The sequence below is a fragment of the Pseudomonas sp. St386 genome, from assembly GCF_018325865.1.
Taxonomy (GTDB): Bacteria; Pseudomonadota; Gammaproteobacteria; order Pseudomonadales; family Pseudomonadaceae; genus Aquipseudomonas; species Aquipseudomonas brassicacearum.
On the sequence record NZ_AP021900.1, the window covers coordinates 1,029,003 to 1,086,673 of the forward strand.

The following is a 57,671-nucleotide window of genomic DNA, read 5'->3' on the forward strand; positions in this document are numbered from 1 at the left end:
GTTTGGCGGAGTTAATCGCAGGGATCGGGGGCGGTAATGGCAAAGCAATCTGTCCTGTTCCAGGCGTTCAATCGCGGAATAATCTCAAAGCTTGCGCTTGCTCGCGTTGACCTGCAGCGCATGGCCCTGTCCGCTGAAGAGCAAACCAACTGGCTTCCGCGGATGCTCGGGCCGATGATGCTGCGGCCAGGAACTTCCTACCTTGGGACGACCCGGAATAATCTGCTTTCCAAGATGATTCCATTTATTTTCTCAACGATCGATACAGCGATGCTGGAATTCAGCGCGGGCTCAATGCGCATCCGCGTCAACGACATTATCGTTGAGAGGATCGCTGTAACGAGCGTCATCACAAACGGCGAGTTCACAACCGACCTGTCTGGATGGACTGACTCGGATGAAGCTGGAGCCACCTCTGCCTGGTCAGCCGGTGCCATGTCGCTCGCAGGGACCGGTCCGAACGCTGCAATTCGCCGCCAGGAAGTAACAGTAAGCCTTGACGATGCAAACAAGCAGCATGCACTTCGGATCGTTGTTAGTCGCGGCCCTGTACTGCTTAGGGTTGGCTCGACTGCCGGGGCGGATAACTTCTTGCGGGAGGTTTCCCTGCGCCCTGGCGTGCATTCCATCACGTTCACACCGTCGACAAACTTCCACATCAGCTTGATGAACCGAACCATTAATGCCGCCCTGGTCGAGTCAATCGCGGTTGAGGCTGCTGGGCCGGTAGTGGTTCCCGCACCATGGGCCGAAACGGATCTGTACCGGCTTCGCCACACCCAGTCGGGCGACGTTATTTTCGTGGCCTGCGACGGGTATCAGCAACGCCGCATCGAGCGCCGCAGCGGCAACTCCTGGTCAGTTGTGCTCTACACGTCCAGTACCGGGCCATACATGCTGGAGAACACCTCCAACACGACAATCACCGCGAGCGGGCTTGTCGGCAACATTACCCTGAACTCATCCACGCCAATCTTCCGTACAACCAACGTGTCGTCGATCTATAAGATTTCATCAGTGGGTCAAAAGGTAACTGCCACCATCACTGGCGATAACCAGTTCTCCGATCCGATCAGGATCACAGGCGTGGGGGGTACGCGGATTTTCACTCGTTCGGTGACTGGCGCGTTTACGGCGACGGTCAGGCTCCAGCGAAGCGTTGGGGCCGTGGGTGCCTGGGAGGACATTGAGTCATTCACCATCCCGACGGCTGGATCCTTCAACGATGAACTGGACAATCAGATCATCTTCTACCGGATCGGCGTAAAAACTGGCGAGTACACTTCTGGCACTATCTCGGTGCAGTTGATCTACTCCCTCGGAAGTATCACGGGCGTTGCCCGGGTCACTGCGTTTGTAAATGAAACCCAGGTTCAGGCTGAGGTTTTGAAGGCCTTGGGCGGAACAACAGCTACCGAGGTCTGGTCTGAGGGTGCCTGGTCCGACAGGCGTGGCTGGCCTACGTCAACGGCGCTGTACGAGGGACGCCTATGGTGGGCCGGCAAGGACAAGAACTGGGGCTCCGTATCGGACGCGTTTGATAATTTCGATCCGGAGACCGAGGGTGACTCCGGACCGATCAATCGAAACATTGGCTCCGGGCCGGTCGACACCATCAACTGGCTGCTTCCGCTCCAACGCCTGGTCATTGGCGGGCAGGGTGCCGAGATATCGGCCAGATCATCATCGTTCGATGAACCGTTGACGCCAGACAACTACAACATCAAGGAGTGTTCAACCCAGGGCTCTGCTGCTGTTGCGGGAATCAAGGTCGACAGCCTCGGGCTTTTCGTTCAGAAGAGCGGAACGAAGCTGTTTGAGCTGACATTTGACGGAAACGTCTACGACTATAGCAGCGCCGAACTGACACTCCTGTGTCCTGAGATTGGGGAGCCATCGATAGACCTGTTGGCCGTCCAACGTCAGCCTGACACACGAGTTCACTGCGTTCGCGGCGACGGCAAAGTAGCGATCCTGGTATACGACAAACTGGAAAATGTCCGGTGTTTCGTGATGTTCGAAACCGACGGCGAGGTTGAGGACGTCGCCGTTCTCCCTGGCAATGTCGAGGACAACGTTTATTACATCGTGAAGCGCACGATCAACGGCAGCGTGGTCCGTTTCTACGAGAAATGGGCTCGTGAGGCGGAGTGCCGAGGCGGACAAATTTCTAAGTGCGCCGATGCGCACGTCGTGTACCAGGGGCTGCCAACGAAAATGATCGGCGGCCTGAGCCACCTCGAAGGAAAGGTGGTTACCGTTTGGGCTGATGGTGATGATGTAGGTGACAAGACTGTTTCCGGAGGAAACATCACCCTTGACGTGGCCGCTTCGAATGTTGTTGCCGGACTTGGTTATCGCGCCAGGTTTAAGAGTTCGAAGCTTGCCTATGCCTCATCGCTCGGCGCGGCGCTGCTTCAGAAAAAACGGATATCTCAGATCGGCTTCGTGCTCGCCGACACACACCGCAAAGGTGTTCGGTTTGGGCAGGACTTCGAGACCCTGGATGACCTGCCGGACATTGAAAACTACCAAACGCCAACCGAAAGTGTTTGGGCAGATTACGACAATGAGACGATCGAGTTTCCAGGGTCATGGGATACGGATGCTCGCATCTGCCTTGAGGCCGCATCGCCAAGGCCGGCTACTGTCTTGGGCGCCGTTTTTGTTATCGAAACCAATGACAAGAGCTAGATGGGCGTCATCCGCTGATCTGACCCAGTTCTACGGCCAGCCCATCAGCCACACAGTCCAGGCCGTCGTGCTGGACGTGGACGGCGAGATCCTGGCCGTGGCCGGGCTGTATGAGCACAGCGGTCGGCTGATCTGCTTCAGCGATTTCAAAGAAGAAGCATCGTCCTTCAAGAAAACCATCATCAGCGGGGCTCGCATGATGCGCTCCATCATGGAAAAGAAGCGGCGCCCGATTTATGCGATCCGTGACGAAGACCTCGATACATCGGCCCGATTTCTCGCCTATCTCGGCTTTGAACAAGACGGAGAATATTACGTATGGCATTCCTAGCCGCGGCACTCCCCTACATTGCGGCTGCCGGTACGGTTATTTCGACCGTGAGCACGATGAAAGCTCAGCGGGACGCCGGAGCCGCCCAGAACGATGCGACGAAGTTTGCCGCCGAACAGTACGACGACAATGCCAATGCCCAAAGAGCCATGGCGCAGCGTCGGGCGATGGAGTCTAGACGCCAGGGAAGAATCGCTGCCTCACGCGCGCAGGCCGTGGGGGCTGCCGCAGGCGGTGCTGGCTCCGTTGATGTGGTGAATCGCATCGCTGACTTGGAAGGCCAAGGCGAATACGCCGCGCTAGTGGATATGTTCAACGGCGAGCAGGCGGCCAGAGGCCTGGAGACCCAGGCAACCGCTACTCGCTACAGCGGCGACCAAGCCGAGTCTGCCGGTAAGCGGGCGGCCACCGGCACGCTGATCTCAGGTGTAGCCAGTCTTGCATCGAAATATGGATCTGGCCTTGCCCAGACTGGTACAGCCAGTACCAATACGCAGGGTCAATCAACTCCGCTGTATAACAACCCCGCTTACGTGAGGAACATGTAATGCCAAAGCTGCCCAGCATTGACGCGCCGTTACCGGTTGGACAGGCCTCGCGCGGTGTTGCGACATACGACGGCACGCAGATGGCGCGGGCCAATGCTCAGGTAGGCCAGGCCATCGGCGGTGCATTGACGGAATTTGCTGACAAGGCAATCCAGAAACAGGATAAGTACAATTTCGCGCTGGCGAAGTCGTCCTTTCTCAAGTCCCAGATCGAAGCCGAGAACGAGCTTGACCAGGATCAGGATTACCCGACATATGAGAAACGCTACACCGAAAAAATGACCAAGGCGCGGGACCAGGCCGTCGCACTGATCGGCTCCCCGAGCGACCGCGCGCTGTTTCAGCAGGAGCTTGACCTGGATATCCAGCGTGGCATCGGTGCCGTAGCCAGGAAGGCCAAGAGCAAGGAGGTGGACGTCGGGCGGGGAGCCTTGATGGACACCATTTCCTCGAACCGCGAAGCGGCGCTCAAGTCCACGGACGAGATTGCCCGGGCCAGCGTGATCAAATCGACTACCGAAGCTATCGAGGGCGCCCGTGATCGTGGTTATTTGACTGAGCAGGAGGCCGTCAGGATGCGCCAGGGCGCAACCGAGGACTATGCCCTTGCGTCGGTACAGATGCTTGACCCGTCTGGACGTCTTGCTGCGCTGAGCAAGCCAGGGATCGCAGACATGATCCCAACGGACAAGCGTGCCGAACTGAAGATGCAGGCGGAAAACCAGATCGAAATGGAGCAGCGACGTTTGGCTGCCGAGGCCCGCCAGCGTCAGGTCGAGGCTCGGCAGTTGCAGGCCATCAACCGGATGGAGCTGAGCAGCCGCGTGCAAGATGCTACTACGGCTTACTCACAGGGCTTGGACTTCGATAACCCGCCGAGCCCGGCCGACTTCAAGGCCGCCTATGGCGAGAAGGCCGGCGAGGAATACAAGTCTTTTGCGAAGATCCAGGCTACGGCCCCGGCGATTCGAGAACTAGCCACTGCTGACCCTAAGGAAATGCAGGGTATTTTGACAAAATTTAATCCAACGAAGAAAGAAATGGGCGTGTTCTTCGGAGATCAAGCCTCCGGCATGCTTGAGCAGGGCAACATCGATTTGAACGCAAGGCCGACCGTCAAAAACTCCGATGGCTCAATCAGTACCGTCCGGTCAATGTCGGTGAATTTTGATGGGCAGGAGGTCCTGATCCCAACCGTCAGTGATGACGGCAAGATCATGAGTAACGACGATGCGATCAAGGCCTACCTTAAAACTGGAAAGCACCTCGGTAAGTTCGATAATCCGAATGATGCGACAGCCTATGCTGAGTCGCTCCATGAGCAGCAGGCGCGTCAATATGGAGCACCCACCGTCGGGGCGGGCTTCAAAGAAGACTCGCAGATTTATCAGCACCTGACCAATGTAGCCGTTGGGCTGATCAAGCAACGCGAGACCGACCCGGCGGCCTATGCCACCAAGTACAGCCCAATCGTCAACGAGGCTTTCACCAAGGCTCAGCAAGAAGGCACGCCAGAAGCCTACCAGGCATACGCCATCACCACCGTGGCTGAGCAGCGGCGCCTGGGCATTGCTCAGCCGAAACTGTTGCCGAAAGAAGCTGCTGATCAGTTCGCGGTAAGCTTCAATCAGCAGCTCCATGGCGGCGAGAGTGCTGCGGTGCTGATCGAGCAAGAGGCGCAGAAGTGGGGCAAGGACTTCCCAGCCGTGCTTCAGCAGGTCGGAAGCAAGTTGCCAGCCGAGGCTCAGGTAATTGCGACCGGCCTGCCGAAGGACGTCGCAGAGCGAATGGCCTCCGTCGCGATCATTGCCGACAAGGATTTGGATATCGGCCTGGAGAAAGGCAGGAAAGACGAGATCAATCAAAGCGTTCAGGCCGCCATGATGCCGTTCGCCGAATCGCTTCAAGGGCAATCTGGCGGAACAAACACCTACAGCACCATGTACCGGGCGGCAGTCAAGACAGCCAAATCCTACGTTCTGCAAGGCGATAGTCCAAAGGATGCCGCTCAACGAGTTGTCGATGGCATGGTCAATGACAAATACGACTTCTTCGGCACCTACCGTGTACCGAAAACCCTGGACACCAATGCAGTAAGCCGCGGTGCAGATCGTGCCCTGCGAACCATCAAGCCTGAAGAGCTGATGCCACTTCCTGGCTTTGACGGGGTAACCGACGAGCAGAATGCCAAGCAACTGCATGACGCCTTGCAATCAGGTGGACAGTGGATCCCTACCAATGACGAAAGCGGCCTGGCCCTGACGTTGAATGGCTACCAACTACTTGGGAAGGACGGCAAGCCCATCATCCGCACGTGGGATACCCTGCAATCCCAGGGGCTGGAACAGCCAGGGAAATACCGAGTTGCCCCAACGGTGATCATGCCATGACGATTTTTGCAGGTGATGCACCGGTCCTTAATCGGCGCACGATGCTGGACATTCCAGCCGAGTCAGGCGAAGTGTTTGATGCGGCGTTCGGCGGAGCTCTCGATACCAATCCGAGCAACTCGCTGGCCCGAGCGGAAGAACTGACCGGGCAGGAGCAAGGCCGGGCGATGGTCATGGGGCCAGAGTCCTACCTTGCCCCTGATGCTGGCCGCGCTGCGCCGGAAACGCCAATGCTCGATGCCCAGGCGGCCCGTGATCGTGTGGCGGGAATGGGTCTGGACATAAAAATCCCAGATCAGGGTATCCGCGAAGGGGCACTCGATGTGTTGGTCGGGCGGCACCGGGAGCAGGCCGCGCGTCAGCAGGTTCTGGCCCGGGCCAGCGGCGGCTCCATGGGCACACAGGTGGCTGCCAGTCTGGCCGCTTCACTGCTGGACCCTCTCAACATCGCGTCGGCATTCGTTCCAGTAGTTGGCCCGGCGCGGTACGGCGCCATGCTGGCCCGCGCTTCTGGTCCGCTGGCTCGCGCTGGCGTCAGGGCTGGCGTGGGGGCGGTGGAGGGCGCTGTCGGCGCCGCGATCATTGAGCCGTTCCCGCTCCTGGCTGCCAGCATGGACCAGACCGAGTATGGCCTTTCCGATTCTCTGGCAAACATTGCTCTGGGTGGAGTGCTGGGTGGCGGCCTGCACAGTGTTGGCGGGGCGGTATCGGATGCGCTGCGCCGGCGGATCGCCACGGAAGCGCCAACGGTCGATACCGTTCTGAATGCAGCTGATCGACAGCCATCATCAACAGGACCCTCATTGCGCGCTGCAGACTTCGGGCGGATGCTCGACGAGGATCCTGATGTCGCGCTGCGGACCACTCTGTCGCGCCAGCTTGAGGCTGACAGCGCCAACTTGTACCGCAATGCCGAACGTCAGGCTATCGAAGAGATCCGCCCGACATTGGCCGGTGAGCGAGTGGGTAACGTCGCCGACCTGCAGGCTGAGCGCTCATCCCTGTCTGCGCAGGATAAATCACTCGACGACTCTTTCAGGGAGCTTGCGAAAGAATTCCAGGGTCAGCGCATGAGCCGCAAGCAGGCCGAGCGCGCAGCCCGGGAAAGCATTGCCGTGCAGCGCGACCAGATCGGCGTCCGCCAGGCTGAAATCGACACCATGATCGAGCGTAATCGCGTGGGCGAGCTTGATCGCCGCGACCTAGGCCTGATTGAGCGAGGTCAGGTTCCTGAGCGTCTTCGTCCTCAGATTGAGGCGCGAGCCAAGCAAATCATGCAGGGGTATCAGCAGCGTCCGCTCGGCGCCGCGATCAGCACTGCCCGGGAAACAGCAGAGGCCGCCGACTGGACCGTCCGCGACAGTGCGCTGCGTAGCGCCGTAGCCCAGGCCGTCAGCGGGCGAGACATCGACGTCAATGCGTTGTTTGACTTGGAGGCGCCATCCAAGGCCGGCGCCGCCATGGAATATGTCAGGCGCCCGACAGCGAGGAGTGTGGACCCGCAGGGCCAGGTCGAAAGCCTGCAAACCGATGGACAAGTAAAGGCTGGCGGACAGGATGATCTTGAATCGGCAAAGCAGGCGTTTGACGAGGACGAGGCATTGGTCAATGAAATGCTGACCCAGCTACCAGAGCCGGACCGCGCCGCCATTTTGACTGCCGGCCGAGAGGAGGCAGACCTTGCAGCCGCGCAGGCAGAACGGGCAGAGCGTTACTCGAAGGCATACCGCGCCGCTGCCGTGTGCGACATAAGGAACGGACAATGAATCCTTGCATCGACGCTGTAAGGGCCGCCGCTGGCGACCTTGATGACACTGAGCTTACGGAGATTTTCGAGCTGCTACGCGGGCGCGCCAAGGAAATCATGGCCAGGGAAGGGGCGCTTGGCATGGAGCAGGCAACCCTGCGCGCCGCCGATGAACTGGGCAAGCAGGCTCAGCATGCCGCGCTGATTGAGCGCCGCAATGCGCTGATCAACCTGCGCCGGCGGAGCGAGATCGTTTCGTTCGTGCGCAACAACTTCGCCGACCGCCCGGACCTCGGCATTGAATCGCTGTTGGTGGGCACCAACCTGGCCCGCCCCGGGGCGCGCCTGTCGGTTGCGGCCGAGCAGAAGGCATTGGGCGATGCATACATCGGCGGCATGATTCATGACCTGGAGAGCAAAGACCTGACGGCCGTGCTCGCCAACGGTGGCTCCGATGTCGATATCGCCGATGCACTGTGGAAAATTGGCAACGACCTGGACACCTCGAAGCTGAATGATCAGGTAGTGGGTATCGCCAAGATCATCCAGAAATATCAGGAGGCGGCGCGCATCGATGCGAACCGTGCCGGGGCCAGTATCGGCAAGATGCCCGGTTACATCGCCCGCCAGAGCCACGACAGCGAGAAGATCGGGTCGGCCGGGTTTGACAAGTGGGCGGCCGATATCCTGCCGCGCCTTGACCCAAAGACGTTCGACGGCGTGGCCAATGAATCCAAGTTCCTGCGCGGCGTCTATAACGGCCTGGTGACCGGCAACCACCTGAAATCCGCTGACGCTCCCAAGCCCAATGGATTCAAAGGCCCGGCCAACATCGCCAAGAAGATCAGTCAGGAACGAGTGCTGCACTTCAAGGATGGCGTGGCCTGGCACGAATACAACCAGCAGTACGGCACCGGCAACTTGCGCGAGGCGGTTCTGCGCGGCCTGGATCTGTCCGGACAGAACACCGCCATCATGCGCCGACTGGGAACCAACCCCGAGGCAAACCTTGAAATGGCAATGGATATCATCGCCTCAGACCTGGACAAGTCGGGCGATACCGCGGCATCCAGCAACTTCAGGACTGTCAGGGAAACCACGCTGAAGAACCGGTTCGCGGAGGTTAGCGGGAAAACTCGCATTCCTGGTAGCGCATGGGGCGCCCGGGTAGCCGCCAATGTTCGAGCCTGGCAGTCGCTGTCAAAGCTTGGTGGCGCGCTGCTGTCGAGCTTCACTGACCTGCCGGTGGCTGCGAGCGAAATGCGGTACCAGGGGAAAAGCTTCTTGGGTTCGCTGGGGGAAATGACCGCCGGCTTGGTCAAGGGGCGCGGAAGCAAGGAACAGAAGGAGATCCTGTCAAGCTTCGGCGTATATGCCGACTCGATGCGGGGCGAGATCATGCGGCGCTTTTCTGCCGATGACTCGGTGGGCGGGAAGATGTCGCGGGGCATGTCGCTGTTCTTCAAGCTGAACGGCCTGTCCTGGTGGACTGACGCAAACAAGGCCAGCGCGGGCCTGATGATGGCCCACAACCTGGCCCAAAACAAAGGCCGGGCCTGGGGCACCATTGACTCGAGCTTTCGCCGCGCGCTGGAGCTGTACGACCTGGATGCCGGTAAGTGGGACCTTCTGCGCGGCATGGACACCCGCATGGCCGATGGCCGCGACTACATGACCACCGACGGCATTGCCAATATTCCCGACGAGAAGATCAGCGCGTACCTGGAAGGCCGGGGGCGCAAAGTCTCCGACGCGGCAATTCGTGAGGAGCGCGAAGGGCTGGAACGCAGCCTGCGCGCTTACGTCAATGATCGGGTGAGTTACGCAGTACTTGAGCCAGATGCGCGGACGCGGTCGATCATGAACCAGGGAACCCGCCCGGGCACCGTACCCGGCGACCTACTTCGATTCGTTACCCAGTTCAAGAGCTTTCCCGCCGCCTACATGCAGAAGACGCTCGGCCGAGAGCTGTATGGCCGTGGGTACGCGCCCACGCCACTTGGCCAGGGGTATCGCGGAAGCAAGGATTTGATCGCCGCCCTGCGCAACGGTAACGGCGAAAAGCTGGGTCTTGCACAGTTGATGATATGGACCACGGCGTTCGGCTACTTGTCGATGGCCTCAAAGGATGCGGTCAAGGGGCGCGAGCCTCGGCCGGCGGACGATCCCAAGACGTGGATTGCGGCGATGGTGCAGGGCGGCGGGTTCGGGATATTCGGTGATTACCTGTTCGGCGAGGCGAGTCGCTTCGGGAATAGGCCGCTGGAGTCCGTGGCAGGGCCTGCGCTGAGTACGGTAGCCAGTACGGTCGACCTGTGGAACAAAGTGCGCTCCGGCGATGACGCTGCAGCCTCTTCCTTCAATCTGGCGCTGAACAACACGCCATTCCTGAATCTCTTCTATACGCGCATCGCCCTTAATCACCTATTTCTCTACTCGGCTCAGGAGGCCATGAACCCAGGGTCGCTGCGCCGAACCGAGCAGCGAATCCAGAAGGAGAACGGCCAGCAGTTCCTGATCAAACCATCGCAGAGCTACGCCGACCCGCTGGGCATCGCCCGGTAAACCAAACAGCCCACATCAAGCCCGCCACTGAGCGGGCTTTTTTTCGTCCAGAAGAAAGGAAAGATCCATGCCTTCAACCATGATCAGTCGTATTGATGGGCTTACTACGTCCGTCGCTGTAAAGCCGCCGATCAAGATCATGACCTCGTCCCCGATCACTTTGGTTGGCGAACAGGTCATCAACGCGGTTACCCCTGATGGATCATCGGTGGCGCACACCGCCCTTGATGGCGAGCGCATCGGCGTAAACGGGCAGCTTGATAAAAAGCAAAACGGCATCTATGTCTGCCGCACCACGGCCTGGGAGCGCGCGAAGGACTTTGACGGCTCGCTTGACGCGGTATATGGCACGCTGGTTACGGATAGCATCCCGCTTATCTGGAGGCTCACCACGCCGATTCCGGTACTCTTTGGGACATCTGACATTGAGTTTGAAACCGAGAGTGGCTTCAATCAGGGGAATCTCCAAGACCTCTTGAACCATACCGACCCGAATAAAGGGACCGGCATGGTTGGCGACTCCCGCTATGGGAATACCCTGCGGGCAACCCTTGCAAGGCTGCCTTATTACGCATCGCTGGCCGGGCTCGGCCAGGGTGGTGATGACACCTTGGCGCTCCAGGCGCTTATCAACGTAGTTTCGCTTTCTGGCGGCGGAGAAATCATCATGGATTGCAACGCTGACAATCTGGTCAGCGACTCAATCTATGTGAAATCCTATGTCACTATGACCTGGACTGGGCTTGGCTACTTGAAGGCCACAGTCAATACCACCAACGGCGCAGTCCTTGTTGTTTTCTCTGGCGATCACTTGGCCGCTGGCAGGGTCTTTGATGTGACCTTGAACAATCCTCGGGTTGACGGCAACAATATCGGCTGGCCCGGCGCGCTCATCGCTGGTGAAAATGGTCTGGCCGGCACCAACTGTGAACGAGTACGGGTTTATGGTGGGCACGTGAAAAATTGCCGGCGCGGTACATCTGCCGTGCTGGGCGCTGGCGGCAAAGGTCTTAACTTTGAAAGCGGGGTAGCTGATATCAAAGTTGTCGGCCTATTCGTTGACGACTGCACGTCGGCAACTTCAACGGCAGGCATCCCTAACTTAATGTCGGGCAGCGTTGTAACCCAATACCGCGTGAGTACTGGCGTCCAATACGATGTGATTGCCAGGAACTGTGGTCGCGTTGTAACCGTATTGCATCAGACCTCCGGAACACCTCTCCCAGAAAGCACCAACTGCGATATCAAGGTGACCGCAATAAACTGCGGGCGCGAAGATGTTGTTGGCACCGAACTCGATTACGGCGCGGTGATTATCGATCGATTTGGCAATGCCAAGATTACCGTAGATATCATCAATACCACTGCCTACGGAAAGATCCGCACCCCGATTCGCATAAACCGAGGCAACAATAACACCGTAGAGGTCAACCTCATCGGAGACTGTGATTACCTTTGTGACCACACCGCATTTCTGGGCGCTACGGGAACCCTTGGTGGGAACTCGTTTACCGTGAAGCACACCGGCACTTGCAACCAATATGCACTTGCTGGGCCTTCCGGTGAGTCGGTAGCCTCACTCAACAACCTGTGGGACATTACTACCAGCGTGGTAACCATCGGGCTTGTTCAGCCGACATGGCAGTACTCGCAATTTAATGCGAAATTCACCAGCCAGAACGGTGTTGTTCTGGACGGGGATTTGAGCGCCATCGGCGGAACGATCTTCAGCAACACTTACCCGGCGACTACCGATGTGGCATTTGCTGGCAGCTTGCGACTGAATGGTCTGACGGTCTCCTACACTACTGGGATACAGGTTCTGGACACCACCGACGATATCGACATGCGGAACAGTGGAAGCAGCAAGCTTCGCATCAAAGCCAATGGCGTGGTTATGACCGTGCCAACCTACGCCGATAACGCCACAGCTATAGCGGGCGGCCTGGGCACGGGGGCTGCGTACAAGACCGCTGCGGGCGATCTGCGCATCGTGGTCTAACGGCTCGACGCGACATCATCAGCAGGGAGTTATGGTGTCGCGTTACCGGGATGCCTCACGGCCAGCCATAGGCACGGGTGAGTGAATCAAGTACGATACAAATTCTTGATAATCCCGCCCCCGCCTGCCTTGTCTACCATGGATAGAAAAGACTGATGACCTCAAGTTTGCAGCATCCTAAATACAGACCTGACATAGATGGTCTTAGAGCTATTGCCGTTTTGTCCGTTGTTGTTTTTCACGCATTCCCAACTTTGCTTCGCGGCGGGTTTATAGGCGTTGACATCTTTTTTGTTATCTCTGGATTCTTGATATCCACGATCATATTCAAAAGCCTTGATGCTGGAAGTTTCAGTTTTTCTGAGTTCTATGCGCGCCGAGTTAAAAGGATCTTCCCTGCGCTGCTGGCGGTGCTGGTCTTTTGCTACGTGTTCGGATGGTATTCATTGCTCGCCGACGAGTATGCGCAGCTTGGCAAACACATCGCTTCCGGCGCCGGCTTCGTATCCAATCTGACCCTGCTGCGCGAGTCCGGATACTTCGACAACTCTGCCGAGACAAAGCCACTGCTCCACCTGTGGAGCCTGGGTATTGAGGAGCAGTTCTATTTGTTTTGGCCTGTTGCGGTGTTCGTCGCCTGGAAGCTTCGGTCAAACCTTCTCGCCCTGACGGCGATCCTTGGTGCTGCCTTCTTCGCCCTCAATTTAAACAAGGTCGGGCAAGATCCTGTTTCTGCTTTCTATTCGCCGCAGACAAGATTTTGGGAACTGCTGTGCGGGAGCATGCTGGCTTGGTGTGCGATATATCTTCCTGCAAGTAAAGCCATGGCAGCTTATTCCAGGCTTTCCGGCAGCGTGCTTGGCTCAAACATCAAATCGTTGCTCGGGGTGCTACTGCTTGCGCTTGGGTTCCTCTTCATCAGCAAGGAAGGGTTTCCGGGCAAATGGGCCTTGATCCCTGTTTGTGGGGCGGTCCTGATTATCTCAGCGGGCCCTTCGGCGCTTCTCAATCGCTATGTTTTATCCAACAAAATTCTCGTTTGGTTCGGTCTGATCAGCTTTCCGCTTTACCTGTGGCACTGGCCCCTATTGACGTTCGCCAGGATCATAGAGGGCGGTACGCCAAGCATCCTTTCTAGAGTCGCATCGGTCGCCGCATCGATCGCTCTCGCATGGATGACCTACAAAATCATTGAGCAACCACTTCGCAGAAGCGATGGCCAGTACAAGGCCGTGGCCCTGTGTGGGCTGATGGCCGCTGTCGGCGCGGTTGGATTTGTTACCTACAGCAAGGACGGCCTCGCGGGCCGCCAGTTCCCGCAAGAGGTTGCCGCCCATATGGGTGCTGTTGCCGACTACAAAACCACCATGAAAATCTACGGCCTTGGCAAGTGCTTCATTGATTACGATCAGAATGTTGATGTCCTGATCAGCAACAAGTGCGATCAGCCCGTCAGCTCTGGTCGGCGCCTGGTGATCTTTGGCGATTCCGAGGCGGCCCACCTCATGGGTGGTGTGAGAAAGGTCTACGCTGACGCCGGGTTCGACATCGGGCAGTGGACCGGGACGAGCTGCCGGCCCTTTGACTTTTTCGTGCCAAAGTCTGCCGAGCGCTGCACGGACTTCTCCGGCCAGTTTGTGAATGCGGTCCTGCCAACCCTCAAGAAAGGCGATGTACTGATCGTTGGGGCGAATTGGATCGGGTCGTTCAAGGTGCTGAGCGGCGATGTCCTGATGAAGTCGTTGAATGGTTTTTTCGATTCGCTAGGCAAGACGCCGGCAACGGTTGTTGTGTTTGGGAATACACCAGACTTTTATGCACACCCAGTACAGTCCATCGCGCGGAAGATCAGTTTTTCGAGCGAGAGCAGGTATCTGAACACTCTGGACTATCGAGGCTCAAACACGATCATCAAGGATCTTTCGGTAAAGCGCGGGTTCACGTACTTCAATCCATCCTCGGCGCTGTGCAAGCCTGAGAGCCCGCTTGAGTGCATGGCCTACGATGGAAAGAACCTCACTTTCTTTGACCCGGGGCACCTGGCAGAAGCCGGATCGGAAAGAGTGCTACGGAAATTCGCAGAGGATGTCGATATAAAAACCTCCCTGGTTGAAGCCTCGGCCAGTTCGACGAATTGAGGTAACCCAACTTATTGGCCCGCTGGTGGCCGCCACCAGCGGATCCTAAAAAGTACGTTGATTAGTACATTTGGCTGATAGCGATTCTAGAATGCCCAGTAAATGCTGGGCAGTTTTCTCCGAGTTTGATTCCTGTCTCGGGCACCATTCCCCTCGTTATTTCACTTTCCTGCTCAGATCCTCGACCGTGCGTTTGAGCTGATCCATCTCGCGATCCTGATCGCTGAGCTCCCGTTTCAGGGACGAAATCTCGCTGTTGCTCGAACTCGAACTGGAGCCGCTATTGCGCTTGAGTTCTTCCACTTGCTTGCCCAGATCGTTCAGGTCGCGTTCCTGTTCCTTGATGGTGCGCTTGAGCTCGTCGATTTCCTTGCTGCTGGAGGTGGAGCTGGAGCCACTGTTGCGCTTGAGTTCTTCGATCTGACGGGCCTGCTCGCTGAGGACGCGTTTCTGGTTTTCCAGTTCTTCAGCATTGTTCTTTACGGTTTTTGGCAGGTTTTCCAAGGCGCTGACGCTGACATTGGTCTTGACGAGTACGTACTTATCAAATCGGTCATAACGAAGGGCAGGAATAGCGTCGTCGGAAGACGGCCCATCAGAGGAGACTTCAACAGCTGCTTGGGCAGCGTCGACCAAAGTCAGGCTGCCGAGCAGCAAGGTCGCGGTAGCAAGCCGGGTCAACGAACGTTTCGAAAAGCTGCGCATCACTGGGGTTCCTTGTGAAGTGCCGGCATGGCACATGGCTATGACTGGTTATTTTGACAGATGTTCCCAGGCTCTCCTGGTTTCTCATGCGCATGGTTTTTTTTGTGGGATAGATGTAAAGAACCGTGTAAATCGTCGGCAAAACGTCCTATATTCATTGCCTGCATGTGCATCGCCCAGCAGTTTTCAGATGATCCCCGAATGGTTCTGAAGGCCAGATAGACCGGGCTTCACACGGTTTTTTTGCGTCAGAGAGATCCTTGATGATCCAGATCCATCTTCCATTCCCCAGATCAACGAGAACGCCATGACTGTTAAAGAATTGACCCAGGAAGCCAGGCACGAAGAAGCTCTGAAAAAGTACGTGTTGGATGCGCCCCAGTTGCTGGAAGAGATCAAGGACTTGTCTGCCGACGATCAGAAAGACCAGATCCAATGGGCGTTCGAGGACGAGGCCGAAGCCCAGGGGCTGCAGCCTTGGGAGTTGACGCTCAAGTACACCAGCACGCCTGAAGAATTCGAGACGCAGCGCCTTGCATTGCACAAGGAAGCGGCCGAGGTGCTGGGTGTGGAATGGGATGAGTACTGCGAGATGAACAATCTGGTGGTCTGAACAAAACGCCAGCCTTTCAAGGCTGGCGTTTTTTGTTGTCAGAGGCTCAAGCGCATCGACAGATCCACTGCCTTCACATCCTTGGTCATCGCGCCGATCGAGATGTAGTCCACCCCGGTCTCGGCAATCGGGCGCAACGTGCTTTCGTTGATCCCGCCGCTGGCTTCCAGCTTCGCCTTGCCGCCATTGAGGCGTACGGCTTCACGCATGTCGTCCAGGCTCAGTTCGTCGAGCATGATGATGTCGGCGTTGGCCGCCAGTGCTTCTTTCAATTCCGCCAGGCTTTCCACTTCGACTTCCACCGGTTTGCCCGGTGCGATCTTGTGGGCGGCGGCGATGGCCTGGGCGATCCCGCCGCAGGCGGCGATGTGGTTTTCCTTGATCAGGAAGGCATCGTACAGGCCGATGCGGTGGTTATGGCAGCCACCGCAGGTGACCGCGTACTTCTGGGCCAGGCGCAGCCCCGGCAGGGTCTTGCGGGTGTCCAGCAGCTTGACCTGGGTGCCGGCGACAAAGTCGGCCAGGTAACGGGCCCGCGTGGCAACGCCGGAAAGCATTTGCAGGAAGTTCAGCGCACTGCGTTCGCCGGTCAGCAGCGAGCGGGCCGGGCCTTCCAGATGGAACAGCGCTTGATCGGGGTTGACCCGGTCGCCGTCGCGCACTTGCCAATGCACCGCGACACGCGGGTCCAGTTGCCGGAACACGGCATCGACCCAGGCCGTGCCACTGATGATCGCCGCGTCGCGGGTGATGATGGTGGCCTTGGCCAGGCGTTCGGCGGGGATCAGTTGCGCGGTGATGTCGCCGCTGCCGATGTCTTCAAGCAACGCACGGCGCACGTTGGCTTCGATTTCGGCGGTCAGATCGGCGAGGCGTAGATTCGGCATAACGGGCTCCACAAACAAAGTGGCCTGATTATAGGGTGTCGAAACCTGCATTTGGTCGCGTCCTCGCAACATTTCCTCATTTCCCCGGTCACTTATTGCGCCGTATTTCGAGATGGATCACAGAGTGTGCTGGTGCGACAGGGTTGTTTTACCCGATAATCCGCCTTTCGATTGACGTCATAGCTTTGACGTTATGAGCCGCAGAAAGCCGTTTCAGGAGGCCAGGATGCACAACGACGGGAATGTAGTGCCTTTGCACAAGGTCGCTACCGATCAGGCGAATCCTTCGCCGCTCGCCCGCCTGCCTGTGATTCTGCTTCAGGTTCGCGACAAGGCCGCCCAGCAGTTGCGCCTGGGCTTGCAGGGGCTGTTCGATAACGCCGACGACACCTTGTTTGAAATGGCCGACCGGGCGCGCGACGACGTCGAGCAGAACCTGTACTTCGAGGCCATGCGGGACCTGCGCCTGAAGCGCAAAAGCATCGAACGTGAATTTATCGAGCAGTTTTTCGAGACTTTCGTCAGCCTCGCCCAATACGACTTGACCCACACCAGCTTGGCGCCGAACCTGGCAGACAGCCCAATCCAGCGCTCCCAGGACGACCTGGAGCGGCAACTGGCGGTCGAGGCGATGGTCACTCGGGTGCTCAGGCGCGATGGCGTGTCGCTGGAACAACTGACGGCACGGCTCAGTGTGCTGCTGGCCCGCCCGCTGGCCAATCAGCACAATCCCTTGAGCCCGGCATTGCTGTGCGAGAAGTTCCTGCAGGCCGGGCGCAACCTGGGCGTGGAAATCAAGGTCAAGCTGATCCTGCTCAAGCTGTTCGAGCGTTATGTGCTCAGCGATTGCGACCAACTCTATACCGAGGCCAACCAGTTGCTGGCCGCCACCGGCATCCTGCCAGAGCTCAAGGTTACGCTGGCGCGCCGGGCGTCGGATCGCACCGAGGATAGCCCCAGGCCCAACGCCGAGATGGCTGCCAAGCCCAGCGATGCCGAGGTTGATGACAGCGTGCAGGAAGTGTTCGCCGCCTTGCAGAAGCTGTTGATGCAGGTGCGTGGCACTGTGGCGCCGACCCTGGAACCCAGCGTGCCGCCCCAGCCGATTTCCACCCGTGACCTGCTGCGGCTGCTCTCTCATTTGCAGCAATACGTGCCTGCACCTACCGTTCACGACGAGTTCGATTTGCGTAGCCAGCTCGAACAGCTGTTGACCCGGGTCAGCGTCAGGAGTGGCAAGTCTCGCGTGGTCGAAGGCGCCGATGAAGACGTGATCAACCTGATCTCGATGATGTTCGAATTCATCCTCGACGATCACAACCTGCCAGACTCCTTCAAGGCCCTGATCGGCCGCCTGCAAATCCCGATGCTCAAGGTCGCGGTGCAGGACAAGAGTTTCTTCAGCCGTGGCAATCATCCCGCCCGGCGGCTGCTTAACGAAATCGCAGCCGCGGCCATGGGCTGGGGTGATTGCGACGATCATCAGCGCGACAGCCTCTACCTGCGCATCGAGCAGGTGGTGCAGCGCTTATTGAATGATTTTGTCGATGACCCGGCGATCTTCTCCGAACTGCTGGCCGACTTCCTGGCCTTCACCAGTGACGAGCGGCGCCGCAGTGAGCTGCTCGAACAGCGCATCCGCGATGCCGAAGAGGGCCGGGCCAAGGCCGAACTGGCGCGCCAGCGCGTCGAAGGGGCGCTGAACCAGGTGATGTTGGGCAAAGTCCTGCCGCAAGCCGTGGTGGAGTTCGTGCAACACGCCTGGAGCCAGGTGTTGCTGCTGACGTGCTTCAAGCATGGCAAGTATTCCGCCGAGTGGCAGGCCGACGTCTTGACCCTGGAGCAATTGATCTGGAGCGTCCAGCCTCACGATGAATCCGATGCCGGCCTGCGTTTGCTGGCGATGGTGCCCGAACTGCTCAAGGCCCTGCGTGAAGGCTTGAGTCGCTCGGCGTTCGATCCGTTCGCCACCAGCGAGTTTTTCAGTGAACTGGAAGCCCTGCATGTGCAGGCGCTCGAACGCACGGGCCAAACGACGGAACAGGCCCAGTCGTTCACTTCACCGGTCATGGTCGAGGTGCTGGAAAAAATCGTCTTGCGCCCCCCTCAAAAGTCGGCGGGGGAGAGCGTGGCGGTGCATTTGCCCGCCGATGACGTGGGCCTGCTGCAGGTCGACCAGTTGCACCTGGGAAGCTGGGTCGAGTTCCAGGAGGACGATGACAACACCTTGCGTTGCAAGCTGGCGGCGATCATCGAGGCCACCGGCAAATACGTCTTCGTCAATCGTACCGGCCTCAAGGTGCTGGAGCACAGCCGCACCAGCCTGGCTCTGGAGTTTCGCCGTGGCGCGGCGCGGCTATTGGACGACACCCTGCTGTTCGACCGCGCGCTGGAGTCGGTGCTGGGCAATCTGCGCCAGCTCAATCGCGGCAAGTGATCGCGCTGCCCGGTCCGATCACGGCATACTGGCGGCATTCACCGTCGTCATCGAAGGAACCTGTATGCAGTTGGACTCCGCGAGCGGTTGGTGCGAGGGGATACGTCATTGCCCATCGCCCAACTTCAATGCGCGCCCCGAAGGCGAAATCTCCCTGCTGGTGATCCACAACATCAGCCTGCCACCGGCACAATTCGCCACGGGCAAGGTGCAGGAATTCTTCCAGAATCGTCTGGATGTCACGGAACATCCCTACTTTGTCGGTATCGCCGACCTGCGCGTCTCTGCGCATTTTCTGATCGAGCGTGACGGCGCCGTGACCCAGTTTGTCTCTTGTCTGGATCGTGCGTGGCATGCGGGTGTCTCGTGCTTCGAGGGGCGTGAGACCTGTAACGATTTTTCCCTGGGCATCGAGCTTGAGGGCACGGATGATCTGCCGTTCACCGATGCGCAATATGCCGCGTTGGTGGACCTGACCCGGCAGTTGCAAGCGGCGTTCAGGGCGATCACTGTGCAGCGTATCTGCGGGCACAGCGACATCGCACCGGGGCGCAAGACCGATCCGGGACCGGCATTCGACTGGGTGCGCTACCGCGCGGCCCTGACAGAAGGGGAAGGACAATGAGTTTTCTGGTGTTGCTGCTGGCCGTCTGGATCGAGAAGTTCTCGGCCTTGCGCCAGCGGGTCCAGCGCGACGGCGGTTGGCTGCACGAGCTGAGCAAGCTCGAGGCGAGCCCACGTTGGGTCAACCGACCCTGGCTGGTGCTGACGGTGATGGTTTTGCTGCCCGTGGCGCTGCTGGCGTTGCTGCTGTGGGTGCTGGAGCCGGTGGCCTACGGTCTGTTGGCGCTGCCGGTGCATTTGCTGGTGGTGATTTACAGCCTGGGGCGCGGTGATCTGCTGGCCGGCCTCGGGCCGTTTCGCGACGCGTGGCGTCGGGAAGACCTGCAAGCGGCGGCCCATGTCGCCAAGCGCGACCTGGACATTGAAGCCAATGACGGTGAGCAGTTGCTGGAGCGGGTCCAAGGGCATTTGTTGTGGCAGGCCTACCAGAGCTTTTTCGCGGTGATTTTCTGGTATTTCGTGTTGGGCCCGGTCGCGGCCCTGAGTTATCGACTGCTGGCGCTGGCCGCCGAGCACAGCCAGAACCCCGGTGTGGCCGAGCGGGCCGCGCAAATGCGCCATGCCTTCGATTGGGTGCCGGTGCGGTTGCTGGCGGCGAGCTTCGCCCTGGTGGGCAATTTCGTCGCGGTCAGCCGGGTCATGCTGCATGAGCTGCTGAACTGGAACATCAGCGCCGCCGACCTTATCGACAAGGTCGGCCTGGTGGCAGGCGAGATCCCCCGGCCCGTCGCCGGCCCGGACGGTATCAACAGCCTGGACCGTCTCTGGGAACTGCTGCTGCGTGCGGCGCTGCTCTGGTATGCCGGGTTTGCCTTGTGGACGGTGTTGGCCTGAGAGCAACCAACACATTTCCTTGTGGCGAGGGATTCTGTGGGAGCAAGGCTTGCCCGCGATACAAGCGATGCGGTCTTTCAGAAATCGAGGCGCCTGCATCGCGGGCAAGCCTTGCTCCCACAGATAAATCCCCTCCCACAGCTGAACCGTGTCAGTCCTTCTCGTTAACCTTAAGTTACAAATCTCCCCGCCGATTTAGGCTATACAGGGACAGCGCCCGAATAGTGGCTTTCTGCTGTCTCCGTGCGCGAACTCATAACAATAAGAACACTACCGGGAGACTTCCTTGTGAAGAGTTTGCTCTGGCCCGCCGTCGCGCTGATGAACCGCCTGAGCTTCGGCATGAAGTTCAGCCTGATCAGCGTGCTGTTCCTGTTGCCAATGCTGGTAACCAACTTCTTTCTGGTGCGCGATTCCTATCGGGAATTCCAGGGCACGCAAGTGGAGCTGCAAAGCCTCGACCTGCTGGGCAGCAGCCTGGTCCTGCGCCGCGACCTGGAAACCCTAAATAACCTGGTGCAGATCAACGCCAGCCTGGGTCAGTCCGGCAAGGCCGGTGATGTCGAAGCGAAGATCGGCAGCCTGGAACAACAGGTCCTCGCGCGGCTGCAAGGCATGACTCCCGTGGCCATCGAGCCAGAGCAGGTCAGTGCCTTCGAGGCCAAGCGCGACGAAATGATCGGAGCTTTCAAGGCCCAGCAGGCCGAAAGCTCGCTGCAGAGCAAAAGTGCGCTGATCGGCAAGTTGCTCAACAGCGCCCAGATGTTCGGCCAGCTCATCGCCAGCCAGGCGGGGCTGAGCCGCGACAACCAGAGCGACATCCGCCAGCTCAGCGAGTTGATCATCGGCACGACCCCCAAGGTCACCCAGATTCTCGGCGAAGGCCGGGCGCTGGGCGCGTCCTCGTTGGGGCTGGGGTTTCTCAACTCGGCGTCGAGCACCCGCTTCGACGAGTTGCTGGCGCAGATCGAAAAGCTCCAGGGCGAATATGACTTGAAACTGCAGGATGCCTTGGGTTCCAGCAAGGCCGCCGGGCAGGCCCTTGCCGATCAGGCCAATGGCAGCAAGAGCACCCTCAAGAAGGCCAGTGAACTGATTGAAGAGCAGGTAGTGATGGCCGACACGCTCGATGCGCCATGGCCGGCATTTTATGAGCAAGTCAGTGGCCTGATGGAGCAGACCTATCGGCTGAACGAGGCGACCCAGGGCTTTCTTGGTGTGCAGTTGCAGCAGCGTCTGGAGCAGAACCGCAGCCACATGGTGCTGCAAGCCGTGGCGCTGGTGCTGGTGTTCCTGTTGATTTTTTACCTGTACGCCGGTTTCTACGCCTCGACCCGCACCACGCTCCAGCACCTGGGCCAGATGATGGACAAGGTGGCGGCGGGGGACATGACGGTCAATTTTGTTGCCCGCAGCAAGGATGAGTTGGGCGAATTGGGTGAAGTGTTCAACGGTACGGTGGCGAAGATCCATGACCTGATCGAACAGGTCGGTCGCACCGTCGCCGAAGTCGAACGCCAGGCCGGGCAGGTGGAAACGGTATCGGCCCAGAGCAACCAGGCCGTCGCCGGCCAGCGCAGCCAGATCGAACTGGTGGCCACGGCGATGAACCAGATGTCGGCCACGGCCCAGGAGGTTGCCCGCAGTGCCGCTGCAGCTGTGAGCAGTGCCCACAGCGTGAACGACGAAACCCTCAGTGGGCGCGGGTTGGTGGAATCCCAGCAGGGCAGCATCGCCCGCTTGGCCAGCGAGATCGACCAGTCCGTGCAGGTGATCAATCAACTGGCGACCGACAGCCAGGCCATCAGTCGCGTGCTGGATGTGATCAAGAGCATCGCCGAGCAGACCAATCTGCTGGCCCTCAATGCCGCCATTGAAGCGGCCCGGGCCGGTGAGCAGGGGCGCGGCTTTGCGGTGGTGGCCGATGAGGTGCGGACCCTGGCCAAGCGAACCCAGCAATCGACCGAAGAAATCGAAGCGATGATCACCCGTCTGCATGGTGGTGTCGGCGCTGCGGTCAAGGCGATGGGCACCAGCCATGAGATGGCCAGTGGCACGGTCAGCCAATCGGAAAAGGTCCAGCAGGCCCTGGAGAATATCCTCGGCGCCGTCGGCATGATCGTCGACCAGAACCAGCAGATCGCCGCCGCGGTAGAGCAGCAGACGGCGGTGGCCCATGACATCGACCAGAACATCGTCGAGATCAACCGCGCCGGCGAACGCACCGCCGAAGGTGCCCACCAGACCGAAGACGCCAGCCGCGAATTGTCTGCCCAGGTGGTGCAGCTCAAGCAGTTGATCAATGCGTTTCGGGTGTGATTCCCAGGGCCCACCACCGATCCAATGTGGGAGCGAGCTTGCTCGCGATAGCGGAGTGTCAGGCAACCTATTTGTCGACTGATGGGACGCTATCGCGAGCAAGCTCGCTCCCACAAGGGATCACCAGTTGAACAGTCGGCGCGCGTTGGCCGTGCTGGCCTCGGCCAGTTGCTCGGCGCTGATCGCCATGATCCCGGCCAACGCCTCACAAATCGCCGGCAAATGCGCCGGGCTGTTCCGTTGGCCGGGGAACATCGCCGGGGCCATGTCCGGGGAATCGGTTTCCAGCACCACCGCGTCCAGCGGCAATTTCGCCAGCACCCGGTGCATGCGCAAGGCCTGGGGCCAGGTCGCGGCGCCGCCCAGGCCGAGCTTGAAGCCGAGCTTGATGTACTCGCGGGCCTCTTCAAAACTGCCGGCGAAGGCGTGGATGATTCCTGCGCGTTTGGGGGCCATGCGCTTGAGCGTTGCGATCACGTCGGCATGGCTGCGACGCACATGGATCAGCGCCGGCAGCTCGAACTCCACCGCCAGTTGCAGTTGTGCTTCGAACAGCGCCTGCTGGCGTTCGCGGTCCAGGGTCGGGATGTAGTAATCCAGGCCGATTTCCCCCACCGCACACAATTGCCGGTGTCCGGCCAGGCGGCTCAGCCACTCGCGCAGTAGCGCCACGTCGTCGGGTCGGTGCTGATCGAGATACACCGGGTGCAGGCCCAGTGCGGCATGCAGGTCCGGGTCGCTTTGCACCAGGTCCCAGACCCGCTGCCAGTTGTCCCGGTACACGCCCAGTACCACCATTTGCCGCACGCCCACTGCGCGGCTTTCGGCCAGCAGTGCCGGGCGGTCCGCGTCAAAGTCTGGAAAATCCAGGTGGGTATGGGTATCGATCAACTCCATGCATCAATCCTGAAGAAGCTTCAGCCCTGGTGAATACGCTGCTTGAACGTCCGCGCGATGGCCTGCACGCCTGGCTGGTAGTCATCGTTTTCGATGGCCGCCAGGGCCAGCTCCAAGGCTTTTTCGGCGATCAGTTGGTGCTGCTGGGACATGGCATTGACCGGTAGCGGCAGGAAGTCCAGCAGCTGCGTGTCACCAAACGTGCCCAGGCGCAACGGCCGCGACTTGAGCGGGAAATCGTGGAGGGCGTCGAACACCCCTTGCAGCAGCACGTAGGACGTGGTGATCAGCGCATCAGGCAGATGCCCCAGGCGTGCGAGCATTTCATCCATCAACTGGCGACCGCATTCACGGCTGAACGACTCGCCATGCTCGATCAGTACCTGGCCCTCGAACCCGGCCAAGGCTTCGCGAAAACCGGCGGTCCGTTCCTGGCTGATGCTCAACTCGGGACGAGCGCTGATCAGCGCGATTTGCCGAGGGTGGGTCTGCAGCAGGCTGCGCGTCAGTTGCAGGCTGGCCTGGCGGTCGTCGCTGATCACCGAGCAGAATCGCGCAGGGTCCATGACCCGGTCGATGGCGATGATCGGAATGCCCTTGGCCTGCAACTGCAGGTAGCTGTCGTCGCCGGCCGGCAGGCAACTGGCGACGATCAGCGCATCGCAGCGCCGGGCGCGGAACAACTGCAACAGTTGCCGTTCGCTGTCGGGTGCGTCGTCGGAACTGGCGATCAGCAACTGGTAGCCCCGCGCCCGCGCCCCTTGTTCCAGCAGCTTGGCGATGCGTGCGTAACTGGGGTTTTCCAGGTCTGGCAGGATAAAACCCAGGGTGCGGGTGTGGCGACTGCGCAGCCCGGCGGCCTGGGGATTGGGCGTGAAGCCGTGTTCCAGGACCACCGCCCGCACCCGTTCGACGGTGGCGCTGCTGATGCGTTGCTGTTCGGCCTTGCCGTTGATGACATAGCTGGCGGTGGTCACGGACACACCGGCCAGTTGGGCAATATCACTGAGTTTCAACCCGGTTTTCCTTGTTTTTTCGAGTTAGCCCCGACAATAAGGGCCATCCTACCCGATTCAAGCCGACGGTCACCGTCCAAGCGCTTACGACAAGTTGCACTTCAAGGATGAGAGATTATCGAGTAACGTGCCAATCTTTCTAGATTAAACGTTTCAGCAAGCGTATTTTCAAGGCTAGCAGGATTTTTGGCCCTTCTGCCGTGATCACGCCAAAAATCATCCTGCAACGCTAAGCTGATTCATTCAAAACAATACCTGGCGCCAACCGGACGCCAAAAAGGAGAAAGCATGCTCGAGCTCACTCTAGAGCAGATATCCATGGCTCAGACGGCTGTGGATAAAGACGCTGCACTGCAACTGCTCGCCGACAAACTGGTGGCCGATGGCTTGGTGGCTGAGGGTTACCTCGCCGGCTTGCAGGCTCGCGAAGCCCAGGGCTCGACCTTTCTTGGCCAAGGTATTGCCATCCCCCATGGCACTCCGCAGACCCGCGACCTGGTTCATTCGACCGGTGTGCGCCTGCTGCAATTCCCCGAGGGTGTGGATTGGGGCGATGGTCAGATCGTCTACCTGGCGATCGGTATCGCGGCCAAGTCCGACGAACACCTGCGCCTGCTGCAACTGCTGACCCGCGCCCTCGGCGAGACCGACCTGGGCCAGGCCCTGCGCCGTGCCGGTTCCGCCGAAGCGTTGCTGAAGCTGCTGCAAGGCGCGCCGCAGGAGCTGGCGCTGGATGCCCAGATGATCGGTCTTGGTGTGTCGGCTGACGATTTTGAAGAACTGGTATGGCGCGGCGCCCGCTTGCTGCGCCAGGCCGATTGCGTGAGCAATGGCTTTGCCGGGGTGTTGCAGCAAGTCGATGCGCTGCCCTTGGGCGATGGCTTGTGGTGGCTGCACAGCGAACAGACCGTCAAGCGTCCGGGCCTGGCGTTCGTCACACCGGACAAACCCATCCGCTACCTGGGTCAACCGTTGAGCGGGCTGTTCTGTCTCGCCAGCCTCGGCGAAGCTCACCAGGCCCTGCTGGAAAGGCTCTGCGCCTTGCTGATCGAAGGCCGCGGCCACGAACTGGGTCGCGCCACCAGCAGCCGCAAGGTGCTGGAAGTGCTCGGCGGCGAATTACCCGCCGATTGGCCCAGCGCGCGCATCGGCCTGGCCAATGCCCATGGCCTGCATGCACGCCCGGCGAAGATCCTCGCCCAGTTGGCGAAAAGCTTCGAAGGCGAGATCCGCGTGCGCATCGTCGATGGCCAGGACAGCGCCGTGTCGGCCAAGAGCCTGAGCAAACTGTTGAGCCTGGGCGCCCGTCGCGGCCAGGTCCTGGAGTTCATCGCCGAGCCGAGCATTGCCGCCGATGCGTTGCCGGCCCTGCTGGTGGCCATCGAAGAAGGCCTTGGCGAAGAAGTCGAACCGCTGCCGCCACCGAGTGCGCCGCGGGAAACCGTGATAGCCGAAGTGGCGACTGTCGTGTTGGCGCCCGAATCCGGCAGCCTGATCCAGGCCGTCGCCGCCGCCCCGGGCATCGCCATCGGCCCGGCCCACATCCAGGTATTGCAGGCCATCGATTACCCGTTGCGCGGTGAGTCGGCGGCCATCGAGCGCGAGCGCCTGCAAAACGCCTTGAGCCAGGTGCGCCGTGATATCCAAGGGTTGATTGAGCGCGCCAAGGCCAAGGCCATCCGCGAGATCTTCATCACCCACCAGGAAATGCTCGACGACCCGGAGCTGAGCGACGAAGTCGACACCCGCTTGAAGCTGGGCGAGAGTGCGCAAGCGGCGTGGATGGGGGTGGTTGAAGCCGCCGCGAAAGAACAGGAAGCCTTGCAGGACGCCTTGCTGGCCGAACGTGCCGCCGATCTGCGAGACGTCGGCCGTCGTGTGCTGGCGCAACTGTGCGGTGTCGAAACCCCGAACGAACCCGATCAACCCTACATCCTGGTGATGGACGAAGTCGGTCCGTCCGACGTGGCCCGCCTGGACCCGACGCGGGTGGCGGGGATTCTCACCGCCCGTGGCGGCGCCACCGCCCACAGCGCCATTGTTGCCCGGGCCTTGGGCATTCCAGCTCTGGTGGGTGCCGGTGCCGCGGTGTTGCTGCTGGCGCCGGGCACGTCCTTGTTGCTGGATGGCCAGCGCGGTCGCCTGCACGTGGACCCTGACGCCGCTACCTTGCAACGGGCAGCAGAGGAACGCGACACCCGCGAGCAGCGCCTCAAGGTCGCCGCCGAGCAGCGCCACGAACCGGCGCAGACCCGTGACGGTCATGCCGTGGAAGTGTTTGCCAACATCGGCGAAAGCGCTGGTGTTGCCAGCGCGGTGGAGCAGGGCGCCGAAGGCATTGGCCTGTTGCGCACCGAACTGATTTTCATGGCCCATACCCAGGCGCCGGACGAAGCGACCCAGGAAGCCGAATACCGCAAGGTACTCGACGGTCTGGCCGGTCGACCGCTGGTGGTGCGCACCCTCGATGTCGGCGGCGACAAGCCGCTGCCGTACTGGCCGATCGCGAAAGAAGAAAACCCGTTCCTCGGCGTGCGCGGCATCCGCCTGACCTTGCAGCGTCCGCAGGTCATGGAAGCGCAACTGCGTGCCCTGTTGCGCTCGGCGGACAACCGTCCGTTGCGGATCATGTTCCCGATGGTGGGCAGCGTCGATGAATGGCGCCAGGCCCGGGACATGACCGAGCGCCTGCGCCAGGAAATCCCCGTGGCGGACCTGCAACTGGGGATCATGATCGAAGTGCCGTCCGCCGCGTTGCTGGCGCCGGTGCTCGCCAAGGAAGTCGATTTCTTCAGCGTCGGCACCAACGACCTGACGCAATACACCCTGGCGATCGACCGTGGTCACCCGACCCTTTCGGCCCAGGCCGATGGCCTGCACCCGGCGGTGCTGCAACTGATCGACATCACCGTGCGCGCTGCCCATGCCCATGGCAAATGGGTCGGTGTGTGTGGCGAACTGGCGGCCGACCCGCTGGCGGTGCCAGTGCTGGTGGGCCTGGGTGTGGACGAACTGAGTGTATCGGCCCGCAGCATTGCCGAGGTCAAGGCGCGGGTCCGCGAACTGAGCCTGGCGCAAGTACAAACCCTGGCCCAAGAGGCTTTGGCCGTGGGCAGCGCCGATGACGTGCGCGCATTAGTGGAGGCGCTGTAATGGCGAAGATTCTTACCCTGACCCTCAACCCGGCGCTCGACCTCACGGTGGAGTTGGCGCGCCTGGAGCCGGGGCAGGTCAACCGCAGCGACGCCATGCACGCCCACGCCGCCGGCAAGGGTGTGAACGTGGCTCAGGTGTTGGCCGATCTCGGCCATACGCTGACGGTCAGTGGTTTTCTGGGCGAAGACAATGCCCAGGTGTTCGAGACGCTGTTTGCCCAGCGTGGTTTTGTCGATGCTTTTATCCGTGTCCCCGGCGAAACTCGCAGCAATATCAAACTGGCCGAGCAGGACGGACGCATCACTGACCTCAACGGCCCCGGCCCGGTGGTTGATGAAGCCGCACAGCACGCCTTGCTTGCGCGTCTTGAGCAAATCGCCCCCGGTCACGACGTTGTCGTGGTGGCGGGCAGCTTGCCCCGGGGCGTCAGCCCGCAGTGGTTGCAGGCCTTGATCACGCGCTTGAAAACACTCGGCCTGAACGTGGCCCTCGACACCAGTGGCGAAGCCTTGCGCGTCGCCCTGGCGGCGGGGCCGTGGCTGATCAAGCCGAACACCGAGGAACTGGCCGACGCGCTGGGTTGCGAGGTGGTGAGCGAAGCGGCCCAGGCGCAAGCGGCGCAGCGCCTGCATGCCCAGGGCGTCGAACATGTGGTGATTTCCCACGGCGCCGATGGCGTGAACTGGTTCAGTGTCGGTACGGCGCTGCATGCTTCGCCACCCAAGGTCAGCGTCGCCAGCACCGTGGGTGCCGGGGATTCGCTGCTGGCGGGCATGCTGCACGGTCTGCTCAGCGCCGACACCCCGGAACAGACGCTGCGCACCGCCACGGCCATCGCCGCCATGGCGGTCACGCAGATCGGTTTTGGCATCCACGACACCGCGTTGCTGGCGTCGCTTGAACAGGGCGTGCGCGTGCGCCCCCTGACAGAACAATAAGAGGGTTAGCAAGAATGAAACTAGCCATTGTGACGGCCTGCCCCAACGGCATGGTCACCAGTGTGTTGTGCGCCCGCCTGCTGGACGCCGCGGCGCAGCGCCAGGGTTGGAGCACCAGTGTTGAAGTCCATGACACGGCCCACCCGGAAAGCCAGTTGTCGGCGGCGACCCTCGAAGCGGCCGAATGGGTCCTGCTGGTTGCCAGCGGCCCGATGGACATGTCGCGCTTCGTCGGCAAACGCCTGTTCCGCAGCACCCCGGCCCAGGCCCTGCAAGACGTCGATTCGGTGCTGCGTCGCGGCGCCGAAGAGGCCGAGGTTTTTCTCGCCTCGGATGTCGTGGAGGAGGTACCTGCGGTGTCGACCGAGCGTGCGCCGCGCCTGGTTGCCATCACCGCATGCCCAACGGGCGTTGCTCATACCTTCATGGCCGCCGAAGCATTGCAGCAGGCAGCGAAGAAGCTCGGCTACGACCTGCAAGTGGAAACCCAGGGTTCGGTCGGTGCGCGCAATCCGTTGAGCGCCGAGGCCATCGCCGAGGCGGACGTGGTGCTGCTGGCGACTGACATCGAGGTCGCCACCGAGCGTTTTGCCGGCAAGAAGATCTACCGCTGCAGCACGGGCATCGCCTTGAAACAGGCCGAAGCGACGCTGAACAAAGCGCTGGTCGAAGGTCGTCAGGAAAGCGCGTCGAGCGGTGCCAGCGCCCCGGCCAAATCGGAGAAGACCGGCGTCTACAAGCACCTGCTGACGGGCGTGTCGTTCATGCTGCCGATGGTGGTGGCCGGTGGTCTGTTGATCGCCTTGTCGTTTGTGTTCGGCATTACCGCCTTCAAGGAGCCCGGCACGCTGGCGGCCGCGCTGATGCAGATCGGCGGCGACACCGCGTTCAAATTGATGGTGCCGCTGCTGGCTGGCTACATCGCCTATTCCATCGCCGACCGTCCGGGCCTGGCGCCGGGGATGATCGGTGGGATGCTGGCGAGCACCCTGGGCGCCGGTTTCATTGGCGGGATCATCGCCGGTTTCCTGGCCGGTTACGTGGCCAAGGCGATCAACCGCTACGCGCGCCTGCCCCAGAGCCTGGAAGCGCTCAAGCCGATCCTGATCATCCCGCTGCTGGCGAGCCTGGTCACCGGCCTGGTGATGATCTACATCGTCGGCAAACCGGTGGCGGGCATGCTCGAAGGCCTGACTCATTTCCTCGACAGCATGGGCACCACCAACGCGATTCTGCTGGGCGTGCTGCTGGGGGCGATGATGTGCGTCGACCTCGGGGGGCCGATCAACAAGGCCGCCTACGCGTTTTCGGTGGGGCTGCTGGCTTCCCAGAGTTATGCACCGATGGCCGCGACCATGGCCGCCGGCATGGTGCCGCCGATTGGCCTGGGTATCGCCACCTTCATCGCCCGGCGCAAATTCGCCCAGACCGAGCGCGAGGCCGGTAAAGCCGCACTGGTGCTGGGGCTGTGCTTCATCTCCGAAGGGGCGATTCCGTTCGCGGCCAAGGACCCGCTGCGGGTGATCCCGGCCAGCATCGCCGGCGGCGCGCTGACCGGTGCGCTGTCGATGTACTTCGGCTGCAAGCTCATGGCCCCCCACGGCGGCCTGTTCGTGATGCTGATCCCCAACGCCATCAACCACGCGCTGCTGTACCTGCTGGCGATCGTGGCGGGGAGCCTGCTGACGGGGGTGGCGTATGCGCTGCTCAAGCGGCCGGAAGTGGTGGAGATGGCGTTGGAGCCGGCCAAGGCCTGATCACTGCTGTGCCTACTGTGGGAGCGAGCCTGCTCGCGATAACGGAGTGTCAGACAGCCTGTTTGTCGACTGATACACCGCTTTCGCGATCAGGCTCGCTCCCACATTTCGTTCTGCTGAGTTCATGAGGTCCTGTCACACCCACTTCACAGAGCCATGCTTAAGTTTCCCCATTTCAAGGGAGAACACCATGAGCGAATTCGACCTGGGCCGCCGTCGTGTGATGCAAGCCGTGGGGGCGGGGTTGTTGTTGCCGGGGCTGGCGCCGGCGGTGATGGCTTCGGTCAAGGATCGGCCGGTGCTCACCGACGGTGTGCAGTCTGGCGACTTGCAGGGCGACCGGGCGATGATCTGGAGCCGCAGCGACCGTCCGGCGCGGATGGTGGTGGAGTGGGACACCCGCAGCAAGTTCAGCAATCCCCGCCGCTTCGTCTCGCCCATGGTCGACGCCCGCAGCGATTTCACTGCCCGGGTCGAACTCACCGGGCTGCCCCGCGACCAGGCGATTTTCTACCGGGTGCATTTCGAAGACGCCCAGAGCGGTGTCGCCAGCGAACCCTGGCTGGGTCACCTGCGCAGCGTGCCGCAGTTCAAGCGCAACATCCGTTTTGTCTGGAGCGGCGATACCGTCGGCCAGGGCTTCGGCATCAATCCGGACATCGGCGGCATGCGCATCTACGAAGCCATGCGCCTGCGTCTGCCGGATTTCTTTATCCACAGCGGCGACACCATCTACGCCGACGGCCCGGTGCCGGCGCAAATCACCACCGAGGGTGGACGCATCTGGCGCAACCTCACCACCGAAGCCAAGAGCAAGGTCGCCGAGACCCTGGATGAGTATCGCGGCAACTATCGCTACAACCTGATGGACGAAAACGTTCGTCGCTTCAACGCCGAAGTGCCGCAGATCTGGCAGTGGGACGACCATGAGGTGGTCAACAACTGGTCGCCGGGCAAGCAACTGGACGAGCGCTACCAGACCAAGGATATCCACAGCCTCGTGGGGCGCGCGCGACAAGCCTGGCTGGAATACGCGCCGATGCGTCTGCAGAAGGCCGACGGCGGCGGACGGATCTACCGCAAGCTCGGTTACGGGCCGCTGCTGGATGTGTTCGTGCTGGACATGCGCAGCTACCGCGAAGCCAACGACGCCAACCTCGGCGCGGCCAAGCCGTTCCTGGGGCGTGAGCAGTTGAATTGGCTCAAGCGTGAATTGAAGCAATCCCGTGCCCAATGGAAAGTCATCGCCGCCGACATGCCCATCGGCCTCGGTGTGCCGGATGGCGAGGTCAGCCCCGGCGTGCCGCGCTGGGAAGCGGTCGCCAACGGTGACCCGGGCGCGGCCCAGGGGCGTGAACTGGAGATCGCCGAACTGCTCGGCTACCTGCGCAAGCATCAGGTGCGCAACTACGTCTGGCTCACCGCCGATGTCCACTATTGCGCCGCCCATCATTACCATCCTGAACAAGCCGCGTTCCAGGATTTCGAACCGTTCTGGGAGTTTGTCGCCGGGCCGTTGAACGCCGGCAGCTTCGGGCCCAATGCCCTGGACAAGACCTTCGGCCCCGAAGTGGTGTTCCAGAAAGCTCCGCCGGCCCAGAACACCTCGCCGTTTGCCGGGTATCAGTTCTTTGGCGAGGTGAACATCGACGGGCCAAGCGGGGAGATGAGCGTGGTGCTGCGGGATCTGGAAGGTGTGGCGGTGTTCGAGAAGAAGTTGCAGCCGGTTTGACTGTCAGTCGCGCCAGGAACCTCTGTGGGAAAAGCCACTGTGGGAGCAAAGCTTGCTCGCGATAACGGTACATCTGTCAATAAATGGCTGGCTGACAGTCCGCTATCGCGAGCAAGCTTTGCTCCCACAAGGGGTACTTAAGATGGGTGTCTGTCAGTAGACATCCCGTCGATACCGCCCCTGCTCGATCAGCCGCTCCACTTCCTCGCGCCCCAGCACGTTGTTGAGCACGTGATCCACCCCGGATGCCATGCCCTGCAAGCTGCCGCAGACATAGATCACCGCGCCGTCGGCCAGCCATTGCTTGAGCAGCGCGGCCGATTCCAGCAGGCGGTCCTGGACGTAGACTTTCTGCTTCTGATCCCGGGAGAAGGCCAGGTCAAGGCGTTCCAGGTCGCCTGAGGTCACCCATTCCTGCAACTCATCGCGGCAGTGGAAATCGTGTTCGCGGTTGCGCTCGCCAAACAGCAGCCAGTTGCGCTGCATGCCCTCGGTGACGCGTGCCTTGAGCAGGCTGCGCAGGCCGGCCAGACCAGTGCCGTTGCCCAGCAGTATCATCGGCACACCTTGGGCCGGCAGATGGAAGCTGCTGTTGCGGCGCAGCCGCAGGCTGACGGCGCTGCCCAGTGGTGCGTGTTCGGTCAGCCAGCCGGAACCGACGCCCAGGCTGCCGTCGGCGTGACGTTCCTGGCGCACGATCAGCTCCAGCATACCGTCGGCCGGGATCGAGGCGATGGAGTACTCGCGTATCGCCAGCGGTGCCAGGGCATCCACCAGCGCCTGGGCATGCAGGCCGACCAGATGGGCGCGGTTTTCCGGCAGTTGTCGGGTCGCCAGGGCCTGGTCGAGGCTCTGGGACAGGCCATCGACTTGCACGCGCGCGTGGCCGGAGAGGCCGAGCCCGTCGAGGAAATGCTCGATGGCCAGCAGGTCATTGCGCGGCAGGATTTCCACCAGGTCACCGGCCAGCCAACTGCTCGGGCCGGGGGCGGTGAGGCCCAGCAGGTATACGCCCGAGCCGCTGCTGTCGGGGTTGAGCAGGGTGCGCTGGCTGAGGGTCCAGTTTTCGAAGCTTGGTGCCTGCCAAGTGTCCAGCGGGGCTTGGCCGGTCAGCTCTGCCAATTGTTGTTGCCAGTGCCGCAGGGCGTAAGGATCGCCGCTGTCGACTTCCACCGGCGCGAACAGGGTCTTGCCGCCGTGTTCCGCCAGCCAGGCGTGCAGGCGCCGGGCGAAGCCGCAGAAGTGTTCATATTGCCGGTCGCCCAGGCCCAGCACCGAATACTGCAGGCGCTCCAGGCTCAGGGCCTGGCCCAGCACCTTGCGTTCGAAACCGCGGGCACTGTCCGGCCCTTCGCCGTCGCCAAAGGTGCTGACGACAAACAGCGCATGGGTGGCGTCGTTCAGGTCCTGCTCACGCACACCGGCCAGTGGCTGGACCTTCACGGGCAAGCCGGCGGCCTGGAGTTGACCGGCGGTCTGCCAGGCCAGTCGCTCGGCGAAACCGCTTTGGCTGGCGAAGCCGATCAGCCAGGCCGGGGCATTGCCCGGGTTGGCGATAATGGCCTGGCGGGCGTTTCTGACGTGGCGTTTCTTGCGGCGGCGGTCCAGGTACAGCAACCAGCCGGTGATGAAGAACAGCGGCATGGTCAGCGCGGCGACGGTCACTAGGATCCGTCCGACGAGGCCGAAGTAACTGCCGACATGCAAGGCATAGACACTGGTCAGCAACTGCGCCTTGAGGCTCTTGTCGCTGTAGCGGCTGTGCCGGCTGATGACGCCGGTGGCCGGGTCGAGGGTGAGCTGGTTCAGCGCCCGGTCGTGGGGCGAGTTTTTCAGCAGGTAGAACACCGTCGCCGGCTGCCCGGCCACGGGCGGCATGCGCACGTTATAGGCCGACAGCCCCGGGCCGGCGGCGCTGTAGATGCTGCTCCACATGGCCCGGTAATCGGCCGCGGGAAGTGGACCGCTCGGCGCCGGGCCGCGATTGCGCACCCGTTCCTCTTTCGGTGAATCGGAGAGCAGGCGGGTCACGCCTTTGTTGTACCACTCGTAGGACCAGGTCAGCCCGGTCAGCGCCGCCAGCAGATAGAACGCCAGGCACCAGGTGCCCGCCACCGAGTGCAGGTCCCAATTGAAGCTCCGGCCTTTTTTCCCCCAGTCGAGGGTCAGCCAGGCGCGCCAGTTTTTCCATTGGCGCGGCCAACGCAGGTACAGCCCGGACAGGCAGAAAAACACCAGGATCAGCGTACAGGCACCGGTGATTTGCCGACCGACATCATCCAGGGTCAGGACGCGGTGCAACCTGAGCATCAAGCCGAAGAAGTCCTGGCCCGTCACATCGCCCATGAACTGGGCGTTGTAAGGGTTGAAATAGCGCATGGCGCCACGTTTTTCCCCAGGAGGCGCCGCAAAGATCACCCGCGCGGCGTTGCCGCTGTCGGTCTCGACCCAGAGCATGGCGACGGTCTTGCCGGAGGTGGCCTCGATCTGTTCCACCAACTCGGCGGGCGGCAGGACGCCGGCCGGCTGCTTCTCGACCATCAGAACCTGTGGATTCAAGGCCCGCAGGATTTCATCCTGGAACGACACCACCGCCCCGGTAACGCCCATCAACGCCAGGACCAGCCCGGCACTGATGCCGAAAAACCAGTGCAACTGGAACAGGGATTTCTTCAACACGTCGCTCGCCTTGTTCATTTACTGTTCATCACGGCGTGCATTATGCCGTGTGTTATCGAGAAGCATTCATAAACACACTCAAAAGGCCCGATCATTTGCATGAGCGGGCCTTTTGCCCGCCGCCGACGACGAAATCCTGTGGGAGCGAGCCTGCTCGCGAAGGGGCCGGCACATCCAAGATCTTCATTGACCGGAACACCGCTTTCGCGAGCAAGCTTTGCTCCCACAGATCTAATGGGTGTACGACCGGGAGAGCCAGGTCGGCTGTTAGGCCGCCTCGCGGTGGACGTTGATCTCGGCGCCCCGTTAACCACGCTGGCTGAACGGGGGCGTTGTGGAGTGGGCAACCCGGCATGGATGCCGGGTTAGCCGCGCTGGGCCATGGATGGCCCTTCGCGGCGGCCCACGGAGCAATGCCTTCGTTCAGGCATGCCGAGCCTAGGCGAGGCGCCGAGTGGTGGGGCAAAGCGCTTTTGGTTACTTTTGGCGCTCTCCAAAAGTGACCCGCTGTAAGAGCGGAACCGCCAGCGGCCGTTACCGCAGCAACGGATATACACACCAACCCATCAAAAAAAACGGCGCTTCCCATTCCTGAAGAAGCACCGTTTTTTTCAAATGAACAACACCACGCGACCGGGGCAAGAACCGCAGAGGTTCAAGTACCCAAACACATCACACGTAAAACGATTTCAGCGGCGGAAAGCCATTGAATTCCACCGCGCTATAGCTAGTGGTATAGGCCCCGGTCGACAGCCAATACAGACGATCCCCAATAGCCAGGTTCAACGGCAACCCGTACTTGTAGTTCTCATACATGATGTCGGCGCTGTCACAGGTAGGACCGGCGATGACCACTTCTTCCATCTCGCCTTTCTTCTCGGTCCAGATCGGAAACTTGATGGCTTCGTCCATGGTTTCGATCAGGCCGGAGAACTTGCCCACATCCGTGTACACCCAACGCTCGACGGCGGTACGGGACTTGCGCGCCACCAGCACCACTTCGCTGACCAGGATACCGGCGTTGGCGATCAACGAACGGCCCGGCTCCAGGATGATTTCCGGCAGGTCGTCGCCGAAGTCTTCCTTGAGGAAACGGATGATTTCCTCGGCGTAGGTTTCCAGGCTATTGGTGCGGGTGATGTAGTTGGCCGGGAAGCCACCACCCATGTTGATCAGCTTCAGGACGATGCCGTCTTCTTCCTTCAGACGCTCGAAGATCACCTTGACCTTGGCGATCGCCGCGTCCCAGACGCTGATGTCGCGCTGTTGCGAGCCGACGTGGAACGAAATGCCGTACGGCACCAGGCCCAGGTCGCGGGCCAGGATCAGCAGGTCCATGGCCATGTCGGTCTGGCAGCCGAACTTGCGCGACAACGGCCAGTCAGCGGTGGTCGAGCCTTCGGTGAGGATCCGTACATAGACTTTCGAGCCCGGCGCGGCCTTGGCGATGTTGCGCAGGTCGGCTTCGGAGTCGGTGGCATACAAGCGCACGCCCTTCTCGTAGAAGTAGCGAATGTCGCGGGATTTCTTGATGGTGTTGCCGTAGCTGATCCGGTCCGGGCCAACGCCACGGCTCATGACCTTGTCCAGCTCATAGATCGAGGCGATGTCGAAGTTCGAGCCTTTATCCTTGAGCAGGTCGATGATTTCCACCGCCGGGTTGGCCTTGACGGCGTAGTAGACCTTGGCGAACTCGAAACCGGCGCGCAGGTCGTCATAGGCCTGGGAGATCATCGCGGTGTCGATCACCACGAACGGGGTTTCCTGCTTGTCGGCGAACGCTTTCATTTTCTGGAAGGTTTCGCGCGCGAAATAATCTTCGACCTGGATCGACATACTTGGGACTCCTACTGGCAAACATCAGGATCAATGGGTGTGAGGGCAAGCAGCCCTCGTGAACGTCCTCCGTATCCCCACTTTGGTTCGCCTACTTCCCAAGGCATGTCGCCGAAAGCAAAAAGGCCACGGGATGCGTGATTCCCTTGGCCTTGCTGTCTCGTCGTCAGTACTTGAGCCGGATGGATCGTTTCCAGCATGGACGTTCGGCGCGAACTTTAGGGCGTGAGGGGCCTGAGATCAACTAAAAATGTCGCGTTTTTGCACACATCCGTCGTGCGGCCCGCGACAGCTCATGATGTAACCGACCTGCGTGACAGATTGATGTTCCCTTGGATTGGTTTTTCAAGGCGGTTGATGATCGTTCCCACGCTCTGCGTGGGCATGCAGCCCGGGACGCTCCGCGTCCCCAGAGCCGAACGCGGAGCGTCCGTGGAGGCGTTCCCACGCAGAGCGTGGGAACGATCAGTCAAAGGCTGCTGTGCTCGATCAGGCCAACGCAGTCTCGGCCGGTGAGACAATGCTGGTCTTGCCCCCGCGCGAACGTCCGGAGCTCAGGTACTCGGCAATCGATTCCTGGGTCACTTCCCCGAGGAACACCCGCTCGGCATCCATCACCGGCAGCCACGAGCGGTTGAACTCGTACATGCGCGACAGCAGGATCCGCAGGTGTTCGTCATACGCGGCGGTGGCGTTGAATTCGCGCAGGTATTGTCCGCAGGTGCCGGTCTGGCGGTACAGGTCGCGACGGCGCACATACCCCAGGGCCTTGTTCTCGGCACAGGTGACCACCACGTAGCGACGGTCATGTTCGTCCATCAACTCCAGTGCCTCACCCACTGGCGTCTCGGGGCTGACCGACGGGGCGTTGTCCGCCGCGTCTTCGGCCTTGACCAGCAACAGGCGCTTGAGCGTGCTGTCCTGGCCGACGAAGCTGCTGACGAACTCGTCGGCCGGATGGGCCAGCAGTGTGTCCGGGTGATCGAACTGGACCAGCTTGCCAGCGCGGAAGATCGCAATCTTGTCCCCCAGCTTGATGGCTTCGTCGATGTCGTGGCTGACCATGATCACGGTCTTGTTCAACGCCCGCTGCATCTCGAAGAACTCATTCTGGATCATCTCGCGGTTGATCGGGTCCACCGCGCCGAAGGGTTCGTCCATCAGCAGCAGCGGCGCATCGGCCGCCAGGGCACGGATCACGCCGATCCGTTGCTGCTGGCCGCCGGACAGTTCACGGGGGTAGCGATGCAGGTATTGCTTGGGCTCGAGCTTGATCATGCTCATCAGCTCGCGGGCGCGGTCGTGGCATTTCTGCTTGTCCCAGCCGAGCAGGCGCGGGACCACGGTGATGTTTTCCTCGATGGTCATGTTCGGGAACAGGCCGATCTGCTGGATCACATAGCCGATGTTGCGGCGCAGGGTCACTTCGTCCAGGCCGGTGGTGTCTTCACCGTTGATCAACACCTTGCCGGAGGTGGGCGGGATCAGGCGATTGATCATCTTCAGCGTGGTGCTTTTGCCACAGCCCGACGGCCCGAGGAACACGCAGATCTCGCCTTCGTTGACGGTCAGGTTCACCGAGTCCACGGCCTTGACGTCTTTGCCGTTGCTCTTGAAGGTTTTGCTGAGGTTTTGAAGTTCGATCATTTCAATAGTCCTTTTGGGGTCAGCGAGCGTTGCAGCCATTGCAGAAGCAGGTCGGCGAAGATGGCCAGGAGACTGACCAGCACGGCGCCGACGATCAGCATCGACATGTCGCTGCGGCTGATGGAAGCGAGGATGAGCACGCCCAGGCCACCGGCGCCGATGGTGGCGGCGATGGTCATGACGCCGATGTTCATGACCACGGCGGTGCGCACGCCGGCCAGGATCACCGGCACGGCGATGGGCAGTTCGACCATGCGCAGGCGCTGGCCGAAGGTCATGCCGATGCCACGGGCGGCCTCACGGATGCCCGGTTCGACGCCGGTCAGGGCCAGGTAGGTGTTGCGCATGATCGGCAACAGCGAATAGAGAAACACTGCAGTGATCGCCGGCATTGGGCCCAGGCCTTGGCCGAACTTGGAATAGAACGGCAGCAGCAGGCCGAACAGCGCAATCGACGGAATCGTCAGCAGCACCGTGGCGCTGGCCTGCAATGGGCCGGCAAGCGCCGGGAAGCGGGTCATGAAGATGCCCAGCGGCACACCGACAACAATGGCCAAGGTCACGGCGATGCCCACCAGGGTGATGTGCTGCCAGGTCAGGTGCAGTACCAGCGGCCAATCCAGATGGGAAAAGGCGTCAAGAAAATCCATGGCTTTTCCTCCAGGTCATTGGGTTGAGAGCAGCGAATGCTGGCGCAGGAAATCAGCGGCAACGGTGGAAGGGCTTTCGTGGTTGACGTCCACGCGGGCGTTGAGCTGGCGCATGGTTGCGTCGTCGAACAGCTCGGCCAGGGGCTTGAGCTGTTCGGCCAGTTGCGGGTGCGCGTCGAGGTACGCCTGGCGCACCACTGGTGCGGCGGTGTAGTCGGGGAAGTAATGCTTGTCGTCTTCCAGCAACTTCAGCTTGAACGCGTTCAACCGGCCGTCGGTGGTGTACACCAGGCCGGCGAAGACCTGGCCGTTGCGCAGGGCGGTGTAGACCAGGCCCGCGTCCATCTGCCGGATGTTCTTGCGGGTCAGGTTCATGCCGTACTGCTGGACCATGCCCGCCAGGCCGTCTGAGCGGTTGGCGAACTCGGTGTCCAGGGCCACCAGATGATCGTCATCGGCTTCGGCCTGCAGCACCGTGTTCAACTGGCTGATGCTGTTGATCTGCGGGTACTGGCGGGCGATTTTTTCCGGCAGGGCCAGGGCGTAGGTGTTGCTGAATTTTGACGGTGTCAGCCAGACCAGGCCTTTTTTCGCGTCGAGTTCTTTCACCCGGGCGTAGGACTGGGCGCTGTCGAGTTTCTCCGTGACGTGGTTGTAGGCCACCAGCGACACGCCGGTGTATTCCCAGAGCATGTCCAGTTGCCCGGTTTCATGGGCGCTGCGGGCCAGGTTGCTGCCCAGGCCACCGGTAATCTGCGCGTCGTAGCCCTTGCTGCGCAGGTATTGCGCGGTGATTTCCGCCAGCAGCGTCTGTTCGGTGAACACTCGGGCGCCAAGGCGGATCAACGGTTTTTCAGCGGCTTGGGCGAATCCTGCGAACAGCAGGACGCAGCCCAGTATCAAGCTCAACTTCTTCATAAACGATTTCCTTTATCCAGCCGGCTTATGACGGTCGCAGACCGCGTTCCAGCCAGAGGCGGCTGGCCATTGTCACCAGGCCGTCGAGCAGCAGCGCCAGCAGGGCGGTGCAGGCCGCGCCGAGCAACAGCTGCGGCTGGTTGTTCAAGGCGATGCCGGGGAAGATCAGGCTGCCGAGACTGTTGGCGCCGATCAGGAACGCCAGCGGCGCGGTGCCGACGTTGATCGCCAGGGCCACGCGCACGCCACCGACGATGATCGGCACGGCGTTGGGCAACTCGACTTTCCACAGTACCTGGCGCGGGGTCATGCCGATGCCGACGGCGGCTTCCTTGAGGGAGCCCTGGACGTTTTTCAGGCCTTCATAGGTGTTGCGCACGATGGGCAACAGCGAGGCGAGGAACAGGGCGAAGATGGCGGGACCGCTGCCGATGCCCAGGATGCCCAGGGCGATGGCCAGCACGGCCAGGGGCGGCACAGTGTTGCCGATGTTGAACACTTGCATGAAGCGTTCGGCGCGCCCGACCATGCCGGGGCGGCTGAGGGCGATGCCGGCGGGAATGCCCACGAGCAGGGCCGCCAGCATGGAGGCCAGTACCAGCAGCAGGTGCGCTTGCAGGTAGAACAGCAGATCGTCGTGGTAGCGTTGGATCGTATCGATGCCGATCCAGTGGACCAACAGGGCCAGGAGCGCGACGACGACCGCACCCCCGATAAGCCCTTTGCCATAGCGGATAGCCACAGGCGGACTCCTTTGTCTTTCAGTCGGCGCACGCTTTCCCGGGCGGCAAACCATCACTGGTTGCCGGGAAAACGTTCGCGAGAAGCAGCTCTTTTCCATACCGGTAAAACGGCAGGTAAATCGAGCCATGAGCGCAGCCTCGTCAGGCTAACTTGCTGATTTTTCAGACCCTGACGAATAGCCGTAACAGGGTGGTGGACGCCTCCACACTGCTAAAGGTTCCCATGGCGGGGAAGATCTGGCCACCCTGGATGTGCTCAACGGTTCGGTTCCTGGCACAAGTTGAGCTATAATCGCCGCCCTTTTTTGAATCACCTGCCAGGCGATTTCCCATGACCAACCAGGCCGCCGAAGTCGCGAAACGCCGCACTTTCGCCATTATTTCCCACCCCGATGCCGGTAAGACCACCATCACCGAGAAGCTCTTGCTGATGGGCAAGGCGATTGCGGTCGCCGGCACGGTGAAATCTCGCAAATCCGACCGCCATGCCACCTCCGACTGGATGGAAATGGAAAAGCAACGGGGTATTTCCATTACCACGTCGGTCATGCAGTTCCCGTATCGCGATCACATGATCAACCTGCTCGACACCCCGGGCCACGAAGACTTCTCCGAAGACACCTACCGCACCCTGACGGCAGTGGACTCGGCGCTGATGGTCCTCGACGGCGGTAAAGGCGTCGAGCCACGGACCATCGCGCTGATGGACGTCTGCCGTCTGCGGGACACGCCGATTGTCAGCTTCATCAACAAACTCGACCGCGACATCCGCGACCCGATCGAACTGCTCGACGAGATCGAAGCAGTCCTGAAGATCAAGGCCGCGCCGATCACCTGGCCGATCGGTTGCTACCGCGACTTCAAGGGCGTGTACCACCTGGCCGACGACTACATCATCGTCTACACCGCTGGTCACGGGCACGAGCGCACCGACGTCAAGATCATCGAGAAGCTCGACTCCGACGAGGCGCGCGCGCACCTGGGCGACGAGTACGATCGTTTCGTCGAGCAACTGGAACTGGTGCAGGGCGCCTGCCATGAGTTCAATCAGCAGGAGTTCCTCGACGGTCAACTGACCCCGGTGTTCTTCGGTACCGCCCTGGGCAACTTCGGTGTGGACCATGTGCTCGACGCCGTGGTCGATTGGGCCCCGCGCCCGCTGGCCCGTGTCGCCAACGAGCGCACCGTGGAGCCGGTGGAAGAGAAGTTCTCGGGCTTCGTGTTCAAGATCCAGGCGAACATGGACCCCAAGCACCGCGACCGTATCGCCTTCATGCGCATCTGCTCCGGCAAATACGAAAAGGGCATGAAGATGCGCCACGTGCGCACCGGCAAGGACGTGCGCATCGGCGACGCCTTGACGTTCTTCTCCTCGGAACGCGAGCAACTGGAAGAGGCTTTTGCCGGTGACATCATCGGCCTGCATAACCACGGCACCATCCAGATCGGCGACACCTTCACCGAAGGCGAAACCCTGGGCTTTACCGGCATCCCGCACTTCGCCCCGGAACTGTTCCGCCGCGTACGCCTGAAGGATCCGCTCAAGTCCAAGCAACTGCGCCAGGGTCTCCAGCAACTGGCCGAAGAGGGCGCCACCCAGGTGTTCTTCCCGACCCGCAGCAACGACATCATCCTCGGTGCTGTCGGTGTGCTGCAGTTCGACGTCGTCGCCAGCCGCTTGAAAGAGGAATACAAGGTCGAGTGCTCCTACGAGCCGATCACCGTGTACTCCGCTCGTTGGATCGAATGCGGCGACAAAAAGAAACTCGAGGAATTCTCCAACAAGGCCGTGGAAAACCTCGCGCTGGACGGCGGCGGTCACCTGACCTACCTGGCCCCGACCCGAGTCAACCTGGCACTGATGGAAGAGCGCTGGCCGGACGTGAAATTCCGCGCGACGCGTGAGCATCACTAAGCGCTGAGTGTTGAAACCGAAACCCCGTTGCGAAAGCTGCGGGGTTTTTTATGGCTTGTCCCATGTCCTGAACATGAATAATTAACTGTGGGAGCGAGCCTGCTCGCGATAGCGGCGTGTCAGCTGGAATTGATGTTGGATGTGCCGGCCTCTTCGCGGGCAAGCCTTGCTCCCACACTGGATCTTCAGTGGACAAGAAACTTGTGCTCGGCACAGTTTCCTCTGTGGGAGCGAGCTTGCTCGCGATAGCGGTGGGTCAGCTTGCCTGGATGTTGGATGTACCGGCCTCTTCGCGGGCAAGCCCGCTCCCACACTGGATCTTCAGTGGGCAAGAAATTTATGTTTGGCACAGTTCCCTCTGTGGGAGCGAGCTTGCTCGCGATAGCGGTGGGTCAGCTTGCCCGGATGTTGGATGTACCGCCGCCATCGCGGGCAAGCCTTGCTCCCACACTGGATCTTCAGTGGACAAGAAACTTGTGCTCGGCACAGTTCCCTCTGTGGGAGCAAAGCTTGCTCGCGATAGCGGTGGGTCAGCTTGCCTGGATATTGGATGTACCGGCCTCTTCGCGGGCAAGCCCGCTCCCACACTGGATCTTCAGTGGGCAAGAAATTTATGTTTGGCACAGTTCCCTCTGTGGGAGCGAGCTTGCTCGCGATAGCGGTGGGTCAGCTTGCCCGGATGTTGGATGTACCGCCGCCATCGCGGGCAAGCCTTGCTCCCACACTGGATCTTCAGTGGACAAGAAACTTGTGTTTGGCACAGTTTCCTCTGTGGGAGCAAAGCTTGCTCGCGATAGCGGTGGGTCAGCTTGCCTGGATGTTGGATGTGCCGGCCTCTTCGCGGGCAAGCCTTGCTCCCACACTGGATCTTCAGTGGACAAGAAACTTGTGTTTGGCACAGTTTCCTCTGTGGGAGCGAGCTTGCTCGCGATAGCGGTGGGTCAGCTTGCCCGGATGTTGGATGTACCGCCGCCATCGCGGGCAAGCCTTGCTCCCACACTGGATCTTCAGTGGACAAGAAACTTGTGCTCGGCACAGTTTCCTCTGTGGGAGCAAAGCTTGCTCGCGATAGCGGTGGGTCAGCTTGCCTGGATGTTGGATGTGCCGGCCTCTTCGCGGGCAAGCCTTGCTCCCACACTGGATCTTCAGTGGACAAGAAACTTGTGTTTGGCACAGTTCCCTCTGTGGGAGCAAAGCTTGCTCGCGATAGCGGTGGGTCAGCTTGCCTGGATGTTGGATGTGCCGGCCTCTTCGCGGGCAAGCCCGCTCCCACACTGGATCTTCAGTGGGCAAGAAATTTATGTTTGGCACAGTTCCCTCTGTGGGAGCAAAGCTTGCTCGCGATAGCGGTGGGTCAGCTTGCCTGGATATTGGATGTACCGGCCTCTTCGCGGGCAAGCCCGCTCCCACACTGGATCTTCAGTGGACAAGAAACTTGTGTTTGGCACAGTTTCCTCTGTGGGAGCAAAGCTTGCTCGCGATAGCGGTGGGTCAGCTTGCCCGGATGTTGGATGTACCGCCGCCATCGCGGGCAAGCCTTGCTCCCACACTGGATCTTCAGTGGACAAGAAACTTGTGTTTGGCACAGTTTCCTCTGTGGGAGCAAAGCTTGCTCGCGATAGCGGTGGGTCAGCTTGCATTGATGTTGGATGTACCGGCCTCTTCGCGGGCAAGCCCGCTCCCACACTGGATCTTCAGTGGGCAAGAAATTTATGTTTGGCACAGTTCCCTCTGTGGGAGCGAGCTTGCTCGCGATAGCGGTGGGTCAGCTTGCCCGGATGTTGGATGTACCGCCGCCATCGCGGGCGAGCCTTGCTCCCACACTGGATCTTCAGTGGACAAGAAACTTGTGCTCGGCACAGATCCCTCTGTGGGAGCGAGCTTGCTCGCGATAGCGGTGGGTCAGCTTGCCTGGATGTTGGATGTGCCGGCCTCTTCGCGGGCAAGCCTTGCTCCCACACTGGATCTTCAGTGGACAAGAAACTTGTGCTCGGCACAGTTCCCTCTGTGGGAGCAAAGCTTGCTCGCGATAGCGGTGGGTCAGCTTGCCCGGATGTTGGATGTACCGCCGCCATCGCGGGCAAGCCTTGCTCCCACACTGGATCTTCAGTGGACAAGAAACTTGTGCTCGGCACAGTTCCCTCTGTGGGAGCAAAGCTTGCTCGCGATAGCGGTGGGTCAGCTTGCCCGGATGTTGGATGTACCGCCGCCATCGCGGGCGAGCCTTGCTCCCACACTGGATCTTCAGTGGACAAGAAACTTGTGCTCGGCACAGATCCCTCTGTGGGAGCGAGCTTGCTCGCGATAGCGGTGGGTCAGCTTGCCTGGATGTTGGATGTGCCGGCCTCTTCGCGGGCAAGCCTTGCTCCCACACTGGATCTTCAGTGGACAAGAAACTTGTGTTTGGCACAGTTTCCTCTGTGGGAGCAAAGCTTGCTCGCGATAGCGGTGGGTCAGCTTGCCCGGATGTTGGATGTGCCGGCCTCTTCGCGGGCAAGCCTTGCTCCCACACTGGATCTTCAGTGGACAAGAAACTTGTGTTTGGCACAGTTTCCTCTGTGGGAGCAAAGCTTGCTCGCGATAGCGGTGGGTCAGCTTGCATTGATGTTGGATGTACCGGCCTCTTCGCGGGCAAGCCCGCTCCCACACTGGATCTTCAGTGGGCAAGAAATTTATGTTTGGCACAGTTCCCTCTGTGGGAGCGGGCTTGCTCGCGATAGCGGTGGGTCAGCTTGCCCGGATGTTGGATGTGCCGGCCTCTTCGCGGGCAAGCCTTGCTCCCACATAGGTTCCTGGCGTTAGTAGGTTTGGAGATAACGCTTATTCGAAACCAATCTGTCGGGCTATGGCATTTCTGTCTGTTCTGGAGCGTCCTATCTGGTGAACCGGCCTGTTCAGAACTAGATTTTCTTGAGCGCCGTCAGGTCCCGGCTTTATCCGGAAAAGAAGGAATTGGCTATGAACAAGCTGCTACGCATGATGTTTTTGCTGAAGGTCTTGGTGATGCTGTCCCTGGGCTCCACCGCCGCTTGGGCGGAATGCGATGAGCACGAGCAGCACGCATCGAGTGGCTCGGTGGCGCAGGGTGAGTTGATGCTTGCTGCGTCCGATTCGGATGCCGGTGATCCGGATGATGGCGAGGACGATGATGGCGCGCCAATCGATACGCCGGACGGTGATGAAGATGAAAATGAAGAGGATGATAGCCAGACGTAGGTCTCTAACCTAAAGAAAACCCCTCCAGCCCAACTGATACTCAGTCGGGACTGGAGGGGTTTTTCATGCCTGATGCATTACCCAGTGCATGGGTTGAACCTGTGGATGATCAAGCCTTGCTCATGCCGCACCGTCGAGGAACTGCTCGGCGTAATGACACGCCACCTGCCGGTTATCGAGCAAGCGCAACGCCGGTTCTTCGGTCTTGCAGCGCTCGGTGGCGTACGGGCAGCGCTTGTGGAAGGCGCAGCCGGACGGTGGGTTGAGCGGGTTGGGCAGTTCGCCGACGATCTTGATCTTCGGCTTGTTCGGGTCCGGGTGGATGGTCGGGGTGGCCGACAGCAGCGCCTGGGTGTACGGGTGCAGCGGGCGGCTGTAGATGGACTCGTTGGGGCCCATTTCCACCGGGCGACCGAGGTACATCACCATCACGTCGTCAGCCACGTGCTGCACCACCGCCAGGTTGTGGGAAATGAACACGTAGGCGGTGTTGAATTCCTGCTGCAGGTCCATGAACAGGTTCAGCACCTGGGCCTGGATCGACACGTCCAGCGCCGACGTCGGTTCGTCCGCCACCAGCACCTTGGGTTGCAGCATCATGGCGCGGGCCAGGGCGATGCGCTGGCGCTGGCCACCGGAGAACATGTGCGGGTAGCGCTGGTAATGCTCGGGGCGCAGGCCCACCTGCTTCATCATCGCCTGGACTTTTTCCCGCCGCTCGGTGGCCGACAGGCTGGTGTTGATCAGCAACGGTTCGGCCAGCTGATCACCGATTTTCTGCCGTGGGTTGAGGGACGCGTACGGGCTCTGGAAGACCATCTGCACGTCTTTGCGCAATTGCTTGCGTTCGGCCTTGTTGGCGCCGGTCACTTCCTGGCCGGCGATTTTCAGAGAGCCGGAGGATGGCTCTTCGATCAGCGTCAGGGCCCGGGCGAGGGTGGATTTGCCGCAACCGGATTCGCCCACCACGGCCAGGGTCTTGCCGGCTTCCAGTTCGAACGACACGCCGTTGAGGGCGCGCACGGTCGCATGGCCCTTGAACATGCCGCGGGACACTTCGTAATGACGGGTCAGGTCACGGGCGGTAAGTACGACGGCCATCACGCCACCTCCTGGTTCAACGGGTAGAAGCAGCGGGCGAGGCTGTTGGATTTCGGGTCAAGGGCCGGGCGTTGTTGACGGCAGTTGTCCTGCACGTACGGGCAGCGCGGCGACAGCAGGCAACCTTGTGGGCGGTCGTAGCGACCGGGCACGATGCCGGGCAAGGTCGCCAGGCGCTCGGCGCCCATGCTGTGCTCCGGAATCGCCGCCAGCAGCGCTTCGCTGTACGGGTGGGCGGGGATGTCGAACAGCTGCGGCACCTTGCCCACTTCCACCGCCTGACCGGCGTACATCACACACACGCGCTGGGCGGTTTCAGCCACCACGGCGAGGTCGTGGGTGATCAGCACCAGGCCCATGTTCTGCTCTTTTTGCAGGGCCAGCAGCAGGTCCATGATCTGCGCCTGGATGGTCACGTCCAGGGCGGTGGTCGGTTCGTCGGCGATCAGCAGCTTCGGCTCGCCGGCAATCGCCATGGCAATCGCCACGCGCTGGCTCATGCCGCCGGACAGTTGATGCGGGTAGGCGTCCATGCGGCTGGCGGCGCCTGGGATCTCGACTTTTTCCAGCAGTTCGATGGCGCGCTTGCGGGCGGCCTTGCCGGACAACTTCAGGTGCAGGCGCAGGACTTCTTCGATCTGGAAACCCACGGTGTAGCTAGGGTTGAGGGCGGTCATCGGGTCCTGGAAGACCATCGCCAGGTCCTTGCCGACGATCTGCCGGCGCTGGCGGTTGCTCAGCTTGAGCATGTTCTTGCCGTCGAAGTTCAGCGCATCGGCGGTGACGATGCCGGGGTGCTCGATCAGCCCCATCAGCGCCATCATGGTCACGGATTTACCCGAGCCCGATTCGCCGACGATGGCCAGGACTTCGCCTTTTTCCACAGTCAGGTCCAGGCCGTCGACCACCGGCACAGCGGTGGCGTCGCCGAAGCGGACGTTGAGATTCTTGATTTCTAGCAGTGACATGGGAATCTCCTCAGGCGGCATTCTTGAGTTTCGGGTCCAGCGCATCGCGCAGCCCGTCGCCCATCAGGTTGATTGCCAGCACGCTGAGCAAAATGGTCAAGCCAGGCAGGCTCACGACCCACCAGGCGCGTTCGATGTAGTCGCGGGCCGAGGCCAGCATGGTGCCCCACTCCGGGGTGGGCGGCTGCACGCCGAGGCCGAGGAAGCCCAGGGCGGCGGCGTCGAGGATCGCCGAGGAAAAGCTCAGCGTCGCCTGGACGATCAGCGGTGCCATGCAGTTGGGCAGCACAGTGATGAACATCAGGCGTGGCAGGCCGGCACCGGCCAGGCGGGCGGCGGTCACGTAGTCGCGGTTCAGTTCGCCCATCACGGCGGCACGGGTCAGGCGCACGTAGGACGGCAGCGAGACGATGGCGATGGCGATCACGGTGTTGATCAGGCCTGGGCCGAGGATGGCGACGATCGCCACGGCCAGCAGCAGCGAAGGCAGGGCCAGCATGATGTCCATCAAACGCATGATGGTCGGGCCGAGCAGGCGCGGGAAGAACCCGGCGAACAGCCCCAGCAGGATGCCCGGGATCAGCGACATCACCACCGACGACAAGCCGATCAGCAGCGACAGGCGCGAACCCTGGATCAGGCGCGAGAGCAAGTCGCGGCCCAGTTCGTCGGTGCCTAGCAGGAACTGGATCTGCCCGCCTTCAAGCCAGGCCGGCGGCGTCAGCAGGAAGTCGCGGTACTGCTCGCTCGGGTCGTGAGGTGCGACCCAGGGGGCGAAGATCGCGCAGAACACCACCAGGATCATGAACAGCAGCCCGGCCACGGCGCCCTTGTTGCGGGAAAACGCGTGCCAGAATTCTTTGTACGGGGACGGATACAGCAGGCTTTGATCGACTGCTACCGCGGTAGTTGGAGTACTCATGGTTTTGATCTCAGCGCTGGTGACGGATGCGTGGGTTGGCAAAGCCGTAGAGGATGTCCACGACGAAGTTGACCAGAATCACCAGGCAGGCGATTAACAGGATGCCGTTCTGCACCACGGGATAGTCCCGGGCGCCGATGGCTTCGATCAGCCACTTGCCGATGCCCGGCCAGGAGAAGATCGTTTCGGTCAGGACCGCACCGGCCAGCAGTGTGCCGACTTGCAGGCCGACCACGGTCAGTACCGGGATCAGCGCGTTGCGCAGGCCATGCACGAACACCACGCGCGAAGGCGACAGGCCTTTGGCGCGGGCGGTGCGGATGTAGTCCTCGCGCAGCACTTCGAGCATCGAAGAGCGGGTCATGCGGGCGATCACCGCCAGTGGAATGGTGCCCAGCACGATGGCCGGCAGGATCAGGTGGTGCAGCGCATCGAGAAACGCGCCGGGCTCATCGGCCAGCAGCGTGTCGATCAGCATGAAGCCGGTTCTCGGCTCGATGTCGTAGAGCAGGTCGATCCGCCCCGACACCGGCGTCCAGCCCAGGGATACCGAGAAGAACATGATCAGGATCAGGCCCCACCAGAAGATTGGCATCGAATACCCCGCCAGGGAGATGCCCATCACCCCATGGTCGAACAGGGATCCTCGCTTGAGTGCCGCGATCACCCCGGCCAGCAGGCCCAGGATACCGGCGAACAACAGCGCGGCCATGGACAATTCCAGGGTCGCGGGAAACAGGGAGCTGAACTCGGTCCATACGCTTTCACGGGTACGCAGCGATTCGCCGAGGTCGCCGTGGGCCAGTTTGCCGATGTAGTCCAGGTACTGGGCATACAGCGGTTTGTTGAGGCCAAGGCGTTCCATTGCCTGTGCATGCATTTCGGGATCGACCCGACGTTCGCCCATCATCACTTCCACGGGGTCGCCGGGGATCATGCGAATCAACGCGAAGGTCAGCAAGGTGATGCCGAAGAACGTGGGGATCAATAATCCCAGTCGGCGGGCAATAAAACTAAACATCTTCAGGTGTACCTCATCAGCCGGTTAGGCGTGCCCGGTAGCCCTCGGATAAGGGGTACCGGGCGTTTTCTTATCTACTTCACCTGGGTGGTGGCGAAGTTGTTGGTGGTGAGCGGGCTAATCACGTAGCCCTCTACGTTGTTGCGCATTGCTGTGAACATGCGGGTGTGGGCCATGCTGATCCACGGTTGGTCCTGGTTGAAAATCACCTGGGCCTGTTCATAGAGCTTGGCGCGTTCCTCGGGGTTCACTGTGGCGCGAGCCTGGTCGATCAGCGCCTGGAACTTCTCGTTGCACCAGCGCGCGTAGTTTTCGCCGTTCTTGGCGGCCTCGCAACTGAGCATAGGCGTCAGGAAGTTATCCGGGTCGCCGTTGTCGCCCGCCCATCCGGCGGACACCATGTCGTGCTCGCCGTTTTTTGCGCGCTTGAGCATTTCGCCCCATTCCATCACGCGGATGTCGACCTTGATCCCGACCTTGGCCAGGTCCGCCTGCATCATCTGCGCGCCGAGCATCGGGTTGGGGTTGGTCGGGCCGCCGCCGTTGCGGGTGAACAGGGTGAACACGGTGCCTTCCGGCACGCCGGCTTCCTTGAGCAGCTGGCGGGCCTTGTCCAGGTCGCGGGTCGGGTTCTTCAGGTCGTGGTTGAAACCCAGCAGTGTCGGTGGGTACGGGTTGACCGCCACGGTGGCGTTGCCCTTGCCGAACAGCGCGTTGACGTAGGCTTCCTTGTCGAAGGCCAGGTCGATGGCTTTGCGCACCCGCACGTCGCTCATGTATTTGTGGCTGGTGTTCAGGGCGGTGTAGGAAACGGTCATCGCATCCAGCTCGGCGACCTTCAGGTTCGGGTCTTTCTTGATGCTGGGGATGTCATCGGGTTTGGGGTACAGCGCGATCTGGCACTCGTTGGTCTTGAGTTTCTGCATGCGCACGTTGTTGTCGGTGGCGATGGCCAATACCAGAGCGTCGGCCGGCGGCTTGCCACGGAAGTAGTCCGGGTTGGCCTTGAAGCGCACCTGGGCATCCTTGTTGTAGCGCTGGAAGACGAACGGGCCGGTGCCGACTGGCTTGCTGTTGAGGTCACCAGCCTTGCCTGCCTTGAGCAACTGGTCGGCGTATTCGGCCGGGTAGATCGAGGAGAAGGCCATGGCGATGTCGGCCAGGAACGGCGCTTCGCGGCGGGTCAGGCTGAACTTGACCGTGTGCTCGTCGACTTTCTCGACGCTCTTGAGCAGTTCCTTGAAGCCCATGCTTTCAAAGTACGGGAAGCCTACGCTCGACAGTTTGTGCCACGGGTGATTCGGGTCCAGCTGGCGCTGGAAGCTCCAGACCACGTCGTCGGCGTTCATGTCGCGGGTCGGCTTGAAGTATTCGGTGGTGTGGAACTTGACGCCCTTGCGCAGGTGGAAGGTGTACGTCAGGCCATCGTCACTGATGTCCCAGGATTCGGCCAGGGCCGGAATCACTTCGGTGGTGCCGGGTTTGAAATCGGCCAGGCGATTGAAAATGGTTTCTGCCACGGCGTCGGCAGTGACTGCAGTCGTGTACTGGACCATGTCGAAGCCTTCCGGGCTGGCTTCTGTGCAAACCACCAGGGGTTTGGCCGTGGCGCCAACGGCGACACTCAGCAGCGCAGCGGCGATGGCGGCGCGTAGGGGGATCATGTTCATCGTCAATCCTCTGCAATCGGGTAAATGGCAAAAGACCGGACGGGCGACCTTGTGAGTCGACCGCCCGGTGGCAGTTTAGAGAATGTTGAACGGAATGGTGGTGACCAGGCGGAACTCGTTGAGGCTGCCGTCGGCCTGGTTTTCGCTGGCGCGGTGTGCGGTGTAGGTCGCACGGATCGCGGTGGCTTTCAGTGGGCCGCTCTGTACGGCATAGGATGCGCCGATGCCGTATTCGTAGTGGTGCTCACCGTCCATGGCCCGTACATCGCTATAACCGGTGCTGTTGTAGTGAGTACCGTCGATGCCCCAGCCGCGAGCCTGGTAGATGTTGAACTTCAGGCCTGGCACGCCGTATTCGGCCATGTTCAGGCCGTAGGCGATCTGGAAGGACTTCTCGTTCGGGCCGTTGAAGTCCGACAGCAGGGAGTTGGCCAGGTAGATGCCGTTGGTTTCGTGCAGGTAGTCGAAGTACTCGTTGCCGTTCACTTCCTGGTACGAGAACGTCAGGCTATGGGCCTGGTGCGTCAGGCCGAACGACAGGGAGTAGGTGTCGTTATCGATCTCGCCGAGCTTGCTTTTACCCGAATCCACGGTCTTGTAGTAGTTCAGGCCGGTGGTCAGGCTCAGCACCGAGCTGTCGCCCAGTTCATGGGTGGCGCCGAAGTAGTACTGGTTCCAGAGGTCTTCGGCCTGGGTCGCCCACAGGCTGGTTTTCAGGCTGGCCAGTGGTTGGTAGGTGATACCCGCGGTGTTGACGTGATCGGTTTCAACGCTGCTGTCGCCGTATTCGGAGCGGAACTTGCGCTGGCTCTCTTCGGTACGTGGCGAGTTGCGGTCGAAGGTGGCGACGTCGAAGGCCAGGTTTTCGAACTCTTCGCTGTGCAGGCTCACACCCTGGAAGCTGGAGGGCAGGGCACGGTTGCCGATAACGTCGACCATCGGGCTGCTGAAGTTCTGGCGGCCGGCAGTCAGGGTGGTGTTGGAAACACGGGCCTTGACGTTGGCCAGGCCCAGTTTGCTCCACTGGCCCACGGCGTCGCCGCCTTCGCGGGTCAGGGTACGGTTGTTGCCAGCGCCAGGACGGGTGGTCGGGGCACCGCCATTGTTGGACGCCAGGTCCTTGCGATCCTGGTCCAGGGCGATGACGTTGTAGGCGGCCAGTTCGGTGCTGAAGCCCACGGTGCCTTCGGTGAAGCCCGAGTTGTACTTGATGATGGTGCCTTGCAGCCAGTTGATACGGCGGTCGGTCTCGCGTGCTTCGCCGTTCTTGCGATAGGTGAGTTTCGCGCCGCGCTTGAATTGCTCGTTGGCGTACCAGTTGCGTGTGCTGCCACTGATGGATTGGCCGTCGATGAAGCCCTTGGCTTCGCTTTGCTCGCTGGTGGTCTTGAGGGTCACCGGGGTGACCGCCTGGCTTTGGGATTCTGCATAGGCCGTGGCGGTGATGCTGCTGATGGCCAGGGCCAGTATCGCGGTGCTGCTCAGTTTCATGGGTAACGCTCCTTTTCTTTCTTTTGATGCCGGTCTTTTTAGGTGATACGGCTATTGGTTTTTGCAACTCATTCACAGCTAGCAAACGTTTGCATGGCGCCTGATCGACGAATTCAGGCAAGACGCCTGCGTGAGGGCTTCCAAAGGAAGCCCTCGCTGTGTGGCTAAGCGGTTATGGGTTCAGGCTGACGCCCGAGAACACGTTGCGACCGAAGGGGCTGACTTTGAACCCTTCGACTTTGGCACTCAGCGGCTGGTTGACCGTCGAGTGGGCAACAGGGGTGATCGGCACTTGCTGCTTGAGCAACTGCTGGGCCTGTTTGTAGAGCACGGTGCGCTGGTCGCGGTCGGTGACGACCTTGGCCTGCTTGATCAGCTTGTCGTAGTCCTGGTCACACCACATGGAGTAGTTGTTGCCGCCAATGGCGTCGCAGCTGTACAGCGTGCCCAGCCAGTTGTCCGGGTCCCCGTTGTCGCCGGTCCAGCCGATCAGGCTGATGTCGTGCTCGCCGTTCTTGGTGCGCTTGATGTACTCGCCCCACTCATAGCTGACGATCTTCACCTTCAGGCCGATCTTGGCCCAGTCGGCCTGGAGCATTTCGGCCATCAGCTTGGCGTTGGGGTTGTACGGGCGCTGTACGGGCATGGCCCATAGGGTGATTTCGGTGCCTTCCTTGACCCCGGCGGCCTTGAGCAATTCCTTGGCTTTTTCCGGGTTGTAGGGAGCGTCCTTGACGGTGTCGTCGTAGGACCATTGGGTCGGCGGCATGGCGTTCTGCGCCAGTTGCCCCGCGCCCTGGTACACGGCATTGAGAATGCCTTGCTTGTTCACCGCCATGTCCAATGCCTGGCGCACTTCGACCTGGTCGAACGGCTTGTGGCGGGTGTTATAGGCGATGTAGCCCAGGTTGAAACCAGGCTTCTCGATCAACTGCAGCTTGGGGTCGTTCTTCAAGGCTGGCACATCGGCCGGACGCGGATGCAGGGTGACCTGGCATTCGTTGGCCTTGAGCTTCTGCACCCGTACCGACGCGTCGGTATTGATGGAGAAGATCAGGTTGTTCAGCTTGACCCGTTCCGGCGCCCAGTACTGCTGGTTGGCGACGTAGCGGATGTTGGAGTCTTTCTGGTAGCTCTTGAACTCGAACGGCCCGGTGCCGATCGGCTTCTGGTTGATGTCGCTAGGCTTGCCGTTCTTGAGCAACTGGTCGGCGTACTCGGCCGACAGGATCGCGGCAAAACTCATGGCGATGTTCTGGATGAACGCGGCGTCCACGCTGTTGAGGGTCATGACCACGGTCAGCGGCCCGGTCGCTTCCACCTTGGCGATGTTCTTGTTCAGGCTCATGCCGTTGAAGTACGGGAACTCGGTGGGGTAGGCCTTGCGGAACGGATGCTGCGGGTCAAGCATGCGGTTGAAGGTGAACAGCACGTCGTCGGCGTTGAAATCCCGGGTCGGTGTGAAGTAGTCGGTGGTATGAAACTTCACGCCTTCGCGCAGGTGAAACGTGTACTTCAGGCCGTCTTCGGAAATGTCCCAACTTGTCGCCAGGCCTGGGACGACATTGGTCGCGCCTTTTTCAAACTCGGCCAGGCGGTTGTACAGCGGCTCGGCGGCATCGTTGTCGGTGGCCGTGGTGTATTGCGCAGTGTCGAAACCGGCGGGGCTGCCTTCGGAACAGAACACCAGGCTGCCGCCAGCGGCCTGGGCTGCGGACGTCGTGGCCAGCAGGCCGGTGCCCAGCAATGCGGATAAAACCAAGGTATGGCGCATGACGCTCCCTCTCTCGTTCGGGGTGTTTTAACAGTGAACCGGTGTCCTTCCGGGGACCCGGAGCACTGAGCTCATTCCATTGCGTCGCGATGCCGCAGGATCAGCAAGCCGTCCAGGTCCCGACGGTAGGAGCCGTGGGCCAGGCGGTGAATGCGTAATGCCTGAAAGACTTGTGGGAAAGGGCGATACGTCCTAAACCAACTGCTGTGGTACGCAGTGCTTTTGGATGCAGGCGATTTCCTGAGTCTTGGTCTCGGCAGATACAGCAACGGCGACGTTGAAGACGTCGCCGTTGCCTATCTTTATTTGCTGACGCTGACGCCGTAGAAGGAGTTCAAGCCAAATGGGCTGATCTTGAAATCCTGCACGTTGGCGCGCATGGGTTGATACACCGTCGAGTGAGCGATAGGTGTCATTGGCACGGCATCCTTGAGGACGTGTTGTGCCTGTTTGTACAGTTCGGTGCGTTTGGACTGGTCGGAGGTGCGCTTGGCTTGCTTGACCAGATCGTCGAATTTCTTGTCGCACCATTTGGAGAAGTTGTTGCCACTGAGCGAGTCGCAACCGAACAGCACGTTGAGCCAGTTGTCCGGGTCACCGTTGTCACCGCTCCAGCCGATGATCATCGCCTGGTTCTCGCCGCCTTTGGAACGCTTGATGTACTCGCCCCATTCGTAGCTGACGATGTTGACGTTCAGGCCGATTTTCTTCCAGTCGGACTGCAGCATCTCGGCCATCAGCTTGGCGTTCGGGTTGTACGGACGCTGGACCGGCATCGCCCACAGGGTGATGTTGGTGCCTTCCTTGACGCCGGCTTCCTTGAGCAGCTCCTTGGCTTTCTCAGGGTCGTACTTGGCGTCCTTGATGGTGGTGTCGTAGGACCATTGGGTCGGCGGCATGGCGTTGACAGCCAACTGGCCGGCGCCCTGGTAGACCGAATCGATGATCTGCGGCTTGTTGACCGCCATGTCCAGCGCCTGGCGAACTTTCAGGTTGGCCAGCACGTTCGGCTCGTTGCTGCCCTTGATCTTGTCCATCACGTTATAGGCGATGTAGCCCAGGTTGAAACCCGCCTGGTCAGGCATCTTCAGCGCTTTATCTTCCTTCAGGGCCTTGAGGTCGGCCGGGCGTGGGAAGAGAGTGATCTGGCATTCGTTTTTCTTGAGTTTCTGCATGCGCACCGACGGGTCGGTGGTGATGGCGAAGATCAGGTTGTCGATCTTCACGTCGTCAGGCTTCCAGTAGTCCTTGTTCCCGGTGTAGCGGATGTTGGAGTCTTTCTGGTAGCTCTTGAACACGAACGGGCCGGTGCCGACTGGCTTCTGGTTGATGTCGGAGGCCTTGCCTTCCTTGAGCAACTGGGCGGCGTATTCGGCGGACTGGATCGAGGCGAAGCTCATGGCCATGTTCTGGATGAACGCGGCGTCGACATCCTTGAGGGTGAACTTGACGGTGTGGTCGTCGACTTTATCGATCTTGGTGATGTTGGTGTCCATCCCCATGTCGGTGAAGTATGGGAACTCGGTCGGGTAGGCCTTACGGAACGGGTCATCCTTGCTGATCATGCGATTGAAGGTGAACAGCACGTCGTCGGCGTTGAATTCGCGGGTCGGCTTGAAGTACGGGGTGGTATGGAACTTGACGCCTTCACGCAGGTGGAAGGTGTAGGTCAGGCCGTCTTCGGAAATATCCCATTTGGTCGCCAGGCCAGGAATCACGGCGGTGCCGCCACGTTCGAACTGGGTCAGGCGGTTGAACATGGTCTCTGCAGAGGCGTCGAAGTCGGTTCCGGTGGTGTACTGACCAGGGTCAAAACCGGCCGGGCTCCCTTCGGAGCAGAACACCAGGTTAGTCGCGGCTTGGGCGAAAGGTGCGCTGGCTAATAAGCTTGCGCCGACTAAAAACGGAATGACCGCTTGTTTAAGCATGTTGGCCTCATGATTTGTTGTCATTTTTGGATTTGAGGGCGACCTCGTGAGTCGTCCTGCGGATACTTATGCAGGCCCCATACCCAATGCAAGATCCAGAGCGGTCACAAGTCCGAAACAGTGGCACGAACGTACCTTAATGTCGCATCTGTGTAACTTCCGACGCATTTGATCGTTTGCGCGTGTTTTTTCGGGGTAAATCACGCTCTTTTCGGGGGCGTTTTTCGGCTGTAGTGCACCGGGAATGGGCAGGTGTTACCACTTCAAACCCGCGCCGTAGATGGGTATGGGGGCTATGGGCTGAGTTTGAAATCCCTGTTTATCGCTCCAGTCGGTTGTCGGTTATCGGGGGGCAGATGTAAATCATTGCAGCATGTTCGCCATTTTTTGCGCGCTTGATGTGCTTGCTTCATTCATGCTGACGATGGTCTTGATCCGATTCTGCTGGAGCATTTGTGCTGCATTCGTGCGTTAGGGGGACGTTGCACCGTCATTGCTCATGAGTTGAGGGTGGTACCCGGCGCAACCTGCGGTTTCACTGGGTGGCGCCTTGTTGTTTTGGGGGCGAGGCTGTCTGGTCATACACCCGTCAGGCCTGTGGGAGCAAAGCTTGCTCGCGAGGCGGCCTGACAGTCGACCTGGCTCTCCCGGTCGTACCCGATCCAAGTGTGGGAGCGGCCTTGCTCGCGAAGGCGACCTGATAGCTGGCCTTGTTGATCGAGTACATATCCATTGCTGCGGTAACGGCTGCTTAGGGTTCCGCCCTGACGGCGGCTCACTTTTGAGAAGCCCGGAAGCCGGCCCAGTCAAAAGTAAGCAAAACGCTCTTGCCCCACCACTCGGCACCTCGCCTAGGCTCGGT

Annotated in this window: 38 protein-coding genes (1 of these 38 only partly in view); 20 read left to right on the forward strand and 18 right to left on the reverse strand. The window is 60.7% G+C overall.

Annotation, left to right across the window (positions count from 1 at the left end; translation table 11 throughout):
• From KI235_RS04475 to KI235_RS04515, 9 genes are all read left to right on the forward strand, one after another.
• Nucleotides 1-37, forward strand: partial view of a hypothetical protein gene (locus KI235_RS04475; RefSeq protein WP_212795555.1) — the 3' portion only. 596 nt of this gene lie to the left of the window's left edge; only the last 37 of its 633 coding nucleotides appear in the window; its start codon lies beyond the left edge, outside the window; its stop codon occupies nt 35-37.
• Entirely contained in the window at nt 37-2,694 is a 2,658-nt protein-coding gene (locus KI235_RS04480) for a hypothetical protein (protein WP_212795556.1), read from the forward strand. Before KI235_RS04475 ends, KI235_RS04480 begins: the two co-directional genes overlap by 1 nt.
• Nucleotides 2,681-3,025: a hypothetical protein gene (locus KI235_RS04485; protein WP_145902416.1), complete on the forward strand. Its 345-nt coding sequence runs from the start codon at nt 2,681-2,683 to the stop codon at nt 3,023-3,025. The genes KI235_RS04480 and KI235_RS04485 overlap by 14 nt, the downstream gene beginning before the upstream one ends.
• Entirely contained in the window at nt 3,013-3,573 is a 561-nt protein-coding gene (locus KI235_RS04490) for a hypothetical protein (RefSeq protein WP_212795557.1), read from the forward strand. The genes KI235_RS04485 and KI235_RS04490 overlap by 13 nt, the downstream gene beginning before the upstream one ends.
• The gene (locus KI235_RS30330) at nt 3,573-5,963 is read left to right on the forward strand and encodes a hypothetical protein (protein WP_244864284.1); all 2,391 of its coding nucleotides are present in this window, start codon (nt 3,573-3,575) and stop codon (nt 5,961-5,963) included. The genes KI235_RS04490 and KI235_RS30330 overlap by 1 nt, the downstream gene beginning before the upstream one ends.
• Nucleotides 5,960-7,729 carry a hypothetical protein gene (locus tag KI235_RS04500; protein WP_244864285.1) on the forward strand — a complete coding sequence of 590 codons (1,770 nt, stop codon included), beginning with the start codon at nt 5,960-5,962 and terminating at the stop codon, nt 7,727-7,729. Before KI235_RS30330 ends, KI235_RS04500 begins: the two co-directional genes overlap by 4 nt.
• Nucleotides 7,726-10,275, forward strand: coding sequence for a hypothetical protein (locus tag KI235_RS04505; RefSeq protein ID WP_212795558.1), 2,550 nt, complete (start codon nt 7,726-7,728; stop codon nt 10,273-10,275). Before KI235_RS04500 ends, KI235_RS04505 begins: the two co-directional genes overlap by 4 nt.
• Nucleotides 10,276-10,342: 67 nt before the next feature.
• Nucleotides 10,343-12,277, forward strand: coding sequence for a hypothetical protein (locus tag KI235_RS04510; protein WP_212795559.1), 1,935 nt, complete (start codon nt 10,343-10,345; stop codon nt 12,275-12,277).
• Nucleotides 12,278-12,432: 155 nt separating this feature from the next.
• Complete coding sequence (locus KI235_RS04515) at nt 12,433-14,415, forward strand: acyltransferase family protein (RefSeq protein WP_212795560.1); 1,983 nt, start codon at nt 12,433-12,435, stop codon at nt 14,413-14,415.
• Between the two features lie 156 nt (nt 14,416-14,571).
• Here the strand turns inward: KI235_RS04515 and KI235_RS04520 are convergent, their stop codons facing one another.
• The gene (locus tag KI235_RS04520; protein WP_003197727.1) at nt 14,572-15,120 is read right to left on the reverse strand and encodes a hypothetical protein; all 549 of its coding nucleotides are present in this window, start codon (nt 15,118-15,120) and stop codon (nt 14,572-14,574) included.
• 307 nt (nt 15,121-15,427) lie between these two features.
• Here KI235_RS04520 and KI235_RS04525 point away from each other — a divergent pair, with 307 nt between their 5' ends.
• The gene (locus KI235_RS04525) at nt 15,428-15,733 is read left to right on the forward strand and encodes a DUF6388 family protein (RefSeq protein WP_003197729.1); all 306 of its coding nucleotides are present in this window, start codon (nt 15,428-15,430) and stop codon (nt 15,731-15,733) included.
• A 38-nt stretch (nt 15,734-15,771) separates the two neighbouring features.
• Here KI235_RS04525 and nadC read toward each other — a convergent pair whose 3' ends face one another.
• Complete coding sequence (nadC, locus tag KI235_RS04530) at nt 15,772-16,620, reverse strand: carboxylating nicotinate-nucleotide diphosphorylase (RefSeq protein WP_003197731.1); 849 nt, start codon at nt 16,618-16,620, stop codon at nt 15,772-15,774.
• A gap of 226 nt (nt 16,621-16,846) precedes the next feature.
• Here nadC and KI235_RS04535 point away from each other — a divergent pair, with 226 nt between their 5' ends.
• The 4 genes from KI235_RS04535 (at nt 16,847) to KI235_RS04550 (ending at nt 22,834) form a co-directional block, all read left to right on the forward strand.
• A complete protein-coding gene (locus KI235_RS04535; protein ID WP_013692255.1) occupies nt 16,847-19,057 on the forward strand; it encodes a DUF1631 domain-containing protein in 2,211 nt (736 codons plus the stop codon).
• Nucleotides 19,058-19,121: 64 nt separating this feature from the next.
• Complete coding sequence (ampD, locus tag KI235_RS04540) at nt 19,122-19,682, forward strand: 1,6-anhydro-N-acetylmuramyl-L-alanine amidase AmpD (RefSeq protein WP_003197735.1); 561 nt, start codon at nt 19,122-19,124, stop codon at nt 19,680-19,682.
• Nucleotides 19,679-20,515, forward strand: a complete 837-nt coding sequence (ampE, locus tag KI235_RS04545) for a regulatory signaling modulator protein AmpE (protein WP_003197737.1) — start codon at nt 19,679-19,681, stop codon at nt 20,513-20,515. The genes ampD and ampE overlap by 4 nt, the downstream gene beginning before the upstream one ends.
• A 288-nt stretch (nt 20,516-20,803) precedes the next feature.
• A complete protein-coding gene (locus KI235_RS04550; protein WP_003197738.1) occupies nt 20,804-22,834 on the forward strand; it encodes a methyl-accepting chemotaxis protein in 2,031 nt (676 codons plus the stop codon).
• Between the two features lie 120 nt (nt 22,835-22,954).
• On the opposite strand, the gene KI235_RS04555 is transcribed toward KI235_RS04550, so the two are convergent.
• Together KI235_RS04555 and cra are read right to left on the reverse strand one after the other, a co-directional pair.
• Complete coding sequence (locus KI235_RS04555; RefSeq protein WP_039010506.1) at nt 22,955-23,731, reverse strand: TatD family hydrolase; 777 nt, start codon at nt 23,729-23,731, stop codon at nt 22,955-22,957.
• A 20-nt stretch (nt 23,732-23,751) separates the two neighbouring features.
• Entirely contained in the window at nt 23,752-24,747 is a 996-nt protein-coding gene (cra, locus tag KI235_RS04560) for a catabolite repressor/activator (RefSeq protein ID WP_003197741.1), read from the reverse strand.
• Between the two features lie 288 nt (nt 24,748-25,035).
• On the opposite strand from cra, the gene ptsP reads away from it, so the two are divergent.
• The 4 genes from ptsP (at nt 25,036) to KI235_RS04580 (ending at nt 32,330) form a co-directional block, all read left to right on the forward strand.
• Entirely contained in the window at nt 25,036-27,900 is a 2,865-nt protein-coding gene (gene ptsP, locus KI235_RS04565; RefSeq protein ID WP_028237547.1) for a phosphoenolpyruvate--protein phosphotransferase, read from the forward strand.
• Nucleotides 27,900-28,841 (forward strand): 1-phosphofructokinase, encoded by a 942-nt coding sequence (gene pfkB / locus KI235_RS04570; RefSeq protein ID WP_003197744.1) that lies wholly within the window; start codon nt 27,900-27,902, stop codon nt 28,839-28,841. The genes ptsP and pfkB overlap by 1 nt, the downstream gene beginning before the upstream one ends.
• 14 nt (nt 28,842-28,855) lie before the next feature.
• Nucleotides 28,856-30,598 (forward strand): PTS fructose-like transporter subunit IIB, encoded by a 1,743-nt coding sequence (locus KI235_RS04575; protein WP_027911982.1) that lies wholly within the window; start codon nt 28,856-28,858, stop codon nt 30,596-30,598.
• A gap of 190 nt (nt 30,599-30,788) precedes the next feature.
• Nucleotides 30,789-32,330 carry an alkaline phosphatase D family protein gene (locus tag KI235_RS04580; RefSeq protein ID WP_003197749.1) on the forward strand — a complete coding sequence of 514 codons (1,542 nt, stop codon included), beginning with the start codon at nt 30,789-30,791 and terminating at the stop codon, nt 32,328-32,330.
• A 153-nt stretch (nt 32,331-32,483) separates the two neighbouring features.
• Here KI235_RS04580 and KI235_RS04585 read toward each other — a convergent pair whose 3' ends face one another.
• From KI235_RS04585 to KI235_RS04610, 6 genes are all read right to left on the reverse strand, one after another.
• Entirely contained in the window at nt 32,484-35,009 is a 2,526-nt protein-coding gene (locus KI235_RS04585) for a sulfite reductase flavoprotein subunit alpha (protein ID WP_212795856.1), read from the reverse strand.
• 672 nt (nt 35,010-35,681) lie between these two features.
• Nucleotides 35,682-36,845, reverse strand: coding sequence for a type III PLP-dependent enzyme (locus tag KI235_RS04590; protein WP_003197753.1), 1,164 nt, complete (start codon nt 36,843-36,845; stop codon nt 35,682-35,684).
• A gap of 489 nt (nt 36,846-37,334) precedes the next feature.
• A complete protein-coding gene (locus KI235_RS04595) occupies nt 37,335-38,492 on the reverse strand; it encodes an ABC transporter ATP-binding protein (protein ID WP_003197755.1) in 1,158 nt (385 codons plus the stop codon).
• Complete coding sequence (locus KI235_RS04600) at nt 38,489-39,142, reverse strand: ABC transporter permease (protein ID WP_003197757.1); 654 nt, start codon at nt 39,140-39,142, stop codon at nt 38,489-38,491. The genes KI235_RS04595 and KI235_RS04600 overlap by 4 nt, the downstream gene beginning before the upstream one ends.
• Nucleotides 39,143-39,157: 15 nt before the next feature.
• On the reverse strand, nt 39,158-40,060 hold the full coding sequence (locus KI235_RS04605) for a glycine betaine ABC transporter substrate-binding protein (RefSeq protein ID WP_212795561.1): 903 nt from the start codon (nt 40,058-40,060) through the stop codon (nt 39,158-39,160).
• A 25-nt stretch (nt 40,061-40,085) separates the two neighbouring features.
• Nucleotides 40,086-40,802, reverse strand: a complete 717-nt coding sequence (locus KI235_RS04610) for an ABC transporter permease (protein ID WP_003197761.1) — start codon at nt 40,800-40,802, stop codon at nt 40,086-40,088.
• A 332-nt stretch (nt 40,803-41,134) separates the two neighbouring features.
• Here KI235_RS04610 and KI235_RS04615 point away from each other — a divergent pair, with 332 nt between their 5' ends.
• The gene (locus KI235_RS04615; RefSeq protein WP_003197764.1) at nt 41,135-42,718 is read left to right on the forward strand and encodes a peptide chain release factor 3; all 1,584 of its coding nucleotides are present in this window, start codon (nt 41,135-41,137) and stop codon (nt 42,716-42,718) included.
• A 2,958-nt stretch (nt 42,719-45,676) separates the two neighbouring features.
• Nucleotides 45,677-45,934: a hypothetical protein gene (locus KI235_RS04620; protein ID WP_003197766.1), complete on the forward strand. Its 258-nt coding sequence runs from the start codon at nt 45,677-45,679 to the stop codon at nt 45,932-45,934.
• A gap of 120 nt (nt 45,935-46,054) precedes the next feature.
• Here the strand turns inward: KI235_RS04620 and KI235_RS04625 are convergent, their stop codons facing one another.
• The 8 genes from KI235_RS04625 to KI235_RS04660 all read right to left on the reverse strand — a co-directional run bounded on the left by KI235_RS04625 (nt 46,055) and on the right by KI235_RS04660 (nt 56,809).
• Nucleotides 46,055-47,035, reverse strand: a complete 981-nt coding sequence (locus KI235_RS04625) for a peptide ABC transporter ATP-binding protein (protein WP_003197767.1) — start codon at nt 47,033-47,035, stop codon at nt 46,055-46,057.
• Entirely contained in the window at nt 47,035-48,003 is a 969-nt protein-coding gene (locus tag KI235_RS04630; RefSeq protein WP_003197769.1) for an ABC transporter ATP-binding protein, read from the reverse strand. Before KI235_RS04630 ends, KI235_RS04625 begins: the two co-directional genes overlap by 1 nt.
• 10 nt (nt 48,004-48,013) lie before the next feature.
• Nucleotides 48,014-48,925, reverse strand: a complete 912-nt coding sequence (locus tag KI235_RS04635; protein ID WP_003197772.1) for an ABC transporter permease subunit — start codon at nt 48,923-48,925, stop codon at nt 48,014-48,016.
• A 10-nt stretch (nt 48,926-48,935) separates the two neighbouring features.
• The gene (locus KI235_RS04640; protein ID WP_003197774.1) at nt 48,936-49,946 is read right to left on the reverse strand and encodes an ABC transporter permease subunit; all 1,011 of its coding nucleotides are present in this window, start codon (nt 49,944-49,946) and stop codon (nt 48,936-48,938) included.
• A gap of 74 nt (nt 49,947-50,020) precedes the next feature.
• Nucleotides 50,021-51,616: an ABC transporter substrate-binding protein gene (locus KI235_RS04645; RefSeq protein WP_013692260.1), complete on the reverse strand. Its 1,596-nt coding sequence runs from the start codon at nt 51,614-51,616 to the stop codon at nt 50,021-50,023.
• A 75-nt stretch (nt 51,617-51,691) separates the two neighbouring features.
• On the reverse strand, nt 51,692-53,107 hold the full coding sequence (locus KI235_RS04650) for an OprD family porin (RefSeq protein ID WP_003197777.1): 1,416 nt from the start codon (nt 53,105-53,107) through the stop codon (nt 51,692-51,694).
• 172 nt (nt 53,108-53,279) lie between these two features.
• Nucleotides 53,280-54,881: an ABC transporter substrate-binding protein gene (locus tag KI235_RS04655; protein WP_003197779.1), complete on the reverse strand. Its 1,602-nt coding sequence runs from the start codon at nt 54,879-54,881 to the stop codon at nt 53,280-53,282.
• 302 nt (nt 54,882-55,183) lie between these two features.
• Entirely contained in the window at nt 55,184-56,809 is a 1,626-nt protein-coding gene (locus KI235_RS04660) for an ABC transporter substrate-binding protein (RefSeq protein WP_003197781.1), read from the reverse strand.
• Nucleotides 56,810-57,671: the final 862 nt, after the last annotated feature.

Excerpts from the sequence above, each read along its gene's own strand:
- KI235_RS30330 (WP_244864284.1), top strand. The coding sequence starts at position 3,573 with ATGCCAAAGCTGCCCAGCATTGACGCGCCGTTACCGGTTGGACAGGCC.
- KI235_RS04525 (WP_003197729.1), top strand. The coding sequence starts at position 15,428 with ATGACTGTTAAAGAATTGACCCAGGAAGCCAGGCACGAAGAAGCTCTG.
- ptsP (WP_028237547.1), top strand. The coding sequence starts at position 25,036 with ATGCTCGAGCTCACTCTAGAGCAGATATCCATGGCTCAGACGGCTGTG.
- KI235_RS04590 (WP_003197753.1), bottom strand. The coding sequence starts at position 36,845 with ATGTCGATCCAGGTCGAAGATTATTTCGCGCGCGAAACCTTCCAGAAA.
- KI235_RS04500 (WP_244864285.1), top strand. The coding sequence starts at position 5,960 with ATGACGATTTTTGCAGGTGATGCACCGGTCCTTAATCGGCGCACGATG.
- KI235_RS04580 (WP_003197749.1), top strand. The coding sequence starts at position 30,789 with ATGAGCGAATTCGACCTGGGCCGCCGTCGTGTGATGCAAGCCGTGGGG.
- KI235_RS04655 (WP_003197779.1), bottom strand. The coding sequence starts at position 54,881 with ATGCGCCATACCTTGGTTTTATCCGCATTGCTGGGCACCGGCCTGCTG.
- KI235_RS04605 (WP_212795561.1), bottom strand. The coding sequence starts at position 40,060 with ATGAAGAAGTTGAGCTTGATACTGGGCTGCGTCCTGCTGTTCGCAGGA.
- KI235_RS04615 (WP_003197764.1), top strand. The coding sequence starts at position 41,135 with ATGACCAACCAGGCCGCCGAAGTCGCGAAACGCCGCACTTTCGCCATT.
- KI235_RS04485 (WP_145902416.1), top strand. The coding sequence starts at position 2,681 with ATGACAAGAGCTAGATGGGCGTCATCCGCTGATCTGACCCAGTTCTAC.
- KI235_RS04480 (WP_212795556.1), top strand. The coding sequence starts at position 37 with ATGGCAAAGCAATCTGTCCTGTTCCAGGCGTTCAATCGCGGAATAATC.
- KI235_RS04595 (WP_003197755.1), bottom strand. The coding sequence starts at position 38,492 with ATGATCGAACTTCAAAACCTCAGCAAAACCTTCAAGAGCAACGGCAAA.
- ampD (WP_003197735.1), top strand. The coding sequence starts at position 19,122 with ATGCAGTTGGACTCCGCGAGCGGTTGGTGCGAGGGGATACGTCATTGC.
- nadC (WP_003197731.1), bottom strand. The coding sequence starts at position 16,620 with ATGCCGAATCTACGCCTCGCCGATCTGACCGCCGAAATCGAAGCCAAC.
- KI235_RS04575 (WP_027911982.1), top strand. The coding sequence starts at position 28,856 with ATGAAACTAGCCATTGTGACGGCCTGCCCCAACGGCATGGTCACCAGT.
- pfkB (WP_003197744.1), top strand. The coding sequence starts at position 27,900 with ATGGCGAAGATTCTTACCCTGACCCTCAACCCGGCGCTCGACCTCACG.
- KI235_RS04640 (WP_003197774.1), bottom strand. The coding sequence starts at position 49,946 with ATGTTTAGTTTTATTGCCCGCCGACTGGGATTATTGATCCCCACGTTC.
- KI235_RS04600 (WP_003197757.1), bottom strand. The coding sequence starts at position 39,142 with ATGGATTTTCTTGACGCCTTTTCCCATCTGGATTGGCCGCTGGTACTG.
- KI235_RS04625 (WP_003197767.1), bottom strand. The coding sequence starts at position 47,035 with ATGGCCGTCGTACTTACCGCCCGTGACCTGACCCGTCATTACGAAGTG.
- ampE (WP_003197737.1), top strand. The coding sequence starts at position 19,679 with ATGAGTTTTCTGGTGTTGCTGCTGGCCGTCTGGATCGAGAAGTTCTCG.
- KI235_RS04490 (WP_212795557.1), top strand. The coding sequence starts at position 3,013 with ATGGCATTCCTAGCCGCGGCACTCCCCTACATTGCGGCTGCCGGTACG.
- KI235_RS04535 (WP_013692255.1), top strand. The coding sequence starts at position 16,847 with ATGCACAACGACGGGAATGTAGTGCCTTTGCACAAGGTCGCTACCGAT.
- KI235_RS04620 (WP_003197766.1), top strand. The coding sequence starts at position 45,677 with ATGAACAAGCTGCTACGCATGATGTTTTTGCTGAAGGTCTTGGTGATG.
- KI235_RS04510 (WP_212795559.1), top strand. The coding sequence starts at position 10,343 with ATGCCTTCAACCATGATCAGTCGTATTGATGGGCTTACTACGTCCGTC.
- KI235_RS04520 (WP_003197727.1), bottom strand. The coding sequence starts at position 15,120 with ATGCGCAGCTTTTCGAAACGTTCGTTGACCCGGCTTGCTACCGCGACC.
- KI235_RS04515 (WP_212795560.1), top strand. The coding sequence starts at position 12,433 with ATGACCTCAAGTTTGCAGCATCCTAAATACAGACCTGACATAGATGGT.
- KI235_RS04645 (WP_013692260.1), bottom strand. The coding sequence starts at position 51,616 with ATGAACATGATCCCCCTACGCGCCGCCATCGCCGCTGCGCTGCTGAGT.
- KI235_RS04660 (WP_003197781.1), bottom strand. The coding sequence starts at position 56,809 with ATGCTTAAACAAGCGGTCATTCCGTTTTTAGTCGGCGCAAGCTTATTA.
- KI235_RS04555 (WP_039010506.1), bottom strand. The coding sequence starts at position 23,731 with ATGGAGTTGATCGATACCCATACCCACCTGGATTTTCCAGACTTTGAC.
- KI235_RS04650 (WP_003197777.1), bottom strand. The coding sequence starts at position 53,107 with ATGAAACTGAGCAGCACCGCGATACTGGCCCTGGCCATCAGCAGCATC.
- KI235_RS04630 (WP_003197769.1), bottom strand. The coding sequence starts at position 48,003 with ATGTCACTGCTAGAAATCAAGAATCTCAACGTCCGCTTCGGCGACGCC.
- KI235_RS04505 (WP_212795558.1), top strand. The coding sequence starts at position 7,726 with ATGAATCCTTGCATCGACGCTGTAAGGGCCGCCGCTGGCGACCTTGAT.
- KI235_RS04635 (WP_003197772.1), bottom strand. The coding sequence starts at position 48,925 with ATGAGTACTCCAACTACCGCGGTAGCAGTCGATCAAAGCCTGCTGTAT.